Below are 57,671 nucleotides of genomic sequence, written 5' to 3'. Positions count from 1 at the left end.
TTTACGCAGGTAATCATCAACATGGCCCGGAAACATAGCTAATACCTTATCATTTAATATCTTGATACGTTTACGCTGATCCAGCAGTTGAAAGTTACGAGGCTGAGTGCTTGTAATAATAAACTCTATACGTTTGGCAGCAATCTGACCAATAATGTTCCGATAGTTGCTTATAATTTCTTCATCTCTGAAATTAAGGGCAATATCGTTGGTAGGCAAATTGATGATAACTAATGAGGGATTATACTTGAGCGCTGCCGTTACATTTCTGTTGGTATCAGGCTTTGGCCTTATAGATGCAGGAGACGACCCGGTTTGCATGAGCTGGAAAGTGGTATACCCCCCTTTACCAAGGTTAATTAATTTGAAGGGCTTCTTATCACGAACGAGTTTGGCGTTTAAGCGTCCGGCCCAGCATGAATCGGCTACACTCGCACCAAAACCGGCAGCAGTAGAAGAACCTATAATTACAATACGCTTAGTGGTATCAATTATCTTACCCGGATCTATATCTAGCGGGTTAGATGGAACGTTAACGGTTGCATTGTCGTCGGCAAATTCATTTGTTAGTGAATCTTTTTTACAGGCAGTAGCCAGTAACACAACAGCAATAATAAGTACAGAACACTTAAGTTTTTTACAATACATTTGTTATTAAGCAGGGATCGTAAATTTATAAATAATTTGTAAGAACAGCAACGTTGCAAATACTGTTTTTTCATTTTCTTTAATTGATTATCAGTAAGATAATTTAGCCAAACTTCATATTATAAACTTTGTTATGCCTAATGAGGGCAGCAAACGGATATTTCACTTTATTAACAAATGTTAATAATTAGTTAAAACTGATGAAGCTCCGTAGCGTTAAGTGAGTACAGAAAAACAAAACATCTACATTATGGCAACTACTAAAGCAAAAAAACAACCGGAGAATACCGAGAACGTTGAAGAATCAGCATTAAAAGAATTATTTGTTGACGAGTTAAAAGACATTTACTGGGCTGAAAAGCACCTGTCAAAAGCCTTGGTTAAATTAGCTAAAGCAGCTACTTCTGATGAACTGCGTGCATCATTAGAAACTCACAAAGAAGAAACCGACAATCAGGTAACCCGCCTTGAACAGGTATTTGAACTGATAGGTGAAAAAGCATCAGCTAAAAAATGTGATGCTATGGAAGGTTTGATCGCGGAATCAGAAAGCATTGTTGAAGATACCGAAGACGGATCAATTACCCGTGACGCTGGCATTATTTCAGCTGCTCAAAAATCAGAGCACTACGAAATTGCTTCATACGGCACCCTGCGCACACTGGCCAACACTTTAGGTTACAGCGAAGCAGCTCAATTGCTGGAAGAAACTTTAGCTGAAGAGAAAAAAACTGACGAGTTGTTAACTCAGTTAGCCGAAAGCTCAATTAACATTGGCGCTAAAAGCGAAAAAGCATAAGCTATACATAGCTTTACAAATAAAAAAAGCCATCCTAGTACCGGGATGGCTTTTTTTATTTACAACTAACTAACTTTATTAGCAATTCTTTATCTTTGCAACTCATAATCAAGATGAGTGCAGGGTTGAATTTTAATATTTTAGAACAGGATCTCCTTTTATTACCAGAGCGTGCCATTTACTGGCAGCAGCAAAAAGCTTTAATTGTAGCCGATGTACACTTGGGCAAGTCGGGGCATTTTCGCAAGGCTGGTATAGCTGTGCCTTCACAAGTTGGCCATGAGGATCTTAAATGCTTAACCAAACTCATTCATCTGCATCAACCCAAAAAGATCTGGTTTCTGGGCGATTTGTTTCACAGCAGCATGAACGGTGATTGGCATGATTTTGCCCAATGGCGGCAGCAATATCCCGCCATTATAATGCAGCTGGTTATAGGTAACCATGACATTATTAAGGAGCAGCACTACCACGATATTGATATATCCACGCATCAGGAGTTGCAGGTTGGGCCGTTTTTAATGCTGCATCACCCGCAAGATAACCAGTGCCTGAATCAACATGAGCATTATGTGTTTTGTGGCCACATACACCCGGGGGTTAAGCTTAGCGGTAAAGGCCGGCAATCTGTAACACTGCCCTGCTTTGCTTTTAGTGATCGTCAGGCTATACTCCCATCTTTCGGTAAGTTTACCGGCAAGGTGGCAGTAAAGCATCATGAAACCGACAAAGTGTTCGGCATACTGGAAAATAAAGTGATTGCAGTTTAATGATGCGCCAGGTAATCGCGCACTATAAATTCTAAGCGGCTAAAGCTTGCATCACGCTCTATAATTTCCCATTTACCGTTCAATACATAATAGGTAGGTATTTTATTGATAGCCCACTGCTGCGCATTGGCCGATTCATCACCTTTCAGGTCGGCATACTGCGGCCAGGTAACTTTATCATCGGCAATGGCTTTAGTCCACCAGTCACGCTTACTATCCAGCGATATACCAATGAAACCTGCCTTTTTGTTATCCAGGTTTTTCAACATGCCATCGATTATATCTTTATGGTTCATGCGGCTGATCTGGTTGCCTGCCTTCCAAACCTCCAATACATATACCTTCTTGTCCAGTTTAGTTTTATCAAATTTAGCACCATCAGGTGTGGTGCCGGCAATATCGGGTGCTTTGGCGCCAGGTAACAACTTCATCATACCGGCCAGTTTTTTGCCTACAAACTTACCTTCCTCGCTACTTTTTGCTGCCTGGCTTAGCTTATTATAAATTTCATAGTAAGGCTGCACGTCACGTTCGTATTGCAGGCCTAACATGATGTGTGTGGCGGCCGTACTATTGGGGTGCTTGTTAATAAATTGCCGGAATGCCTTAAGCTTCAGCCTATCAATATCTGTTTCGCCCGGCTCCAATTTACCCACTACTTTATGGTGTGCTTTAAGGCTTAGTTCATCCTGTATGGTATAATAAGCCGTAAGCTCGTTTTGTATAGCAGATGATGAGGTAATTTTTGGATAGCGGTCCAGGTGGGCTGCATCGGCTTCAAGTGTATACTGGCCGGCCTCCAGGTAAACTTCCATGGGGTAATCATCACTACCGGTTTGCTTAATGCTCACTTTGCCATAACCGGGGTTTTCAAAAACCGTATCCATTTTAAAGGAGCCGTTGGTAATATTCTGGCCGGCAATGTTATTGCCATCAGCATCAGTAACAATAATAACGGCGTCTTTTGCGCCTGTAACGTTACCGCTGAAAGCGATTTTTGGCAACTTAGTGTTGCAACCGGCGATGAAAACTGCAGCCGCAAACAGGTAGTAAATTCTTTTCATTAAACTCAAAAGTGTGATGGGCTAATATAGTATTTTAAGGTTAGCTTAATAAAAACGGCTGCATAATTTTAGAATGTTTCTAAATAGACAATAACCTGACAATTACTCAAATCAATACCTATGTTTTGGGTTATAATAAATATTTTTGCCTGATTAAAAATCTGATATAATGAGTGAATTAAAACAAACCTTTAACTCTTCACTGGGAAAAAAGCTGATTATGGCTTTAACAGGCTTGTTTCTGTGTACTTTTCTAATTGTGCATTTGAGCGGTAACCTGTCGCTGTTTAAACATGACAATGGCCAGGCGTTTAACGAGTATGCCAACTTCATGACCCACTTCCCGCCAATACGGGTGGTGTCCATTCTGTTGTATTTATCTATCATAATACACAGTGTGTACGCGTTAATTTTAACCATACAGAACCGCAAGGCTCGTCCGGTTAGTTACGCAGTGGGTACCAAGTCTCCCGTTTCTTTTTCATCAAAAAACATGGGCCTGTTAGGATCAATCCTACTGTTGTTCATTGTTATTCACATGAAAGATTTCTGGTTTAAATACCACCAGGACGACTGGTTTGGTAAAAGCGCTTATTCCGTTCCGTTTACAGAGTACAAAACCGATTTGCGTACCGGCAAGCAAATTTCTGCTAAGGCACTGCCACCGGGCGAGTACGAATATGCAAGGTTTACTGAAGGCAGCACCGAAACCTTAATTGCTAAAAACCTGAACGCCAGCGTTGAAACCAGCTTTAAAAACATCTTTTACGTTATATTTTACGTAATTGCTATGGTAACGCTATCGTTCCACTTAAAGCATGGCTTCCAAAGTGCATTTCACTCTATAGGCTGGGTACACCGCAAGTACAAACCAATTTATGAGTTTATAGGTACCTGGCTGTTTGCTGTAATTATACCTATAGGTTTTGCTTTGATGCCTATCATTTATTATTTCACCAGATAATAACCGCTTAACCGCTGTTATCTAAATATAAATTTGAACGATGAGTTTAGATTCAAAAATTCCACAAGGCGCATTAGCCGAAAAATGGAGCAAACATAAATTTAACTTAAAGCTGGTTAACCCCGCCAACAAGCGTAAATACAACATTATTGTGGTAGGTACCGGCCTGGCAGGTGCTTCGGCAGCGGCTTCATTGGCCGAGCTGGGCTACAACGTTACTGCTTTTTGTTTTCAGGATAGCCCACGCCGTGCACACTCTATTGCTGCACAGGGTGGTATTAACGCTGCTAAAAACTACCGTAACGATGGCGACAGCGTTTACCGTTTGTTTTATGATACTATTAAAGGTGGCGATTACCGCGCACGCGAAGCCAACGTTTACCGTTTGGCAGAGGTATCTGTAAATATTATTGACCAGTGTGTTGCACAAGGTGTTCCTTTTGCCCGCGAGTACGGTGGCTTGCTGGATAACCGTTCTTTTGGTGGTGCACAGGTGTCGCGTACGTTTTATGCCCGCGGCCAAACCGGACAGCAATTATTGTTAGGTGCCTACTCGGCTCTTAACCGCCAGATACATGAAGGCAAGGTAAAAATGTATACCCGTACCGAAATGCTTGATGTGGTTGTGGCCGACGGTCAGGCTAAAGGTATTGTTACCCGTAACTTAAAAACCGGCGCTATTGAAACCCATTCAGGTCATGCAGTATTGTTGTGTACCGGCGGTTATAGCAACGTGTTCTACCTATCCACTAATGCTATCGGCTCAAATGTAACGGCAGCATGGCGTGCACACAAACGCGGTGCTTACTTTGCTAACCCCTGCTATACACAAATTCACCCTACCTGTATCCCGGTAACAGGCACCCACCAGTCTAAATTAACGCTGATGTCTGAATCATTGCGTAATGATGGGCGTGTATGGGCACCTAAAACCAAGGAAGTGGCCGAAAAGCTACGTAAAGGTGAAGTTAAAATTGAAAACGTTAAGGAAGACGACCGCGATTACTTCCTGGAGCGCAAATACCCATCATTCGGTAACCTTGTACCGCGCGACGTGGCTTCACGTAACGCTAAAGAAATGGTTGACGATGGCCGTGGTGTAGGTGGCTCAGGTATTGCCGTGTTCCTTGATTTCCGCGATGCTATACAGCGTTTAGGCGAAGATACCGTACGTGCTAAATATGGCAACCTGTTTGACATGTATTATCAGATTACTGATGAAAATCCATACAAACAGCCAATGCGTATTTACCCCGCTGTACACTATACCATGGGTGGCCTTTGGGTTGATTATAACCTGAGCACTAACATACCTGGTTTATACTGCCTGGGCGAGGCTAACTTTTCCGATCACGGCGCTAACCGCTTAGGCGCATCTGCACTAATGCAGGGTTTGGCCGATGGTTACTTTGTTATCCCATACACTTTAGGTGATTACCTGGCTACCATAGGCCCTAAAGCGGTTGATACCAATCACCCGGCTTTTGCACAAACCAAAAAAGACGTTGAAGCTTATATCGCAAAATTATTAGCGCTTAAAGGCAACAAAACCGTAGTGGAATATCACCGTGAGCTAGGTCACATTATGTGGGAATACTGCGGTATGGCCCGTACGGAAGAAGGTTTGACCAAAGCACGTGGTTTAATCCAAGCTTTAAAAGACGACTTCTGGAAAAATGCTATAGTGGTAGGCGAAAATGAAGAAATTAATGCTTCACTGGAAAGAGCTGGCCGCGTGGCCGACTTTATAGAGTTAGGTGCATTAATGGTGGAAGATGCCTTAAGCCGTCGCGAATCATGCGGTGGTCACTTCCGGGTGGAATCGCAAACAGAAGAAGGCGAAGCTTTACGTAACGACGACGAGTTTGCCTACGTTGCCGCCTGGGAATATACCGGCGATAACCAGCCCGAAGTATTACACAAAGAAGACCTGGTATACGAAAACGTTAAGTTAACACAAAGAAGCTATAAATAAGATAGCATACGAGTATCAAGTAGCTAGTATCAAGTATAAAGACTTGACATCGGGCACAAAAGGTTTAAAAAATCTTAATACTTGATACTGGCTACTTGATACAAAATATCAAACTCAAAAAACATGAGTAACGCAAACGGAACAATGAATTTGACGCTGAAAGTTTGGCGCCAAAAGAATGCACAAACTGCTGGTAAGTTTGTGACTTATAAGGCCGAAAACATATCTCCGGATATGTCTTTTCTGGAGATGCTGGACGTAGTGAATGAGAGCCTTATTCATGCCAAAGAAGATCCGATTCATTTTGACCACGATTGCCGTGAGGGTATTTGCGGTATGTGTTCATTATATATTAACGGCCGTCCGCATGGGCCTAAACGTGCTATTACCACCTGTCAGTTACACATGCGTAGCTTTAGTGATGGCGAAACCATCACTATTGAACCATGGAGAGCAGCTGCTTTCCCGGTGGTAAAAGACTTGGCAACCGACCGTTCTGCGTTTGACCGCATACAGCAGGCGGGGGGCTATGTATCGGTAAATACCGGTGGCGTACCTGATGCTAACGAAATTCCAATCCCTAAGGTAATTGCCGACGAGGCCTTCAACTCGGCTACCTGTATCCAGTGCGGCGCCTGCGTAGCGGCTTGTAAAAATGCTTCAGCAATGCTGTTCACATCGGCTAAAATTAACCAGTTGGCTTTATTGCCGCAAGGTCAGCCGGAACGCTACCGTCGTGTGCAAAGCATGGTGGCACAAATGGATGCTGAAGGTTTTGGCAGCTGTACCAATACAGGTGCTTGCGAAGCCGAATGCCCTAAAGAGATCACATTAACTAATATCGCTAACATGAATTTTGACTTCTTTAACGCTAAATTCTTTAAAGAAGAAGAAGTTCATCATGTAAGTGAAGGTTAATTAAATATTTAACCTAACAAAAAAGGCTTAAGAAATATTTCTTAAGCCTTTTTTGTTCTTTGCTGCCACCAATTAATATTGTTCTCTTAAACTGTGCCGTAAAAATATCTGTTTTTACGCTTTAGCTGCGAGTATTTTATAAAAAAACATCTCTTCATTTAGTATTTATTAAAAAACAGTTACTAAATTACCCAATCTGGCATAAATTATATTTAACAGCCATAAACTTATTGAATTTTCTATGTACAAATCTGCGCATTTTAGTGAGTATAACGCCATAAACGACGTATGGGATGAAATGTATAGTGAAAATTCGGCTATACGAGAGCACTATCAGCGGGTGATTAGCTATTTAACCAAGGAATCGACTGACAATCTAAATAAAAAAGAAGAACTGGCCCGTCGCCTTTTCATGACCCAAGGTATAACGTTCACCGTGTATAACAGTGGTGAAGGCATTGAAAAAATCTTTCCTTTCGATATTATACCACGTATTATAACAGCCGCCGAGTGGACCCTGGTTGAAAAGGGTATTAAGCAAAGGCTAACAGCGCTTAATTTGTTCTTAAAAGACGTCTATCATAATCAATTCATCATTAAAGATGGTATTGTGCCTATTGATGTAATTTACTCCTGCCCCCACTTTTTGCGGGAGATGTATCAACTGAATGTCCCTTACGATATTTACGTTCACATTGCCGGTATAGACCTGATACGCGATGAGCACGGCGCATTCTACGTGCTGGAAGACAACCTCCGTACACCATCGGGTGTGAGTTATATGTTGGAGAACCGCGAGATTACCAAGCGCCTTTTCCCCGACCTGTTGCCGCAATGTAACGTACGAAGCGTAACCGAATACCCCAGCATCCTGTATAAAAACCTAATGGCGCTGTCGCCAAGGCAAATCAGCAACCCTACCATTGTGCTGTTGAGCCCGGGTATTTATAATTCGGCTTACTTTGAGCATACTACCCTGGCCCGCCTAATGGGCGTTGAACTGGTTGAAGGTCGCGACTTGGTGGTTAGTAACCATAAGGTATACATGAAAACCACTACCGGCCTGCAACAGGTTGATGTAATATACCGCCGTGTTGATGATGAGTTTTTGGACCCTTTGGTATTTAACCCTGCCAGTGTGCTGGGCGTGGCTGGTTTAATGAGCGCCTACCGTAAAGGTAACGTAGCTATTGTGAACGCTATTGGTAACGGCGTAGCCGATGACAAAGCCATTTACAGCTATGTGCCCGATATGATTAGGTACTACTTGAACGAGGAGCCACTGCTTAAGAACGTACCCACCTACCAGCTGCGCAACGCCGACGAACGTGAATTTACCTTTGCCAACATTAATACCATGGTGGTTAAAAAAACTAATGAGAGCGGTGGTTACGGTATGCTAATGGGCCATGCGGCCAGTGAGCAGGAAATTGATGATTATAAAAAAGAAATCCTGAAAGATCCCCGAAATTTTATTGCCCAGCCTACCATTAGCCTATCGGCAGCACCGTGCTATATACAAGGGGTGTTACAGCCCCGACGCATCGATTTAAGGCCTTACGCCTTATGCGGCCCCGATGGCATTGAGATTGTGCCGGGCGGACTTACTCGCGTAGCGCTAAAAGAAGGCTCATTAGTGGTAAACAGCTCGCAAGGCGGCGGCAGTAAGGATACCTGGGTACTGGCCTGATATTGCATTTGAATGTAAGTTTGGATCTTAACATCCGTTCATATGCTTGCGAGTTAGTATGTTAAACTTAAGAATAATTAAATAATTAACTACGATGACGACGGCAGATTGCTTCCGAATCAATGGGAAGCGAACATCCGAAATCCGAAATAACGATATATGTTAAGTAGAGTAGCAGCAAGTTTTTATTGGTTAAGCCGGTACATAGAGCGGAGCGATGGTATTTTGAGGATGCTGAAGATCAACTACGCTTCATCGCAGGATGCTGTGCGCGAATTTACCTGGGAACCGGTTATCCGTATTTATTCGGGGGCCGATACTGAACTGATGAAGCAGCTTAATAATGATAGCAGGGCCGTACTGAGCTATATGGTAAACGGAAAGAACAATCCCAATTCCATATCGAATATGATTACCCTGGCGCGGGAAAATGCCCGTAGCGTACAGGAACACATTACCCGAGATCTTTGGCAATGCCTTAACGAATATTATCACTGCGTTAAAGACCCGTCACTCGACGAGCGCTTACAAAAAGACGACCCCATCAGTGTACTGGATATTTTGATTAAACAGATTATGCTGTATTACGGTACGGCCGAGGTATCAATGGAGCGCGGCCAGGGTCGGAGTTTTATGAACATCGGCAAGTTTTTAGAGCGTAGTATACAGGCTATCGATATACTGGACATCAAATTTGGTTCAGTTAATACTAACCCCGACCTGCTTACCGATATTACCTATTGGAAACACCTGCTGCAATCAATTGGCGGTTATGAATTGTACCTAAAAACCTACCGCGACGGCATTGAGGCGCAAAACGTCATGGAGTTGATTATTCTAAATACCGATTTTCCGCGCTCAGTTATTTACTCGGTTAATAACATTAGCCGGTATTATGAGCGTTTAAAAAAGGAGAGCAACCTGGGCAATTACCGCGATATTGCTTTTCAGATAGGCAAACTACAAAGCTACATCCAATACAGCTCGGCACAAAGCATTCGCCAGGTAGGTTTACACCAGTTCCTGACACAGATTAAACAGGACTTATACGCCATTGGCACATCGCTTAACGAGCATTACTTTGCTAACTCCTGATCTTGAACTTTTAATTCTACTCTCATGCCTGAATTTAAAATACAACATATAACCCGGTATACTTACGATGGCAAAGTGCGCGACAGCGCCAACCAGGTAATCCTCTTCCCTATTACCGATGTAAACCAGGAAGTATTAAAGCATGATTTGACAATAACCGGCAATCCCGTGGTTGATACCCATGTAGATTATTACGGCAATGAGGTGGGCAGCTTCACTTACCTGGAGCCCCATAATCAACTCATTATCAACTCAGAGGTGCTGGTAGTTACCCATGCTAAAGAACTGCCTGCTGAGTCGCTTTCGGCGCAGGAGCAATGGCAAAAGCTGGCTTCGCTGCAAAATATAGTGCCTTACATTGATTTTTTAATGCACGAGTACTTTGAAGCCCTGCCCGAACTTTTGGCTGCAATTGATAAAGAAAAACAAGCCGGAGATACACCTTACCGAACTGCTTTGCGCTTTTGTGATTACGTGTACCGCAATTTTGAGTACCTGCCCGGGGTAACCACGGTTGAAACTACGCTTAAAGAAGTATGGAAACTTAAAGCTGGCGTTTGCCAGGATTTTGCCCATATACTTATACTCATGCTGCGCCTGTTAAATATACCTGCGCGTTATGTAAGCGGCTATATTTGTCCAAATCATAACGGCATGCGCGGCGAAGGTGCTACCCATGCCTGGGCCGAAGTTTATTTGCCCGAGTACGGTTGGCTGGGTATTGATCCAACCAATAATTGTGTAGCCAATGAAACCCACGTGCGCCTTGCAGTAGGCCGTAATTTCTCAGATTGCTCGCCGGTAAAAGGTGTTTACAAAGGCACATCGGGCCATTTACTGGAAGTAAAGGTAAGCGTAGAGTACCGCGACCAGCCGAGCTCCGAACCGACCGACGAAATTGATTCCAACAATTTTATAAAAGCCGCCGAAGCGCCGGAATTTACCACCAACAGCTACCAGCGCTATAAAGAAGCCATCCTGTTGCAGCAGCAACAGCAACAGCAACAGCAGTAATAGCTAAACCTCGTAAATCTCTCCATGTAATCTGTCAGTATCGTTCGCGATGACATGGAAAGATATACAATCCCCTATCTCGGACCACCGCCACCTGCGCTGCCCAGGTCATCGGGGTTGCCGTTACCGCCGTTATCCTGGTCGCGTTGTTTTTGGCGTTTTTGCTCGGTGCTGCTGTTGCCGAAGCGATAGGATACCGTAAACATCACGGTACGCGTAGCAAACCTGCGGTACGACTCAGAAGTGTAAGGTATAGCCGTGTTGGTGTTGTTAATAATAGAGCCAAACTTACGGGTATTAAAGATATCGCGGGCGTTTACGCTCATGTTCAATGTCTTGGTAACATCATACCGCACACCGCCATCCAAACCGTATAAAGCCTTGCTGTAACCTTGTGCTATCACCTGCTTGCCCTGGTAATCTCCACGCAATTGTATCCCTAACTTTTTAACGGGCTTAATGTTAGCCGTAAGGTTACCGTTAAAGGCATAACCCGAAGTAGACCGTACATTAAGTGCCTCATCGCCTTTAATGTTACGGTAGTAAACGTTTACATTACCGGTTAAGTCTAATTTAGGAGAGAACGTCCATTTGGCAATTAACTCGTAACCTGCATTGGCTGCACTGTTAATATTCTCAAACCGGGTTAAGGTAGTAGCCGAATCGAGCGGTATGCGTACCTGCTGAATGTTATTGTTGGTATAACGATAGTAAAGTGAAGAAGTAAGCGTTAAAGCATTCCAATAGTTAATGTAGCTTAACTCAAAAGCATGCGTATCCTCAGGTAACAAGTTAGGATTACCCTGCTGAAAGTTAAAGGGATCGCTACGGTCAACAAACGGCGATAACTGCCTGTCGCGCGGACGGCTAACCCTACGGGTGTAACTTAGTTGCAGCGTTTGGTTTTCGGTCAGTTTATCGCTCAAAAACACACTTGGGTACACCCTTAAGTAGTCTTGCTTGTACTGCTGCACACTATCAACCAGACGGGTACGTATGTGGGCATCCTCCACGCGGGCTCCTACCTGCACACCAAACTTACCAAACTGGCGCTGGTAGTTGGCATATAAAGCATGTACCTGCTCATTGTATATAAAATGGTTGGAGCGGGTGTTATCAAACACATACTGGTTAACTGTTCTGTTAATCAATGTATCAACTCGGTAATCATTATCATTACGGTTAAAGGTGCTGCGGTACCCGGCTTCAAGTTTGCTTTCTTTACCCAAAGGCATGGTGTAGTCGGCCTGTAAGTTAAAATTACGCTGCTTGCCGTTGGTATAGGTGTTCTGGTTAAAGCTGCGGCCAGTAGTAATGTTGTTACGGTAGTAATTATAAACGGTCGACAAGTTTTCATCGCCATCCTCTTTTTCCGAAGAATAACCCAAATTGGCCGTTAACTCCTGCCCTTGCTTTTTGTATTTGTGACTAAAATCGGCGTTGGCATCAAAGTTTATACCCGAGTTGCCCGAGAAGTTATTTTGCTGGGTAAGTTGCGTAAGTGCGTTACGGGTGGTAGTGCGGGTTTCACCATTCTGGAAACGGTCGCGGTCCCGAACGTTAATATTATCAGACAGGGTAAGTACCGTTTTAGGACTCAGGTTAAAATCGATACCCGTACGCACGTTGTGCGAGTTAAAACTAAATTTTTGGTCGGATAACTGATTCTGAAAAATAGCATCGGCAGTGCCGGGGTAAGTAATACGATCGGTATAGCCATTGCCTACACGGTCGGCCTTACGGTAACTGTAGTTACCAAACAAGTTTACTTTTGATGTTTGGTAAGATAAGTTTAAGCTGCCGTTATAGGTATTTTGTGTACCAACAGTACCGGCAACCGAACCATTGAAACCCAGCTGTGCATTACGTTTTAAAACAATATTGATAATACCCGACTGGCCTTCGGCATCGTATTTTGATGAAGGATTGGTTATTACTTCAATGTTTTCGATAGCGCTGGCCGGTATAGACTGCAGAATATCGCTCACGCTACCGCCTGATAGTGCTGAAGGTTTACCATTGATAAGCACACGCACATTGCTGGAGCCGCGCAGGTTAACGTTACCTTCCACATCCACCTGTACCGATGGCACGTTGGTTAACAGGTCAGTAGCGGAACCACCCTGGCTTACCAGGCTTTGATCAACACTAAAAACCTTTTTATCGGTGCTTAGCTTAATTTGGCTGCGCTGTGCCGTTACCACCACTTCTTTTAGTACTCCTTTTGCAGGGCGCACCTTAACGTTACCCAGTTGCACCAGTTTGCGCGAGGCATTAATCAGGATACTATCTTTTGCGTAAGTTAAATAGCCTACAAAAGTGGCCTTAAACAAGTAAACGCCATCTTTCAGGCCGTCCAGCTTAAAGTTACCGTTTAAATCGGTTTGTATACCCTTGGTTGTTTTATCGCCTTTGTGGGTTACACTTACGCTGGCAAAATCAAGCGGCTGGTTGGTATTGGCGTCTACCAGTTTACCGGTAACCGTACCGCCGGTAGGTGCTGCAGTTTGTGCACCGGCTTTAATCGTTATAATAAAAAGTGTTAAAAGTAACAGTCGTTTCAGTACCAAAAAGTTCATCCCGCAAAAGTCAGGCTTTTTAAACTTAGTCGACTTACCGGGCTTGTAACTTTATTGCTAAGCAAGGTTAGCAGCAAGTAAATTTTTTATTACTAAGTGATGAGTTGCATGATTAAAGCTTGATTAATCTTTCATCCCTCCTGGCAAAGGGTTAGGAGGGGTTACCATGCAGGTTGGCGCCAAAGTAAGCTTATAAAACTATCATCCCGAACGATAGTGGGGAATCCTTTGGAATGAAAACTATCGCTTCGGACAAGCTGTCTCGCATGTCCTGAAAAAGACAGTTAGGAGAAAACAAAAAACGGAGCTGCTAAATACCGGCTCCGTTGATCCAAATCTTGTCATCTCAAACGATAGTGAGCAATCTTACTTAACGATAAGCTAACCGCTTCGAAAAAGATTCTCGCTATCACTTGAAAGCACGAGCTGTTGTTGCAGTTGTTTTAAACTTTGCTACGTCTTAAGCTTTCTTTACCATGGCGGCCAGTTCCTTTAACTTAGGCGCTTTTTCGTAAGCTTTTAGCAGCTTGTGCTGATGGTTGTAAATAGCAATATAGGGCGTCATTTTTACATTGTAGTACTGCAGCACCTTGTAGCTGTTACCTTCGGTACCAACGGTAATGTTGGGATAGGTTGATATGCCAAAGTCGCGATAAAACCCTTTAATCAGCTTGTAATCTACTGCGCTTACCATTACAATCTGTATGTCTTTAAAACTTTTCATCTGCCCTTTCATCTCATACATTAATTGCTGGCAGTGGCCGCAATCGGGCGAAAAATAAACAAGCATTACGGGCTTGTTCTTTTTTAAAGTAGCAGGGGTACGTGTAGCGCTATCGGGCGCGGTAACAATGTGGTAATCGGGCAGGTTTTGTATACTCGTTTTGTTTTGCGCCTGTGTGCAGCCGGCCATAACCACCAGGCTCAGTATAAAAAGTAATTTCTTCATTATAAGTTTATAGCTATGCCTCCAGCAGTTCAACCTGCCAGGCAATATGTTCATCTGTTATAGGGTACAATGCACCGTTTACAATAGTTTGATAAACGGCTTCGAATAAATTTAAATAGTTGCCGGTATGCGAGGGTATCTTTTCAATGGTCTTTTCATTGTTAATACCCATCAGCACCAATTGGCCTTCGCAACCTTCGGGCTCTACGCCGTAGCCTGCATCGGTAGGTTTAATTTCCTGGTCCAACTGGGCTTCCTGCACATCGCAGCGGTCTTTTATATAGCTACCTGCTGTGCCATGCAGCACAAACGCTGGTAGTGGCTGCGCCACCAGCAGGCTTGAGGTTACCTGCACGGTTAACTGGTGCGGATACGTAAGCTGATAATTAAAATAATCTATTACGGCAGAACCTTCGCGGTGTGAAGCCGTAACTTTATGACTGGTAAGCGGCTTGCCAAATAAACTGATCACCTGATCGAGCAGGTGCGGACCTAAGTCGTATACCAGTCCATTAGAATCCATTCCGGCAGCTTCTTTAAATGCTTTAGGACTTAGCACCGGCTTGTAACGGTCATACCTAAAATGTGCTTCAACCAGGTTGCCCAACCGGCCACTCTCAATCACCTCTTTTACCGATTGGAAGTCACTATCCAAGCGGCGGTTCTGGTAAACAAACAAATGCTTGTTTTGCGCTTTAGCCAGGTCGTAAAGCTCCAGCAACTGTGTTAGGTTTGCAGTAACCGGCTTTTCGATCAGCACATGTTTACCTGCCTGCAAAACCTGTTTGGCCTGCTCGTAATGCAGTTGGTTTGGCGTATTTACAACAATAAGCTCAATTTCAGCATCATTAAGCATATCCTCTATACGGTCATAACTAACCACATCAGGATAGTACTTCACTGCATTTTTTTGGTTGCGCTCCAGCACAGCTTTAAACTGAAAGCCGGGGTGCGCATGCACAAAAGGCGCATGAAAAATACGGCCCGACATGCCGAAAGACAATATACCGGTTACAATAGGTGATGACATGTTACAAGTATAAATCTTATCCGGTTAGCCGCCTCATAAAAAGATAAATTTTACAATCTCTACCTTCCCATAACGGCTTTCTAAACTAAGTTGGCTCCAGCTTTTAATGATTAACCGAAAGCTTACTTAACCGGGCATTCCATCTCATCGCCCATACCAATTGGAGAGCCGTCAGGCATCATTAAACCCGGAGCAGGCTGAAACTTGTCTGGTGTGTCCTCAAACTGCTTAATTTGCGATAAGCCATAAAGCAAATTAGCTTTTTGCATGGTACCAGCGGCGCTTTGCGCAGTTTGCATCCATTTTTTAAGCTCATCAATTTTGAGCATAGTAATGCTACGCACGTTTTCTGGCGCTTGTGTGGTGGCTGCCAGCGTTAGCAATTGTTTGAGCGCTTGGTTATTCACCATGCGCTGTAGTTCCCCTTTGTAACCTGCCATTTGCGGAGCTTTCCAGGTTCGTGCTATCAGCTTGTCCAGTACGGCGACTAGTCCCGGCTGTGTATTATCGCGCGATTGGTATTCTACCAAACGTGCGGCACGCTGCGGCTGTAATATGAACGACAGTGTGGTTCCGGCTGCAGATTCGGCAGCGCCTATGGGATCAAATGTTAAACCGGTGCGCGATTTAAACAACTCGCGGGTGCGCGGGTAGCCTACCGGGCGGGGCGGTATCTTAGCAATCAGGGCTTCGGGCAGAGCCAGCGCATCAGGTGTAATGGTGCTCATTAAGGCATCAAACGCTTTCCATTGCTCAGCAGCAGGCACCATGCGGGTTACAGTTTGGCCATCCCCTTTTATAGCGTAGGTATAATATAAACCACCCACAACTTTAGAGGCCGCCTCAATTTGATAACGATGAATGAGATACATAGGCACCAGTACTTCCTCAATGGTAGCCATAGGTGCATCCTGCCGAATGGATTTCTCGGAAAAGGTATTGATCACCTGCTTACGCAAAGCCATTAGGCGGTTCAGTTCATCAGCCGCATTTGTGCCGCTGTCCCACAGGTGAGCCTTGGGGTGTGCACTACCCGTTGGGCGCGAATCGGCATCGGCAATAAACACCTCGCCTTGCTTTAGGGTTTCGGTAATGATGTTTTTGAGAGCCTTACCTTCATCGCCGTTTTGCGAAACGTCTGAATAGCCATAAATAATAGCACGCTTGTCCCAGCTACCAATTTCGGCGGTGTAAGCATCGCTCAGGTCAATGGTACCATCAGCCTTTAACGTAACAGTTGGCGGCGGGTAATCCATTACTGAAGCCCGCTTGTTAGTACTGGCTACATAGTTGTGGTATAAACCCAGCGTGTGCCCCACCTCATGCGCTGCCAGTTGTTTTAAACGGGCAACGGCTAGTTTTATCATTTTGTCGCTCACCGGCTTGCCATCTTCATAAGGCTGGACCAAACCTTCGGCAATCAAAAAATCTTGCCGGTCGCGCAGTGAGCCAAGTGATACCTGACCTTTGATGATCTCACCGGTACGCGGGTCGGTTACAGAGGAGCCGTATGACCATCCTCTGGTAGAACGGTGTACCCATTGAATAATATTATATCGAATATCCATTGGGTCAACATCTTCAGGCAGCAGTTTTACCTGGAACGCATTTTTGTAGCCTGCTGCTTCGAAAGCCTGGTTCCACCAGCTGGCTCCTTCAATGAGTGCATTGCGTACAATTTCGGGTGCGCCGCGGTCAACGTAATATATAATAGGCTTTACGGCTTCGCTAACGGCCGAACCCGGGTTTTTCTTTTCTAAGCGGTGCCGGTTAATTAGCCGTTTAACAATAGGCTGGTCTATCGGCGTGGCAAAGTCCATATAATCGGTACTAAAAAAGCCCGACCGCGGATCGAAAGCCCGTGGTTTGTACTTGTTATCGGGTAACTGGATAAATGAGTGATGCATGCGCACGGTCACAAAATTGGCATCGGGCGTAACTGAACGAATTTCGCCGCCGCTGCCATTGCCGGCCAGCGTAACGGTAGCCTCCATTTCGGTATTGTACGGAAAGCTTTTAGTATTGGCCATGTATATGGCCGAACGGGTGTCGTCGGCACGGTAAGTGCCCTGGTTAGCGCGTGCCAGGCTCAAGGATAACTGGTGGCTGTCCCTCAACAAAAACGGCGTCATATCAATGAGGATTTTATCGCCCTCTGCCGCCTCAACTTTAAATCCCCATATTACCGATTGTGCAAAAGCCTCCTCAACCGATCGGCGCTCATCAGCATTATTGCTCACCGCACGGTAATCATAATTAGGCTGTATGAGCAGCACCTTGGGGCCGCTCCTTATAAATTTCACAATCTTAGTATCGCCTAACTGACCACGATCCAGCCCTAAGTCATTAGAGCCAACGCCAGCTGGCATGGATTCTACATATAAAAACTCCTGACCCAGTTTGTCGATTTCTAAAAGCAGGCGGCCGGTTTTATCATCCCAATAAGTATTAAAATAACCGGCTTGTTTAGTGAAGCCTTGCGTTTTGCCGTCAATGCCGTCAGCCTTTTGGGCAAAGGCAGGGAACAAGAACATGAAGAATAATAGGTACAGCAGGTAAGCTTTTTTCATACTGTGGAGTTAAGGATTGATCTTATTCCCTAAAAATATTGTTTTTAGGCCGTGTATCAAACTACAGCGCATAAAAAAGGGCTTGCCGTTTGCGGCAAACCCTTTTTGTATCAGCTTTTTTACTGCCGACTATTTCATACCATCTTGTATAACTTTGATATGTTGCTGGTGCATTTTAAGCACTGGCAAAGTTTTAACAGCAAAAGATTTCAATTCCGCGTCTTTGGCATCAGTTGATGCTTTTTCGAATAAAGAAACGTCTTTGTCATGATCTTTTACCATAGCGTCAACATAAGCTTTATCAAAATCAGCACCTGATTTTTTTTGTAAATCAGCCATAACGGTTTGCTGATCGGCACCTACAGTAGTAGGCAGCGTGATGTTTTTAGTTTTGGCAAGATCCATTAACTCGGTATTTGCTTTTGAGTGATCTTTGATCATCATTTCAGCATACTCTTTTACCTTAGCATTAGTAGCTTTGGTTTGAGCTAATTTGGCCAGTTCTACTTCGGCCATGCCGCCGTTAGCAGCTTCAACGGCAAACTGTGCGTCATCGGTTACAACAGCAATACCGCCGGTTTCAACTGCATGAGTTGAGGTATCCTTGGTTTCGTTTGCACTGTCGGCATTTGCCTTACTGTCATTAGCAGCGTTACCGCCGCATGATTGGAATGCCAGGGCAGCTGCCGCTAGCATCAACATCGAACAAATCTTTTTCATAGGTAGCTTCATTTTTATAGTTGTGTGAGGTATTAACAAATTAATAGCGTACAGGTTTTTATCATTGGTTAAATACATTTGTGTATAGTATTATTATGGTAAACTTAAAGGTTTTGTTATTTTTGGGCACCCAACACAAAATGATATGAATTTTCCGGCAGAATTAAAATATACCAAAGACCACGAGTGGATCAGAGTAGAAGGCGATGAAGCTTACATAGGCATCACCGAGTTTGCACAGCGCGAACTGGGCGACATTGTTTACATTGACATTAACACTGTAGGTCAGGAAGTAAGTAAAGAAGAAGTTTTTGGCACTGTTGAGGCTGTTAAAACCGTTTCAGACTTGTTTATGCCGGTTGCTGCAAGCGTTTTAGAGGTTAACGCCTTGCTTGACAGCCAGCCCGAACTGGTAAACACTGACCCTTATGGCGACGGCTGGATGGTAAAGATCAAATTAAGTGATCCGTCAGCAGTTGAAGGCTTATTATCGGCCGAGGATTATCAATCGTTAGTAGGCGCGTAATGCAAAATTTGTTAAAATATCAAAAGCTCACCTTATGGTGGGCTTTATTTGTTTTAGTGATGTGCAACATCAAAATGGGTAAAGCCGGTCATTCGCCGCTGTTTTTTGCCGGGTTTGATAAGCTGGTGCATTGCGGCTTCTTTTTTATGTTTACTGCATTGGCCGGTTATGGCATTATTAAACAGCGTGGTAACCTTACTTTGGCTGCCGCCGTAAAAGTGTTCATCATAGCCGTGGCTTATGGCGCTGCGATAGAGGTTATCCAAAAGTACTTTTTCCCGTGGCGCGGTGCCGAGTGGGGAGATTTATTTGCTGATACTGTAGGCGCCGGCATGGCTACTTTTAGCGGTTTAATAACAGTAACAGCGATACGTGATGAAAAGAATTAAATTAACAGCTGCATTTATTATTTGTATAGCCCTTTCTTCTTGCGGCATATTTAAAAAGGATTGTAACTGCCCACACTTTGGGAGCACAGTAAAAAATTATCCGGCACTGCGCAACGTTTAGTGTTGTGCTGCGTCTTGTGATAAGAAATTGACCGGCAAATATTATGGCCGGCAATCATCTAACTTATCACAAGACGCATGAAAAGAGCTTTACTCCTTCTCTTAACCTTTACTGTACTTACCTTTATTCACCACCCTACTTTTGCACAAAGTGGCGGTAGTGTTAAAGCGCACTTGGTTAACTCAAAAAGCAACGAGCCTGTTGAATTTGCCATGGTGGCGGTTGTGAAGGCCGCCGACTCTGCAACTGTAACCAATGCTAACGCAGATCAAAATGGCCGTATAACCATCACTGGCCTTGCACCTGGTAACTATAAACTGGTGGCAAAGCAGCTAGGGTTAGCAGCTAAGGTTACACCCTTTAGCTTAAGTACGGGCAAAATGACCATAGACTTAGGAAAATTAATCATGCAGCCTGATGTTAAATCGCTAAGCGCTATTGTGGTTGAAGGACAACAGGCACCTGTACGCGTTAAAAAAGATACCGTTGAGTTTAATGCCGGCTCTTACAAAACTCAGCCTAATGATAATGTGGAGCAGCTTTTAAAAAAATTGCCCGGCGTTGAGGTGGATAGAGATGGTAAAGTAACCGCCCAGGGCCAGCAGGTAAGCAAAGTTTATGTGGACGGTAAAGAGTTCTTCGGCAATGATCCTAAGGCGGCTATCAAAAACCTGCCTGCCGACGCCATAGCCAAAGTACAGGTGATTGATGACAAGACCGAGAAAACCAAAAATACCGGCATTGACGATGGTCAGCGCGAAAAGGTCTTGAACTTAACCCTGAAAGAAGATAAAAAGAAAGGCTGGTTTGGTAACGCATCTGCATCAGGCGGTAACACCGATCGCTTTTTGGGCCAGTTCAACATCAACCGTTTTGATAAGCAAAAGCAAGTTTCAGCGTTGTTCCTCAGCAATAACATCAACGAGTCGGGTTTTTCGATGGAAGACCTGAATGCCTTCACAGGCGGCAATACCTTCGATGCATTTAGAGATGCTAATGGCAACACGTCTATTAATATTGGAGCTAATGGCCGGGCCAATGTAAATGGCGTTTTTTCGGGTGTTAGCGGTGGTTTAATAACCAACCATACAGGTGGTTTAAACTACTCAGACCTATGGGGTAAGAAAGATGAGATCAAATTCAACAGCAGCTTTGTAACCGTAGTGTCGAACAATACGCTGGTGCAGGATGATGCCATCGAAAATCCGGCTCAAAATCTGCTTACCACACAGCGCAGTGTTGGCGAGAACAAGTATAACAGTTACCGCCTCAATATGAACTTAGAGTACAAGATGGATAGTCTTACTACCATGCGCATAAAGCCCAACTTGTCATACGGTTACCGCTCGGGCCGCAATACTGTAAATTATAATACCACCAGCTATGCCGCCGACCCGCGCAACTTGGGCAATCAGTTTCTGGATCAAACCATACGTACACCTGTGCTGGCAGGCCAGTTCAGCGTAAACCGCAGAATACCGAATGGCCGCGGCTCTTACAACATGTATGTTACCGGCAGTTACAGCCCTTACAGCAACAAATACTCCAATAATTCGCTTTTAGCGCGCTTTAACGACGCGGGTATTAGGCAGGATAGTTTAAGCAACTTGTATACCGGCCAGACAACCGATGGCAGCCAGATCAACGGAACCCTATCTCACATCAGGCAAATTAACAAGAAGCAAAAGCTCAACTTAACCGTTAGTCAGAATTTGCAATACCGGCATGATGAAGCAGAACAAGCTACCTTAAACTATAATGCAGTAACCGGCAATTACGATATATTGAACCCGCAATACAGCGGCGACTATAACAACACGAACTACCGCTATTCATCAAGCGTGGGCTTAAACAAAGCTACCGATAAGCTAACGGTTAACCTAAGTGCCGAGGCCGCCAACCTGGGATTAAAAGGACAGGTAAACACCGCAACAAGCCCTATAGAACGCAACCAATGGGTACTTGCCCCCAGTGCCAATATATCTTACCGCCCAAAGCCAGGGTCGAACTTTTACTTTTACATGCGTAATGATGCCCTTATGCCGGCTATTACTGATCTCCAACCATTTTTAAACACGGCCAACACCAATTATAAAAGGATAGGCAACCCCGATTTGCGTTTGGCCAGGTATGTAACCGTGAGTACCAATTTTAATACTTACGATCAGAAAACCAATAACTATATAAATTTTTACGCTAGCTACAATTATTACTGGAACGGCTTTTCGACCGAGAGCTTTACAGACGAAGGCGGTGTAACCACTTCGCGCCCTATTAATGCCGATGGTAATTACAATTTATCATTAGGTACCAACCTGGGCAGACCTTCAAAAATCAAAGGGCTGCGTTTTAACCTGGGGCTTAATGGCAACCTTAACCGCAATATCAACTTTATAAACGATAACAAAAATTCGGTACTGCGCATATCACCTGGATTGAGTTTGGGAAGCAGCTTCGACCGCGACAACTACCAGTTTAGCATACGTACCTACACGGCATACAACAATGCTAAAAACTCTTACCAAAGCGCGGCCGACCGTCAGTACTTTAGTTTCAATAACTGGTATTCGGCCAGTGTAAAACCGGTTAAAAACTGGCGCATCTTCTCCGAGTTGTTTCAAAACCTTTATAGGGGCAAACCATCTACAAGCAATACATCAGTGTATTTGCTCAATGCAGGCATTGAGCGTTATTTGCTAAAAGGTCAGAACCTTACTATAGGTCTAAATGCGTTCGACCTGCTCGATCAGAATGCAGCCTTACAACGCTCCTTATCAAATACGGGGCAAACCACGCGTACACAAACCAATACTATCGGACAATATTTTTCGCTGCGGCTAACTTACAAAATATCACGCGTGGGCACCCCAAACAGCAACACGCCTGGCGGCATGATCATTATGAGATAATGCTGTAAACGGCTCTCTTTTTTACAGAAATCAAACACTTCTCTTATTTGGATTTGATTTAAATAAGCGCTATGTTTGTCTTCGGTTTATGAAGAAGCTTTCGCAATTACAGATAGGTAAAAAAGGCGTGATTAAGGAATTCACAGACCTTGAAATGTCATTAAAATTAATGGAAATGGGTTGCCTCCCCGGCGAAGAAATCGTTATTGAGCGGGTAGCACCACTGGGCGATCCAATTGCCGTTAACGTGTCTGGCTATATGTTGAGCTTGCGTAAGCAAGAAGCTTCGACCATTATTTTACAGTAGTTATTGCATTGAAGGCTGAGATTAGAGTTGCGCTTGTAGGAAATCCCAATACCGGTAAATCAACCCTGTTTAATTTACTAACCGGACTTAACCAAAAAATAGGAAATTTTCCGGGTGTAACAGTTGATAAAAAAACCGGCTATCTCAACTTGCCCGATGGCCGCCGTGCCGAAATCATAGATCTTCCGGGCACTTACAGCCTCTATCCTAAAAGCCGCGACGAATCTATTGTCTTCTCCGTACTGGCCGATCGTGTGAACGATCAGGCACCCGATCTGATTGTGGTTATTCTGGATGCATCAAACCTAAAACGTAATTTACTTTTATATACCCAGGTTGCCGATTTAAAAACACCTGTTATTGTGGCGCTTAACATGATGGACGTGGCCAATAAAGACGGCATCAGTATTGACATAAACGGCCTTTCGGCAAAGCTTGGCGTTCCGGTGGTTCCTATATCTGCCCGCCGTAACGAGGGTATTGATGAACTAAAAAAAGCTATTTCTTACGCTAATACATTTGCCTTACAGCAAGACAGTATTGATGTTAAAGCGATAGCCCCTCAACTGGTGGAAGCCATTGGCGAGGAGTTGAACGTAGACATTCCATACTTTGCCCTGCAGCTGGCGCACCAGCACGAGCACCTATGCTTCTTGTCGGTTACCGAAAGCGGACGCATCGAGGAGTTGGAACAAATCCACAACTTTCACTCGCAAAAGGCCCAGGCTACCGAGACCATTGCCCGGTATAATTACATCAACGATTTACTATATGATACCGTAAAGGTAAAAGAAGCTGCCCGCGAGGAAAGTGCAAGTAATCGTATTGATAAAGTTTTAACGCACCGGGTATTTGGCTTCCTTATATTTTTCGGCATTTTACTTTTTATATTCCAGGCTATATTTGCGTGGTCGGCCTACCCTATGGAGCTGATCGAAACGCTATTCATCTGGATGCAGGGCGGCATACACCAATTGCTGCCAGCTGGTCCGCTTACCGATTTACTGGCCGATGGTGTAATTGCCGGCCTGAGTGGCGTACTGGTGTTTATTCCGCAAATAGCTATCCTATTTGCCTTTATAGCTATTTTGGAAGATACCGGCTACATGGCCCGCGTTACCTTTATGATGGATAAGCTGATGCGCAAAGTAGGCTTAAACGGCAAATCGGTTGTACCGCTTATAGGTGGTTTTGCCTGTGCAGTGCCCTCTATTATGAGTACGCGCACCATTGAGAACTGGAAGGACCGCATGATCACCATTATGGTAACGCCGCTCATTAGCTGCTCGGCGCGTTTACCGGTTTACACGCTGCTTATTGCCTTGGTGGTGCCTAGTCGCAATATTTGGTGGATATTTAACCTGCAGGGCCTGGCGCTTACGGGTATGTATGTGTTAAGCCTGGTATCGGCCATTGTGGTAGCCTGGGTAATGAAGCATATTCTAAAAGCGCGCGAACGAGGTTACTTCATTATGGAGTTGCCGGTTTACCGCATGCCCCGCTGGAACAACGTACTGCTTACCATGTTTGATAGGGCCAAAACCTTTGTGCTGGAAGCCGGTAAAGTAATAATTGCCGTTTCTATCATCCTGTGGGTGCTGGCTTCGTACGGCCCTGGTAATAGTTTTGAGCAGATTGAAAAGAAATATAAGGAACCGCAATATGGCCAGAAAATGAAACCCAGCGAGGTTGACCATGCCATTGCATCCGAAAAGCTGGAAAGCTCATACGCCGGTCACCTGGGCCGGGTCATTGAGCCGGTTATTAAACCGCTCGGTTTTGACTGGAAGATAGGCATTGCCATCATTACCTCGTTTGCTGCCCGCGAAGTTTTTGTGGGCACTATGGCCACCATTTACAGTGTGGATAACGCCGATGAGATTCAATCGGTAAAAGCTAAAATGCATAACGCCCGCAATGCTGAAACCGGCAAACCTACGTTTACTTTGGCTGTGGCCTTTTCGCTCATGATGTTTTACGCCTTTGCCATGCAGTGCGCCAGCACGGTAGCCGTAGTTTACCGCGAAACCAAAGACTGGCGCTGGCCCGCAGTACAATTTGTGTACATGACGGCGCTGGCTTATACAGCTAGTTTCATTACCTATACATTGCTGAAATAGGCACTTTCATTCCTACATTTGATCAGGAGTATCTGAGTTGGATAAAGTTAAAGTTTTAGAGAAATACGTTCCTGACGGCGCTGCGCCTTTATTGGCGAAGTGGATTGATTATTTTAAGTGCGAATTTAAAATTTCGCGCAGCCGTAATAGCAAGTTTGGTGATTATCGTCCGCCGTTTCAGAACAAAGGTCACCGCATCTCCGTGAACCATAATTTAAACCCTTATGCATTTTTGGTAACTACCGTACACGAGTTTGCTCACCTGTATACCTGGAACCAACATAAACATCTTATTAAACCTCATGGTGCTGAATGGAAGGCTAACTTCAAAAAAATGATGCAGCCTTTTTTTGAGCAGCGGGTTTTCCCCGCTGATATTCAGACTGCCATTACCGCTTACTTGAATAACCCGGCCGCATCCAGCTGTTCTGACTTGAATTTATACCGTGCTTTGCGCAAATACGACGCGGCACATTCATCGGCAACCACGGTTGAAAAACTGCCGTTGAAAGCTGTGTTTAAATTGAAAGACGGTCGTGTTTTTCGTAAAGAGGAACAGTTGCGCAAGCGTTTCAAATGTGTGGAGGTGAGTACCAGGCGGGTATACTTATTTAGCCCGGTTGCTGAGGTGGAAGTGGTTGAAGTAGCTTAACAACTTCCTTTATAAAATAATTAGCTTTTGGCCTTGCAAATTTACTAATTAATTTAGCAAATTTGTTGTATGGCATTTGAGGCGAATCAGGATTTTTTTAAGGGGCGGGGGGCACAGGTTAACACGCATAACAAGTTCCTGAAAAACAAGTATGTAGCTCAACATATCGAAGCACTCGACGAGCCATTACTGCAACACAGCAAAACTCAAATTTTTGAAGAAACGCCCCGCAAGATCGTCAGCAAGTCTAACAGTCCCGATTTAAGCCACATGCATTCTATTAACCCCTACCAGGGGTGCGAGCATGGATGCATTTACTGCTACGCCCGCAACAGCCATGAGTACTATGGCTTTAGCGCTGGGTTAGATTTTGAGCGCAAGATAATTGTAAAACGTAACGCGCCAGAACTGCTGGAAGCCTATTTTAACAAACGCCGTTATGAGCCTACACCCATTGTACTATCAGGCAATACCGATTGCTATCAGCCTATTGAGCGCGACCTGGAGATTACCCGTCGCCTGCTGCAAATATTTTTGCAATACCGCCACCCGGTAAGCATCATCACCAAAAACAATCTCATTTTGCGTGACATGGATATTATTACCGAGTTGGCCAAACTGAACCTCATCCACGTCAATGTATCCATTACATCACTGGATGAACAACTGCGCCAAAAGCTGGAGCCGCGTACGGTAACCTCTATTGGCCGTTTGAATGTGATTGAAAAGCTGGCTGCCAAAAGTGTACCAGTGCGAGTAATGACAGCGCCCATCATCCCTGGCCTGAACAGTAACGAAGTACCTGCCATTATTAAAGCGGCGGCTAACCGCGGTGCAGTGGCCGCTGGCTTTACCATGGTACGCCTTAACGGTAGCATTGCCGAGCTGTTTACCGACTGGATTCACAAAACTTTCCCCGACAGGGCCGAGAAGGTACTAAACCTGATACGCGAATGCCATGACGGCAACCTGAACGATAGCGAGTTTGGCCGACGCATGAGCGGCGATGGACAAGTAGCCGATTCGATTCACCAGCTTTACCGCCTGGCCTGCAACCGCTACCTGGCCGATAGGGAAATGCCCGGTTACAACCTTTCCATTTTTACGCCAAAGACCGGCCGGCAGATTACGTTATTTTAAGTACAGGTAAAGAATAGTAAATTAAGGTAGATAGTTAAAGTCGCTGGACAATATTTATCCCTTATGCCTGAATGAAAAGCAGCCGGTTGTTGTTAGGATGCATGTATAGCTAATCACCCTCCCATATAATTACCTTATCTTTGCGGTAAGCCATAACATACATGATCCAGCAATCCCTTAAAAATCTTAAAATAACTGCGCTTAACCCAATGCAGGAAGCAGCCATTGCCGCCGCTAAGAAAAGTGACGTTATTTTGCTTTCGCCAACCGGCTCGGGCAAAACACTGGGTTTTTTGCTGCCCATGCTGGGCGCTTTGAAACCCAATGTAACTACCGTACAGGCATTAGTTTTGGTACCTTCGCGCGAGCTGGCTTTACAGATTGAACAGGTTTTTAAAACTATGGGCACCGGCTTTAAAATAAATTGCTGCTATGGCGGTCATGATGTTAAAACCGAACTGAATAACCTATCGCACCCGCCGGCTGTACTTATTGGCACACCGGGCCGCATTGCACACCACCTGCGCCGCGAAAGCTTTAGTACCCGCACAATTCACACCCTTATATTGGATGAGTTTGACAAGGCGCTGGAATTTGGCTTTCAGGAGGATATGGCCTATATCATAAAGCAACTAACTGCAGTTAAAAAGCGCATGCTTACCTCCGCTACCAAAATGGACGAGATTCCGGATTTTACCGGCATGGTAAACCCTGCTACGCTTAATTTTTTAACCAATGTAGCATCAGCACCCGATATAAAGCAAAAAGCGGTGATAGCGGCCAGTGAAGATAAACTGGAAGCGGTATTTGCATTGCTTTGTAAGATAGGTAACGAATCGACCCTGGTATTTTGCAATCACCGCGATGCTGTTGACCGCATCAGCGACGTGCTTTGGGATATGGGCATACCGCATGGCATTTTTCATGGCGGTATGGAGCAAGACGATAGAGAACGTGCTTTAATCAAATTTAGAAACGGCAGCCATAAAATCTTAATCACAACCGACCTGGCTTCACGTGGCTTGGATATACCTGAAATTGAACACATTGTACATTACCAGCTGCCACATAACGAAGAAGCCTTTACACACCGCAACGGTCGTACAGCACGTATGAATGCCAAGGGCACCTCCTACCTTATGCTTACGCCTACCGAAAAGCCAACTTACTTAAAAGAAATACCCGAGACCGAAGATCTTACGGCAGAACCGGTACCACCGCAGCTATCGCCCTGGGCAACGCTTTATATTGCCGCCGGTAAAAAAGACAAGGTAAACAAGGTAGATATTGTAGGGTTATTACTTAAAAAAGGAGAGCTGGCTAAAGATGAACTGGGATTGATTGAAGTGCTCGATAATTCATCTTATGCTGCTGTAAAGCGTAACCTGATTGAACGTACCGTAAAGCTGCTAAAGGACGAAAAGATTAAGAATAAGAAAATAAAGATTGAAATATCCCGCTAATTAAAAAAGAATATGAGCAATAACGATATCATGAAGAAGCTGCGGGTAGCCATGAAATTTACCGATGATGACATTATCAAGGTACTGGACCTGGTAAACTTTCGCATCACGAAAACTGAAATTACGGCTATTTTCAGGGCTGATGATCACCCAAACTTTAAACCCTGCGGCGATCAGATCCTGCGTAACTTTTTGAACGGCCTTATTATTTACAAACGTGGCCCAAGACCAAAACCCGAGCCAAAAGATAAAGCCTAGCATTGTTAAGTTATTTGAACTGGCATCTTGATAAAATAAAATGGCTGATTTAAGTAGGACGCGGAGCTTCCCATTATGACGGTTAATCGACACTGAGAACACTGCTATCTAAAAATTTGCTTTTATAGGTTAAGCCACTTACCTTTAAGCAAATAACCTACAATCATTTTGTCATGACCTTTAAAAACGCTATCAGCTGGTTCGAAATACCAGCCACAGATGTTGCCCGTGCGCAAAAATTTTATGAAGCCATTTTTGACATTCAGATGCAGGCTATTGAGCACGAAGGATACAAAATGGCTATGTTTCCGCTCGAAGATCCAATGAGCGGTGTTGGAGGCGCTATTTGCCAGCAATCAGAATTTCATAAACCCAATGCTGATAGCGGCAGCCTCATTTACCTGAACGCTAACCCCGATGTACAAATCATAGCAGACAGAATAGAGGCCGCCGGCGGTACCATTGTAAGCCCTAAAGTTGAAATATCGCCCGAGTACGGTTATATGGCAGTATTCCTGGATACAGAAGGCAATAGAGTTGCGCTACACTCGCTTCCCGAAAAATATTTGTAGAGCCGCCTTTCCTAACACCGGAACAGACAGCTTGAGAACGACACATTTTACCAATAGGTCATCTCGAACGTATACGAGAGATCTTTTAAGCTGATTAACGTTTGGCTTAGAGAAGGTCTCTCGCATACGATCCACCATGATAGCATTGATAAGCAAAAGCCTTCTGTTAAGCACTACGGGCTACTGCTTCAGCCTCTTTAATCCCTCTTTTGCCTTTTGCTCTATACTACTTTCCTGCTGATGATTTTTAAAACCGATAGCCATGTTGTAATAATTGATGGCTTTACTCTTATCCTGCCGCTGCTCGTAAATATTGCCAGATTTTAAAGCCGACATGGGCCCAAAATAATACGCCATTCCCTTTCCAACCGTAATGGCTTGCTGATAGTTACTTAAAGCATCGCTATCTTTTTGCAGGGCATCATAAACGCGGCCTAGACGATAATAGTACTCGGCCTTGTCATGTGCAGACGAATAGCTATCTGCTTCTTTTTGTTTTAAAAGCGTTAAGGCCTTATTGTACAAACCGCCATCAAACCATAAGCGTGCACGTAACAGAGTAGGATTGTATTGCGGGTCGGCTATTTCGGTAAGGGCACGCTTATCTTTATCATTATAGGTGTAGCCCTTAGTTTTAACAAATTGCGTAAACGCGGTGTAACGCTTAGTATTTCCGTCCAACAAGGCGTCCCACGCTAAGCGCAGATAGGTGTCTTTAATAAAGTTTACACCTTTATTCGTTTGCAAAAACTTGTTGAAATAATTGATGGCTGTCTCGTCAGACACGTTCATCCTGGCCATGCCGGTTAAGTAATCCAGGTAAGGATAAGGCTGATATTCATCACCCTCCGGGCGCTTATCAAAATACCTGATGGCTTCAGTACTGTGTCCGGTACGCAATGCCACATAGCCCTGTATATAGTACTTTAACAAACTGCTGCTATCTATTCGACCGGTGTATTGCAGCATCTTAGGATATGCCTGCGGATCATCAACCACATCGGTTTGCAAGTAGGTGGTGTAAAACACAGCCTCATCGTAAAACATAGCATACTTTGATGCCGGCAAATGAGCAGTTACGGTTTGCAACATGTTAATGCCGCCAACTATTGATCCCTTAATACCAAAAACGTTTAGTACACTCTTTAGCGCACCGTCGGGCAAAGCGCCAAGCGCTACATTCACCACTCCTAACGGTATATCATTCGGTAAAAACGCTGGGAATTTCTTTTGGTTATCCTGCAACAACCGGTAAGCCCTGTTAATGGCAAAGCCAGCGGTTGTATTATCGCCAAAGCGGCTATGCAGCAGCGCCCATTGTAAGTTTACTTGGGCCAGCGCAAAATTACGCCAGGGCGAGTTTTTATCTTCATCGTCCAGCTTGTCCAAACGGTCAGACTTATTTGCTTTCAGACGGTCGTATTCGGCTTTGCTTTCCGTACTCAGCATCCAAAAGTAATCGTAATAATTATCAAGCATTATGGCAAAGCTGTTTTGGGGATGAACCGCCTTTTCATGATCAATTTGCTGACGTGCAGCTTTAAGTTTAAAGCTTAGGATGTTCTTGTAGGCCTGCGTGCAATTGGCGTTTACATCAAAATTAGCGTAAGTATTATTTACTGATATGAGTTGGATTAACAGAAAAACCAACAATAAATGGATATATTGCTTCAAAATTCGACCTGTGTTAGATAATATAATGCTTAATGTCTAAAAAAATACTTGCGTTACAAATGCTAAGAGCCATCGCTGTGGCTTTAGTTGTTCTAATCCATGCAGCTGCCGACAGGCAAATCAACATCTCATCAAATAATTTTGTTGAACACTTTTTCAATTTAAAATACTGGGGCTTTATTGGTGTAGATTTATTTTTCTGCATTAGCGGGTTTATCATGACCGTTGTAGTTCCATCCTACTTAAAGGAAGGCGGGTGGAAAAAATTTGCGATTAAAAGAGTAGTCAGAATTATCCCTTTATATTATCTGATCACATTATTTGATTTGGGCATAGCGGTTTTTAAACATCATAAGCAGTTAGACTTGCAGGTGCTATGCAAAAGCTTGTTTTTCTTCCCTTTTTTCGACCAGTCTACATTCGTAAAACCATACACCATTGTTGATGGACGCTATCCTATGAGATGTACTTTTATCTCCTGGTTTGCCTTATGATTTGTTTGAAAAAGAATATTTACCGAAATCTTTTACTCATTATAGCAGCCCTGGCCACCGTGGGCACATTTCTGGATCCTGTAAATCCGTTAATTAAGTTCCTTACCAGCCCTTTGCTGTTAGAATTTGGCATGGGTGTAATTTGCGGATTAATTTATGAAAGAGCTAATACAATAGCTTTCTCGAATAATACTTACAAATTTGTTTCAGTGCTCCTTGTTGTTTTGGGCATAGGCCTCTCCTGTATATCGCTATTTATATTGCCTACCCATAATGGCAATATACTTGGCGAGTTAACTACGGTTGCCAACAATAATATGGCCGCTTTAAAAAGGGTAATTATAATGGGCGTACCCAGCGCAATATTCTTAATAGGCGTTGTTTTATCTGAAAAGCACTTTAATATAAAAATACCATATATACTCATACTTTGTGGTGATGCCTCTTATTCCTGTTACTTAATCCATATGCATACTTATCCGGCTATTGCAAAGGTATTTAATGCGCTACATATTAATACAAATATCTTCTTACTGCTGCTTATTCCTATCTGTCTGGGTATTAGTGTAATTTTTTACAGAATTGTTGAAATGCCTTTAACACGATTTGCCGAAAAAATTACACATCGTTTTTTGCCTCAGCGCAAATTCGTAGCTAAGCCTGTCTAATTACGGCCGACATTAAGCGTTGTAACGTAAGCAATTATTTTAGCAATAGAACAGCTATTACCTTAAAAACATTTAATTATTTTAGCCCTATAATTTCAATAATGGAAACTACCAAAAAGGTTAATAGTTTAAGCTTCTTGAGATTTTTAGCTGTAATGCTGGTTTGCTTTTGTCATTTTGCTAATCCGTTAGTTGCAAACAATCCCTTAGCACCAATATTTCAATGGATTAAAATATACGGCGTACATGGTGTTCAAATTTTTTTCGTCATATCAGGCTTTGTTATACCACTCAGTATGGATAAAGCCCAGTATTCTATTAAACACTACTTTAAATTTATAGTCAAGCGTGCAGTACGTTTGCACCCACCCTACCTGGTTGCCTTAGCGCTCACACTCGTTATCATTTTTCTAGCCAACAAGGTTAAACATGTTCCTTACCCCGAAACTATTATATCGACCCTTAAAAGCTGCTTTTACTTGCATGAGCCGCAGCACATACCTGTATTCTGGACTTTGAAAATTGAGGCGGAATATTATATTTTCATGGGCCTGTACTTTGTGTTACTTAAAAACTTCCCTAAGCTAACCATGTGCTTAAGCTACCCACTGTTTATGTTTTTAAGCCAAACCCAATTACCCGATTACATTGGCTTGTTTGAGCACCTGGTGTTTTTTTTAATCGGCGCAACCGGTTACCTTATATACATGAAACAGGCTCCTGGTATATTGGAATGGGCCTCACTTGCCGCTTTGAGTATTTTCACTTTTGTATATTATCCTTTTGGCGGAGCTTTGGCAGCATTGTTTACAGTGCTATTTATACTCTTCTTCAGAGGCGAAATCAGTCCATTTTTTAATTATATGGGCGAGGTGTCTTATTCCATTTATTTAATTCACTACCCTATCGGCGTAAAATTCATCAATGTGGCGATGACGCATATCAACCCAAATTACTGGTTGGGCTTGTTTTCAGGCACGCTGGTGTTTGTAATTTTGATTTGCCTGGTATTTTGGAAATATGTTGAAGACCCTTTTGCCAGGCTTTCCAATAAAATTAAATACGGCGACAGGAAAAGGCCGGTTCCTGTGACCATCCCAAGCAGCATTTAAGCAAAACACTATAAAAACAAAAAACCCTTTACCAATAGTAAAGGGTTTTGTTTTATGTTCTTAATTGGCTTATTAAGCAGTTTGCTCTTCTTCAAGCGCCATTTGCTCATCAACTAAAATACGGCCGCAGTGTTCGCAAACAATAATTTTTTTGCGCTGACGAATGTCAGACTGACGCTGTGGTGGAATCTGGTTGAAACAACCTGAACATGAATCGCGCTGAATGGTAACAACAGCCAAACCATTTTTAGCGTTACCACGTAAACGGTTATAAGCTATCAGCAAACGCTCTTCGATGTTTTGCTTGGCAGCTTCTGCATGTGCGGTTAATTCGTTTTCTTCTTTCTCAGTTTCAGAAGTAATAGTACCCAGTTCAGCTCTTTTTGCTTCCAGGTCGGCACGGCGGCCTTCCAGTTCGGCCAAAGCTTTTTCATAGATCTGTGTTTTTGAGGTAACCTCAAAACCATACTCCCTTATTTTTTTCTCACTAACCTGAATATCCAATCCTTGTATCTCAATCTCTTTTGAGATGGCATCATACTCGCGGTTATTCTTAACCTCGTTTAGCTGCGCCTCATATTTTTTGATATTAGCCTGAGCATCACGGATTAGGTTCTTGCGGGTTACAATATCATCCTCCACATCATCCAGCTCATTTTTTATTTTCTGAATGCGGGTTTCCAGACCAGCTACATCATCTTCCAGGTCGGCAACTTCCATAGGTAGTTCTCCTCTTACCTGGCGTATTCTGTCAATCTTGGTATGGATAGTTTGTAGGTCATATAAAGCTTTCAGCTTTTGTTCTACGGTTTGTTCCATCAAATAAAATATTTTATGGGGTTTGTATTAATTTCTGTTAAACGGACCGCAAAGTTACTAAATTTTTTCTGTATTATTTCATACAATAACTGCTGTGTAAATTGCTCACTTTCAAAATGTCCAATGTCGGCAATTACGATGCGGCCTTCAGCATCAAAAAACTCATGGTACTTGTAGTCTGCAGTTACAAAAACATCGGCTCCGGCAGCTATCGCCTGCTTCAACAAAAAGCCTCCCGAGCCGCCGCAAACCGCTACCTTTTTAACCAGTTTGCCCGTAAGTTGGGTGTGCCGAACTACGGCAGCCTTCATATTATTTTTTAAATGCCTTAAAAACTCGTTTTCGCTTAATGGGCTTTCTAATTCGCCAATCATTCCTGAGCCTACTTGTTGGTGCTGGTTGCTTAGTGTGTACAGATCGTACGCTACCTCCTCATACGGGTGGTTTAGAAAAAGCGCCATCAATAACTTACTTTCCAGGTGTGCCGGATAGATGATCTTGATCTGGGTTTCGGCTTCCTGATGTATTTTGCCTTGTTCACCAACGTAAGGGTCGGTGCCCTGTTCGGCCTTAAATGTTCCTGTGCCTTCAGTATTAAAGCTGCACTCGCTGTAATTACCTATATGCCCGGCTCCTGCTTTAAATAGAGCGTTACGTACTACATCGGCATGGCTATGCGGTGCATAGGTAACCAGCTTTTTAAGCAACCCCGCCTTGGCAGATAATATCCTAGCGTTTTTCAGTCCAAGGGTTTGTGCAATGCGGGCGTTTACGCCGTCCATTACATTATCCAGGTTGGTGTGGATGGCATAGAGCGCAATATCATGCTTAATAGCTTTTTCTACCACACGCTCTACATATGTTTTGCCATTAAACTTCTTAAGACCTTTAAAAACAATAGGGTGATGTGAGATGATAACCTGGCAGCCGGAAGCAATGGCTTCATCAACCACGGCTTCGGTACAATCCAGTGAAATAAGAGCCTGTGTAACTTCGCGGTTTCCGTTACCCACAATCAGGCCCGAGTTATCATAATCTTCCTGGTAAGCCAGCGGCGCTACGCTTTCCAAAAAAGAGGTTAATTCGTTCAACTTCATAAGTGCGGCAAGTTAGCTGTTGCTTATCCAGTTCCAAACACGAATGATGATAAATATTAACAGGTTCAATAATATAAGCGTGGCAACAGGAAAGTAAAATTTAAAATTCTCACGTTCAATATTGATATCGCCGGGCAGGTGCCCTATCCAACGTAACCTATCACCCAAAAAGTACCAGATAACGCCCGCCAATAGTATGAACGCTCCAATAACCACCAACAACTTACCGTACTGTTACCTACCATTAAGCCTTAAAACCGCCGCTCATGTTTACCATTTGCAGCGCTTCGTAAGCCATATCTTTGTTATAATCGTTAGCCAGGCTTTTGTAATTAATTAAGTCAACAATAGTACCTATTAAACAAAAGCCACCTGTAAGCAAGTAAATAATACCCATGCCTATCTGGCCAACTACAAAACGCTGCACACCGGCTACAACAATAAAACCTAATAGTGTAAATAACAATATATCAGAAGGATTGCGACGTTTCCCCTGGTAAACGAACCTAAAGCTATTCACTTGCTCATCGGTTAAACCTGCAGTAGCCTGTTGTAAAAAGGCAAACTCTTCGGGTGTGATGCCCGGCAGCATAATGAATGGATTTTGTTGCATGATAATTTAAGTTTCTTAGTTTTTAAATATAAGACTTGCACCTAATTATTTTGTTACATACCATCATTTAATTTTAACGGTGCGTTAATATTGAAATCAACTGCCAGACCACTTCAAACAAAAAAAGCCCCGGCAATTCCGGAGCTTTTTTTGTTATTAAGCTAAGATATTAATCGACGCTGTTTTTTGATTTGGTCATGAGCAGCAGCGTAGCGCCTAATGATGACAATACGCCAATAAGCAATGCACCAAACAATCTGCCCGAAAAATCGCGCATGTTATGTTGCGACTCTACATAGTTCACATATATGATGCCTACAAATATGGCTACGATACCACCCACTACCAGTATTTTAAAGCTTTGTATCAGTCCTTCTAAAAAACTCATTCTACCATTCAGGTCATGGTCTCGGTAGCTCTTAAGCCCTAAGAGTACCCCAACTATAGGGATGATTACCGATATATATTCGATAGGTGAAACCTGATCGTTAAACGTTGTATAGCCGGCCCAGCGCATGATAAACAGCCAAAGCCCGCTTAGTACACCTATTATTAGTCCGGATGAAATTGCGTTTTTCATGGTATTATTGGTTAAGTTGATCTATTTAGTATCTATAATATCACTAAAAGGAACAGAGCTGGGTAATTGTTTGCTCGCTGCACAGAAACAGAAGCCAAGAATCAAGAACCAGATCTTTACCTGTACAACTTGGCTCTCTGTTCTTGTCAGCGCTGGCTTCAACGGCATCTTTTTTGCTTATCTTTGTACTGTTTTGAACATTCGTGATATTTTAGATAGGTATAAAACCGACGAGCGGGTAAAAGAGCTTGCCCAGGCACTTAATAGTTCCAAAAACCCCAGGGTGCAGCTGCGCGGACTGGTGGGATCAAGCGATGCCACTATTGCGGTAGCCTTGTACTTTTTACAGCACAAGCACCAGCTTTTCATTCTGCCCGACCGCGAGGAGGCCAGCTATTTTATGGCCGATCTGGAAAACCTGACCGGTAAGGAAGTATTGCTGTTTCCCTCCAGCTATCGTAAAGCATTTGAGTTTACCCAGCCCGACAGCAGCAATGTGCTGGCCCGCGCCGAGGTTTTAAACGAACTGAATCACTCCACCGAGTTTGGCCAGATCATTGTAACCTATCCCGAGGCTGTTGCCGAAAAGGTGATTGACCGTTCATCGCTCGAAAAAAACACGCTCGAAATTGCAGTTAATAATAAGCTGAGTATCGATTTTATTAATGAATTTTTAATTGAGTACGATTTTGAACGGGTTGAGTTTGTATACGAGCCCGGGCAGTTTTCTATTCGGGGTGGTATAGTTGATATCTTTTCTTTTTCACATGACCTGCCTTACCGGGTAGAATTCTTCGGTGATCATATCGAGTCGATACGTACGTTTGAAATAGAAAGCCAGCTTTCGGCCGAGAAGGTTAAAACCGTTACCATCGTTCCTAACGTTCAGTCCAAGTTCTTGACCGAAAACAATATCTCACTGCTGGAATATATTGAAGGCGATACGCAAGTTTGGATAAGAGACGTACAATTTACTTTAGACATTATACAGGAAGGCTATAAAAAAGCCAGCCAGTTGTGGAAAGCGCTTTCAGCCGATGAGAAGAACCAAAACCCCGACTGGATTGACCCTAAATATGCCTTTACCGATGAAAAAATGATTGCCGACCAGCTGCATGATTTTGCAGTGGTTGAGTTTGGCAAACAGTTTTTTTATACGGCCAATCATAGCATTAACTTTGATATAAAGCCGCAGCCCTCTTTTAATAAGGACTTCCAGCTGCTAATCCATAATATCAAGAACAATGATGCCGAGCGGATTGAGAATTTAATTTTCACAGATTCGGCCAAACAGGTGGAGCGCTTATACGCCATTTTTGATGATCTGGATAAGACAGCGAAATTTACGCCGGTACATGTTTCCATCCGCGAAGGATTTATTGACCGCGAGCAGAAACTAGCCTGCTATACCGACCACCAGATATTTGACCGCTATTATAAATATAAACTGCGCAAAGGGTATCAGCGCACACAAGCCATTACCCTAAAAGAGTTGCGCGAGCTTAAGCCTGGTGATTATGTAACCCACATTGACCATGGTATTGGCAAATATGCCGGCTTAGAAAAAGTGGAGGTAAACGGCAAGATGCAGGAAATGATACGGCTCATATATGCCGACAATGATTTGCTGTATGTAAACATCAACTCGCTTAACCGTATCTCTAAATTTAGCGGCAAAGAAGGCTCGGTTCCCAAAATGAATAAGCTGGGTACCGATACCTGGGAACGGTTAAAGAAGACCACAAAAAAAAAAGTTAAAGACATAGCCCGCGACCTGATTAAGCTTTACGCCATACGTAAAACTAAAGAGGGTAACGCTTACTCGCCCGATAGTTATTTGCAAACTGAGTTAGAAGCGAGCTTTATTTACGAGGACACGCCCGACCAGGAAAAAGCCACAGCCGACTTCAAGAAGGACATGGAATCACCCCATCCTATGGACCGCCTTATTTGTGGCGACGTAGGTTTTGGTAAAACTGAGGTAGCAATACGTGCCGCCTTTAAAGCAGTGGCCGATAGTAAACAGGTAGCCGTACTGGTGCCAACCACTATTTTGGCCGCACAGCATTACAAAACCTTTTCTGACCGGTTGAAGGGCTTTCCAGCCAATATTGATTTTATTAACCGCTTTAAAACCAATAAGCAAATTAAGGACAGCCTGGCTAAACTGGCCGAAGGTAAGCTGGATATTATTATAGGTACCCATCGGTTGGTTAGCAAGGATGTAAAGTTCAGAGACCTGGGCCTGATGATTATTGACGAGGAGCAAAAATTCGGCGTGGCAACTAAAGAGAAGTTGAAAGCCATGCGTGCCAATGTAGATACGCTCACGTTAACGGCCACCCCTATTCCGCGTACGCTGCACTTTTCTTTAATGGGCGCGCGCGACTTATCTATCATATCTACCCCGCCGCCTAATCGCCAGCCGGTAGTAACCGAATTACACGTATTCAACGACAAGCTGATTAAAGAAGCGGTTGAATATGAAATTGACCGCGGCGGACAAATATTCTTTATTCATAACCGCGTTGCCGATTTAATGCAACTGGGTGGCATGATACGCAAACTGGTACCCAAAGCACGCATAGGTATAGCCCATGGACAGCTGGAGGGTGATGATTTGGAGGATGTGATGCTTAAATTTGTAAACCATGAGTATGATGTACTGGTGGCCACTACCATAATTGAGGCCGGTTTGGATATACCTAACGCCAATACCATCATCATTAACCATGCACACATGTTTGGCCTGAGCGATTTGCACCAGATGCGGGGCCGGGTAGGCAGGAGCAATAAAAAGGCATTTTGTTATTTGCTAAGCCCGCCGCTTTCTACCCTAACGCCAGAGGCTCGTAAACGCCTGAGCGCTATTGAAGAGTTTAGCGACCTGGGCAGCGGTTTTAATGTAGCCATGCGCGATTTGGACATACGCGGCAGCGGTAACCTGCTGGGCGCCGAGCAAAGCGGCTTTATTGCCGAAATTGGCTTTGAAATGTACCACAAGATATTGGACGAAGCCATACAGGAACTTAAGGATGAAGAGTTTAAAGAACTGTTTAAAGATGAAAAGCCAAGGCCTTTTATCAGTTTTACGCAGATTGATACGGATATGGAGATCCTCATACCCGATGAGTATGTAACCAGCCTTACCGAGCGTTACAACCTGTACACCGAAATATCAAAACTGGACAACGAAACGCAGCTACTGGCCTTTGAAAAACAACTGGCCGACCGCTTTGGTCCCATCCCACCGCAGGTGCACGATCTATTCAACACCATACGCCTGCAATGGCTGGGCAAAGCCATTGGTTTCGAAAAAATATCGCTTAAAAAGAATGTGCTGCGCGGCTATTTCCTCACCAACCAACAATCAGCTTATTTTGAATCGCCAGCATTTATGCAGGTGCTTAGCTTTGTAAAAACTAACCCGCGCCGGGTTAACATGAAGGAAGTGAAGAACACCTTACGAATTAGTGTGGAGGGTGTGCACAGCGTTTTGGAGGCGGTTGATTTGTTGAGCGAGATTGGCATTAGACCCACAGCCTGATCAATCAGCAACCTTTTTATAGCTATCAGAACAACCCTCAATACACATAACTGTACGCGGGCTTAAATAAAGCATTTGATTGTTCAATCGGTAAGCATAAGTAAATGAGGAGTTATCTCTTTTGTAGAGAATGATCAAATCGTCTTTTACCTCATAACGGGTGTATTCTGTTAGTGAATTGCTTTCAAAATCGCCACTGCTTTTAAAGTGTACATAATTATTATTTGATTTATCTACAGCCTTTGTTGTAGGAAAACCTCCTGTGCTAAGTGTAACTTCGGCAAGCCTCCATTTACCTGTAAGTACATTGTAGTTAAGCTCTTTTTTGCAAGAAACAGTAATGATAATAATAGTGGCTAACACTTTGACTAAAGTCCTCATGGCGGTTACATTTTATGTATATACGCCTGCCAATAACAAAATGTAACAGGTACTTTTATATTTCTGTTTAATTATTGGCATCCCCTCACACCAAATCCAACCCGCTAAAATTCTTATTCAAAATTTTACTGTTATCTACTTCTAACCACTTATTTAACAACGTAGCATAAATCTCGCGGAAATCAACCTGGTACTTCAAATCCCCGTTTTCAAGGTTTACTAAATCGGGGGCGTTGTTGTAAATGCCGGCTTTGGCCAGTTTGCCGCCAAACAGGAATACGTTGTTGGCGGTACCGTGGTCGGTGCCATTGCTGGCATTTTGTTCAACCCTGCGGCCGAATTCCGAAAAAGTCATTACCAGGGTGTCATCCAGTTTGCCTGTCTGTTTGAGGTCTTTCACAAAGGCGGCTACTGCGTCGGCATATGTCTTCAGCTGCCGGCCCTGCTGGTTTTGCTGACCTACATGCGTATCAAATCCGCTGAGGGATACATAGTAAATACGTGTTTGCAGGCCTGAGTTGATAAACTTAGATACATTTTTTAACTGGTAGCCTAAGCCGGTGGTTGGATATACCCCAGCAACATTATATGTTTTTGATGTTTTTTGTATATAATCGGCTGATGAGTAGGTCTCTATCATGGTCTTATACAGGTAGCCCAGATTATCCTCGTGCAGATGGTCATCCTTAGGAGCATGTACCAAATCTTTAAAGAACGGCTCGCGTGTGGTTTGGAAGAGCTTGTTAGGGTCTTGCACAGCTATACCTTTCAGGTTGGCACCTTTAAGCGCTAATGACAGTGTATCATCCACCTCTACGGCTGTATAAGGGTAACTGCAGTTTTGGCAATTGGCATCCAGGTAGCGGCCAATCCAGCCAGTGCTTAAAAACTGGTCGGCGTCACTGGCGGTTTGCCATATATCCATAGAACGGAAATGCGAGCGATCGGGGTTAGGGTAACCAACCGAGTTAATGATACTCATCCAGCCTTGGTCGTATATCTCTTGCAGGGCAGCCAGGTTAGGATTAAAGCCCTGCATATCATTCAGCTTAATTACATCCGGGGTTTTAATAGCTAACGTTTTACGTTTGTTGTAATACACATCGCTGCCAAAAGGCACAATAGTATTTAAGCCATCGTTACCGCCTGAGAGCTGTATGATAACCAGATTTTTGTACCCTGAAATAGCATTCATGGCCAACGCCTCCATGGGCTTCAAAAAGGCCGGTATCAAAAACGCACCTGATGCCAGGGCGGTACCTTTCAAAAAATCTCTTCTTTTCATAGATCATTTTTTTAATGAGTGCATGAGCGGATCAGTGAATAGTTGATCATCAACACCCCTCTCTACTCACTCTAATTTCATTCATCAGCTCACAGTTTAGTTTCAGCACAACTGATACTCTGGTGTGGATACTACCTGTATTACCATTGCCTTAATATCAGGTGCCTGGTTCACTTCTGCAATAATGCGGGCATTGAGCGCTGGCTCAAGTAGGTACTGGGCTACCTGCTCGTGTGGTATTTTTAGTGGTATACCTTCTAAAAACTTATTCCAGTCGGGCTGGGCCTGTACACGTTTTATAACATTCAGTTGCTGTTTGCGCTGTGACGCAAGGTAAGCCTCGTCTTCGGGCGATGCCTTGCCTGCAAAATCAATCAGTCCGGCGTTTAGTATAGTTGACGGAATTTTGATACGATACATGAGCGATGAGCTGTCGATCCAGTTACGGCCACCCGGCCAGCCAGCTACATTGGGCGGGCGGAAAAGCACCTGCCCCAACGTGCGTTGAAATTGTATTAACACGTCCGGATTTTGGTAGCTGATATAAAAACGACGGTTCAGATCAACCAGCAGTTCTACCGGCGATTTAATAAGGTTACCCACATTTTTATCTTCATAAAACCAATCGGCTGTAAATACATGCTCCAGCAAAGGCTTAATCTCATAATCAGCCGAATAAAAAACGTCGGCCATTTCGTTTATATGCGCTTCGTCGGGCACCTCATTTACCAGGTAACGGTACAACTTGGTGCTAATGTATTTTGCCGTTTGCTTATTATTTAAAATGATATTGATAATATCCTCTCCGCAAAAGTTTTCGGTTTTACCCATAAAGCTTTTTGACTTCTCATCATGGTTATTGGGCCTAAAAGCAAAGTCGCCTGTTTTACCATTGTAGGCCCAGCCGGTAAATGCCCGTGCCGATTCTTTAATGTCTTGCTCGGTATAATGGCCGCGGCCCAGCGTAAACAATTCCATTAACTCCCGGGCAAAATTCTCGTTGGGATGGCCTTTATAATTTTGCTGATTATTTAAGAACTGCAGCATGGCCGGCGATTGCGAAACCGCCGTAAGCAAAGTTTTAAAATTACCCAGCGCATGCGTGCGCTGAATATTATTAAGTTGCTGCTGATAATAATAGTTGCCAATATTGCAGGCAAAATGGTTGTGCCAAAAGAGCGTCATCTTTTCACGCAGTTGTGCGGAGCTGTTGCTCATTTGCTGCATCCAGGCATTATTTAGTGCTTTTTCCTGCTGGTTACGCTTTTCTTGCAAGGCCTTGCGCTGCTCCTCCGTAGGATCTTTTATGGGGTTCAGATCCATGTTTTCCGTAACGGCTCTAATGGGTGTTACCTGCTCCGAATCCTTGATTATCTTCTTTACCGCTTTTTTAGCCGACCAGTTACGCTGCTCCTGCAGTAAACTATAATCGATACCGAAGCCTGCACGTGCGTATAAATGTTTTACCTGTTTTGAGTTATCCATGACAGCGTGAATATAACGCTAAGGCATAGCGTTTAAAGTTGTTGGCTTAAACTTATAATATTATAAAGTTAGTAGAAATAAACTTGTAACAAGTTACCAAAAGCGCTTTTTAATCAATAGTTGATTGATGCAGAATGTTTTAATTAATTTATACGACATATAAGTGACTACCTACAAATAATTTCTAATTATGTTTTAATATATTTATTTTAGTAGCAGTAAACCTTATCAAATGAAGAAAACCTTTACTGCACTGTTAGTGCTTTTTATGGGCGCTAATACCTCTCAGGCGCAAAAATACGTGTCGGACATTATGCCTTATGGTAAAATTGACAAAGCCGACCTCGAACTAAAAAGCTGCGATTTTGAAAAAGACGCCAACGCTATGGTGTTATTTAAAAAAGGCGACCTTTATTATGATGACAATCTGAATATTGTTATTCAGCACCATAAACGCATTAAAATCTTCAATGAGGCCGGAAAAAAACAGGCCGACGTTCGTATCGAATTTTATGGCGGCAACCGGTTTGAATATATCACCGGCCTGCAAGGCGAAATTTTTAACCTGGTTGATGGTAAGGTAGAAATAACCAAGCTTGATAAGAAACAGCTTTTCACGGAAAATGTAGACAAGATAACCCAGGCACTGGTTTTCTCTTTTCCCAACGTCAAGTCAGGTTCTGTTATCGAATACCGATATACGCAAACCGTTAACTCGCTGAGTGATATACCAAGCTGGTTTTTTCAGGAAAGCATACCGGTTAAAACCAGCGACTGGAGCACCGCCATACCCGAATGGTTTTATTATAATGTACAGCAGCGTAGTTACAAGCCTTTTAGCAATTACCAAACCACTACGCAATCCAGGTCATTAGGCGTAAGCAGCGGATCGCCGCTTTTATTTATTGACAACAAAACGCAGTATGTAATGACCAACGTACCAGCGCTGGCCAAGGAACCGTACATGACATCAGAGATAGACAACAGGCAGGGTTTGTATTACCACTTAACCACATTTAGGCCACCGGCGGGCTTTACGCAATCTTTTTCGGACAGCTGGGCCAAAGTAGGCGGTATATTGTCCGACGACGAAGACTTTGGTGCACAGCTTAAGAAAAAGTTACTGGGCGAGGCAGCAATTGTTGACAAGGCGAAAACCTTAAAAACAGATGCAGAGAAAATTGCCTACGTTTTTAACGAGGTAAAAAATACCATGAAATGGAATAACGTTGACCGTTGGTACACCAATGATGGAACCAGCAAGGCCTGGGAAAAAAAGACTGGTAACTCAACCGAAATAAACCTGATACTATACCATTTACTGAAACAATCGGGCGTAAAGGCCTACCCTATGGTGGTGAGTACACGTTCACACGGAAAGGTGAACCCAAGTTATTCTTTCTTATACCAGTTTAATCGTGCAGTGGTTTACGTACCGGTTGATAGTACTAAAAACTATGTTTTAGACGCAACCAACAAATACAACAGCTACCTGGAAACCCCTGCTGAGCTTTTAGGCTCGAGTGGTTTGTATATTGACAAGGAAAATAAGCAGTATGATATGCTCATGATCAACCGCTCTACGCCGGTTAGGCAGGTAATTGTGGTAAATGCTGAGATAAAGCCAGAGGGTTTTATGGACGGTACTGCACAAATAAGTGCTTTTAGCTATAACAGGTTAACCTGTATTGAAAATTACAAAACCAACGGAGAGAAAAAATATATTGATTATTTGCGCGATAATAATAACAGCCTCAGCATTACATCGCTTAAGATGGACAATATGGATGTTGACAGCTTGCCACTTACACAAAATGTGGCCTTTAAGCAGGAACTAACAGGCTCAGATAAAAACTATATCTATTTTAACGCCAACCTATTCTCGTCACTCCACAACAATCCGTTTATTAACGAAAGCCGGGTTACCGACATTGATTTTGGGCACTTAAACAACTACAATGTAACGGCCCTCATTAAAATACCGGCGGGTTATGCATTTGAAGCGCTGCCCAAAACCATGAGTATCATTATGCCCGATGAAAGCATTGTATGCCGCCGCATAGTTGCGCAGGAGAACGGAACGCTAATGGTGCGCTATATGATTAATTACAAAAAGTCGCTTTTTTTTAAGGACAGCTACCCTGATTTATACGCGTTTTACAAGAAAATGCACGAATTGCTGAACGAGCAGATCGTATTGAAAAAGTCATAAAACTATTCGATGTTTATTAAACAAATTAAAAGCGTAGCCTTATTAGCCGCTACGCTTTTGTTGCACCCCATAGTGGCTTTAAGCCAGGATAAAAACCTGCCTAAGGACTTATATTTAGCTGCCGCAATTCCCGATTCTTTAAAGCAAGATGCCAACAAGGTAGTCCGTTACTCGCTTAGGGAAATGAAAGTATCCGGTCCCGGCAAACTATTGTCTAAAGGGCATCAGATTGTTACCATCCTTAACGAAAAGGCAGATGACGCTGCAGTGCTGTATGTACCCTATGATAAAAAGTTCAGCAGCGTAAACATGGCGCAAATGCTGGTTTACAATGCCGAAGGTAAGCTCATAAAAAAATACGGCAAAAGCGACATGTACGACCGCTCGGCAGCCGATGGCATCTCCATTATAACCGACAGCCGTTTTATGGTGGCCCAACATGATATTGGCACGTACCCTGTTACTGTAGAGACTTATTATGAGATTGCCCACAACAGTTACCTCGATCTGTCAGAATGGGATATTCAAACTAAAGAAACAGCGGTACAAACCGCTGCTTACAAAATAGCGGTAGTGCCGGGCGTCAACTTCCGTTATAAAAATAAAAATATAAGTATCGCGCCTAAAAAGGAATCGCAGGGCGGGTTTGATGTTTACACCTGGGAAGTAAAGAACTTAAAGGCGCTCACCCCTGAGGAGGATGTACCCGCCTGGACAGTTACACCACGCATAATTTTTGCAGCCGATAAGTTTTCATACAACGGCTTACCCGGTGATATTAGCAACTGGAAAAACTATGGCAACTGGCAGTTGGCCTTAAACGCAGATGTATGCAGCCTGCCGCCACAACGCGCCGAAGAGATTAAACAGATGACGGCTCATCTAAAGACCGACCCCGATAAAGCCCGGTTTTTATACAACTACTTGCAGCAAAACATGCGTTATGTAAGTATACAGTTAGGCATAGGCGGCTTAAAGCCCTTTCCCGCCACGTTTGTGGATCAGAAAAAATATGGTGATTGCAAAGCGCTCACTAACTACATGCACGCCATGCTGAAAGCTGTCGGCATACGCTCCCACTACGCCATGATTAATGCCGGCGTAAATGAAGAGCCGGCAGATCCTAATTTCCCGGCCGATCCGTTTAACCATGTAATTCTGTGCATTCCGTTTAAAGGCGACACTACCTGGCTGGAATGTACCAGCCACACCCAGCCTTACGGCAAGCTGGGCACGTTTACCGAAAATCGCAATGCATTACTGGTAACCGAGGAGGGTGGCAAATTGGTAAGTACCCCTAAAAGTACCCTGCAAGATAATCAGTTTAACAGCCGGGTACAGGTAAAGCTTGATGCTGAAGGCGGCGCTGTAGCCAAAGTAAAGATTTTAACTACCGGCGGCTATCGCGATTTATTTGTAGAGGGTTTACCCACTATAAGTCAGGATAAACAAAAGGAGTACCTCATACGGGCGCTCAATTTTAAGCAGCCAGCCTTTTTTGATTTCAAGGAAGCTTCAGACAGCGCCGGTGTAAAAGAAGTAAACTTTGAACTGAATTACGACACCTTTAACGAGGCAGCGGCAGGCACTAAAAAATTCTATCGCCCGCGTGTTTTTGATTTGTGGGGCCTTACCCTGCCCGTGGCAGAGAAGCGCCGCGGCGACTATTACTTTGAGCACCCCATGCAAAAAACCTGTACTACTGTTATTAGTTTGCCAGAAGGTTTTGAGGCCGAATCGGTACCCGAAAACGTGACCTTAAAATTCAGTTATGGCACCTATGAAGCTACTTACAAATATGATGCTGCAAAAAATGAAGTAGTTAGCGTAGTAAATTTTAACATGAACAAACATGTGATTCCAGCTGCAAAGTATACAGAGCTGCAGCAATACATGGATAACATAGCCAAAGCACAAAATAAAAAGCTCATTGTGCATAAGAAAGCATAATAGTAATGTACCTCATTTGAGGTAGGCTTAAAGAGCAGTGCAACTACGTTAGCCCTATCGGAGTTACACTGCTCTTTTTGTTTGCAACGGTTATGTGCTTACTCATTGCTTGAATTCGGAAATCAAAAATATCTTTGCACCATGATTTTCCGGTTAGATGAGCGCCTGGTTTTCCCCAACCCCGAACTTGCGGAGCCTGATGGCTTGCTGGCCGTTGGCGGCGATTTGTCGGCCCGCCGTTTATTACTGGCCTATCAGCATGGCATTTTTCCGTGGTATAGTGACGATACCCCAATTTTATGGTACTCGCCGCATGAACGTTTTGTATTGCACCCTCATGAGCTCAAGGTGAGTAAAAGCATGCGGCAGGTGCTGCGTTCCGGACGATATAAGATAACTACAAATCGATGCTTTGCAGAGGTGATTGAAGCCTGTTCACAAGTACCACGCGAGGGGCAGGATGGCACCTGGATAACCGCCGATATGAAACAGGCTTACATTAACTTACACCAGCTGGGCCATGCCCATTCTTATGAGGTTTGGCAGGATGAGCAGTTGGTTGGAGGTTTATACGGTGTACATGCGGGGCGCGTGTTTTGTGGCGAGAGCATGTTTAGCCGGGCAAGTAACGCCTCCAAAACAGCGCTTATTACCCTATGCCAAACCGAGCAATACCATTTGATAGACTGCCAGTTGCATACCGAGCATCTTGAAAGCATGGGTGCCCGCATGATAAGCCGACAAGATTATCTGCACATATTACAAAGCGATGCTTATTGAAAGCGTATCTTTGTATTTGTGAACTTACAACAGCCGCTTAAAGAACGTATTATATTAGGAATTGACCCGGGCACAGCGGTAATGGGCTATGGCATTATTAAAGAAACCGGCTCTAAAATGGAGCTGATTGCCCTGGGTGTGGTTAAAATACCCGGAACCACCGACGAGCATATGCTAAAACTGCAACGCATTTTTGAGAAAACCGTTGCACTTATTGACAACTACCACCCAGATGCACTCGCCATTGAAGCACCCTTTTATGGCAAAAACATACAGGTTATGCTAAAACTGGGTCGCGCGCAGGGAACCGCTATAGCAGCGGCCTTGTCCCGCAATATACCAGTAAACGAGTATTCGCCGCGTAAAATTAAGCAGGCTATCACCGGCAATGGCAATGCCACTAAAGAGCAGGTAGCGGCCATGCTGCAGCGCTTATTAAATTTTCAGGAAACGCCTGAGTTTTTAGATGCAACAGACGGACTGGCTGTTGCCGTATGCCACAGTTTTCAAAGAATAACCACCGGCCGTGGTAGCAAAATAAGCTACTCGGGTTGGGAGTCATTTGTGAAGGAAAACAGCAGAAGGGTGGCCTCTCCCCTACAGATTAAGAAAAAAGAGTAAAAAAATACAGAATCAGGAACAAGGGTAAAATACTATTTTTCAACCCTGCATTCCTGGTTCTGTAACCTTTCTATAAAACTATTCTTCGCGCAAAGCAGCCTTAATTTTCTCGGCCGTAGCTTCCAGTTGTTCGGGTGTCAAGGTCAATTTTGGACGAGAGAAATTCAGATCACTTACCGAATTCATAGGTATCAGGTGAATGTGCGCATGAGGTACTTCCAAGCCAATTACAGCTACGCCAACCTTTTTACATGGAATAACCTCTTTCATGGCAGTTGCTACTATTTTAGCAAATAATTGCAAGCCTGTATATAGTTCATCCTCCAGGTCAAACAAGTAATCTACCTCTTTTTTAGGGATAACGAGTACATGCCCCTCAACCAGTGGATTAATATCTAAAAAAGCCAGATAGTCAATACTTTCGGCTACTTTATAAGCCGGTATTTCGCCCGACACGATCTTTGAAAATATAGTTGACATAGGTAGTTATTAAGTTAATTAATCTGTTAGTTGGGTTGCGAAATATGGAACAATCATTTATCTGGCAACCCAAATACAAACTATCTGTTTATTTCCAAAATTTCAAATTCAATTGTACCGGCAGGCACCTGTATTTCGGTGGTATCACCTACTTTTTTACCCAACAATCCCTTGGCAATAGGTGAACTTACCGATATTTTACCCGCTTTTAAATCTGCTTCGCTTTCTGATACCAGCTGGTAAGTCATGGTAGCGCCGTTCTTGGTATTTTTTATTTTTACTTTGGATAAAGCCAGTACCTTTGACGTGTCAATTTTTGATTCATCAAGTAAACGGGCATTGGCTAAGGTTTCTTCCAGCTTGGCAATTTTAGTTTCATGATGTCCCTGCGCTTCTTTTGCCGCATCATATTCAGCATTCTCCGATAAATCGCCTTTATCACGCGCCTCGGCAATGGCTTTGGCTATCTGGGCACGGCCGCTGGTCTTTAATTGTTGTAATTCTTCTTTTAGTCTTTCTAAACCTTCTTTGGTATAGTATGCAACGTCTGCCATAAACACAAAATATTTTAAATAGATAATTTGACCGATGATGAGCTATCAAAAAAAACCGCCCTTCCTGTTACCAATAAGAAGGACGCGACAGCTACTAAAAACAAACAAGACTATGCGGGCACCTGTGCCTGCATAGTCTTGTGGGTATAAAAACGAAGATAGGTGATTTAAGTTTGAATATCCAAATTTTTTATTTTGGCCGCCATCACCTCGCTTATTTTACGGTACGAGTCAAAAGTCCACCCGGCCACGTGTGGGCTCAATAGCACTTTATCGCTTTGCCGCAACTCCTCAAACCAGGCCTGCTCGCCCAGGGCCGGAAACTTTTCTACTTCCAGTACGTCCAAACCTGCTCCTAATATTTTCTCCTGCTTAATGGCATTTAATACAGCTTGCACCTCTACAACTTTGCCCCGTGAGGTATTTAACAAAAAGATAGGCTTGCGAAAGTGAAACAGGTATTCATCATTTACCAATCCTTTAGTTTCGGGCGTAAGCGGCACATGCAGGCTCAGCACATCACTATGCTTTACAATTTCCTCCATGCTTACCTCGCGGGCGTAGGCATCGCTAAAGCCGGTTTTATATTTATCGTAAGCTATAACTTCTACATCAAAGCCTTTTAACTTGCGCGCAAAGCTTTGGCCCATGTGACCGTAACCTATAATACCTACCGTACGGCCTTTTAGCTCATAACCCCGGTTGGCCTCGCGCTGCCAAAGGCCGGCGCGTACTTCGGCGTCGCCCCGGTTCAGGTTATTCATCAGCGATAGCAGCATACCTACGGCATGCTCGCCAACGGCATCGCGGTTGCCCTCGGGTGCGTTAACTAATATTACACCTTTTTGCCCGGCATAATTCTCATCAATGTTATCCATACCAGCACCGGCCCGTGCAATAAATTTGAGGTTAACGGCCGTGTCAAGCACTGCTTTATCTACTTGGAATTTGGAACGGATAACTAAACCTTCGTAGTTAGGTAACAGTGTTAAAGCTTCATCCAGTTTAATGGTGGGCCGGTAATCGCATGTATAACCCAAAGCTTCGGTTTGTTCAATGAAGATTGGGTGTAGGTCGTCGACAATGAGTATATTCTTCATTTATCGGTTTGCAGTTATCTTATTAGTCAGTTCTACAAAATTGGCTACAGTTAAGCGCTCAGCCCGAAGGTCAAGCATTGGCTCATTCGTCATAGCCTCTTTATTAATTAAGGATGATAAGGCATTACGCAGCGTTTTTCTCCGCTGGTTAAAACCGGCTTTTACCACCTGCCAAAATAGCTTTTCGTCACAATTAAGCTGATCGACCTCATTGCGGGTTAGCCTTATTACAGCCGATAGCACTTTGGGCGGCGGATTAAATACACCAGCCTTTACCGTAAACAGGTACTCCACTTTATAGTAAGCCTGCAAAAACACGCTCAATATACCATACTCCTTGCTCCCCGCCTTTGCGTTACAACGCTCAGCTACTTCTTTCTGAAACATGCCAACTACCTCAACTACTTGTTGGCGGTTGTCTAACACTTTAAATAGTATTTGGGAGGATATGTTGTAAGGAAAGTTGCCTATTATAGCAAAGGGTTCTTTGAAAACACTGCCAAAATCCATTTCTAAAAAATCGGCGTTAATAAGGCGCTGCTGCAATTGCGGATACTTTTTTTGCAGAAAGAGATAGGACTCGGTATCGATATCAATTAAATAAGTTTGATAATCGGTTTTTTGCAGCAAAAAGTCGGATAGAATACCCATTCCAGGCCCCACTTCGAGCACTTGTGTATATTTTCCGGCCGGCCTCAGGCTTTCTACTATTTTGGAAGCAATGTTCTTATCAGTTAAAAAGTGCTGACCCAGGTGTTTCTTTGCGCGGACTAATGACATTATTGGTACTCAAATTTTTACAAATTACGTGATATTTGCGCTCCTATGGTAAACATTATTACCAAAAATCCTTTATTTGCATCAATTACGTGTTTGGTTGTTTATTATGATTACTTGCTTAATTGCATAATGATTACATCATTTCTCAATAACCAACCGGCTAATCAGTGAAATCACATAACTATAAGTGAAATCACAAAACATATTATTATGAGTGAGAAGCTTAAAATAGGAATCAGTATTGGTGACGTTAACGGCGTTGGCCTTGAGGTTATCATCAAAACACTGGCAGACTCCCGCATATTTGATTACTGTACACCTATTGTTTATGGTCATACTAAAGTAGCCTCGTTTCACCGCCGTACAGTTCAGGTACACGACCTTAATTTTAATGTAATTGATAGCCCGGCTAATGCGCATCACAAAAAAGCCAATATTATTAATTGCTGGGAAGAGGATGTAAAGATTGAACTTGGTGCAGCTAACGAAACAGGAGGAAAATATGCTTTCCTGTCGCTGCAAAGAGCTACAGATGATTTAATTTCTGGTCATATAGACGCGCTGGTTACAGCGCCTATTAATAAGGATAATATCCAAAACGAGGAATTTAACTTTCCGGGCCATACAGAGTATTTGCAACAGCGAGATAACTCGCCCGAAGTACTTATGTTTTTAGTGAGCGATACCTTACGGGTAGGCGTAGTTACCGGGCATATCCCAGTAGCGCAGGTGGCACAAAGTATAACTGCCGAAAAGATACTGGCTAAGCTAAAACTAATGAACACCAGCTTAAAACAGGATTTTTGGATTCGTAAACCTAAAATTGCGGTGCTTGGTCTCAACCCCCATGCCGGCGATAACGGCCTTATTGGTAACGAAGAAAAAGACATCATTATGCCCGCGTTGGAAGAAGCACGCGCTAATGGCATCTTAGCCCTGGGGCCCTACCCTGCTGATGGCTTTTTTGCCAACGGCGCCTACATGCAGTTTGATGCAGTACTGGCCATGTATCATGACCAGGGATTAATTCCGTTTAAGCAAATTTCGTTTGAGTCGGGTGTAAACTATACAGCAGGCTTAAGCTTTGTACGCACTTCGCCCGATCATGGTACAGCTTATGATATAGCCGGAAAAAATAAGGCGTCAGAAGTATCTTTCCGTGAAGCCTTGTTTCAGGCTATACACATTGTAAAACACCGTAGGGAAACAGCCGTCTTAAATGAAAATCCGTTGCAGTTTAGCAAGCTGAGCCGCGACAGAGATTAGCTTTTTAACAACATTGCCGCCTTGCGGTGGCAATGTTTGCGCCATGCAGCCGTTACTAAAAGGTATCAGTTGTCAATATTAGCACTTCTACCACATAATGAATAACCAATATATCCGGGTGCGCTCTATAGACGCCTTCCGTGCGGTTACCATGTTCCTGATGATTTTTGTAAATGATTTGGAAGGTGTACCCAACGTACCGGAATGGCTAAAACATGCCGGCGAAAACGTTGATGCACTGGGCCTGGCCGATGTTATCTTTCCTGCATTTTTATTTATTGTTGGTTTATCCATACCGTTCGCTTTTCAAAACAGGCAAAGCAGCGGCGGGCGGGTTCCTTACCGTATAATAACGCGCTCACTGGCACTCATCCTCATTGGTTTTTTCCATGCCAATATGGAAACTTATGATGATGTTACTACACTTTTGCCCAAACCTGTTTGGGAAAGCCTGCTTACTTTTAGCTTCTTTTTCCTTTTTCTGGACTATCGCGACACCTCAAAATTAACACGCAACGTGTTACGAGGCTTCGGTTTGGTCCTGCTGGTCACCATGTCGGCCTTATACCGCAGTAATGACCCTAACCATTGGCAGTGGCTGCATTTTAGCTGGTGGGGTATTTTAGGTTTAATTGGCTGGTCGTACATGATTTGCGCCCTTATTTATCATTACTCTAAAGGCTTATTGTGGATACAAGCCGCCGCCTGGGTTATCTTCATTCTTATCAATCTCGACTTTCATTTTGGCTGGCTGCCGTTTTTAATGCAGTTAAAAAGCTATTTTTGGCTGGCCGGCAACGGCGCTATGCAGGCATTTACCATGGCTGGCATAGTGGTATCGGTTATGTACATGCGCTTAATGAAAAGCCGCGAGCTTAACCTTTTATGGCCCGGTATTATCTTATTAGCCATTATACTTGCTAACCTGGGCTTTATTGTACGTTACGTAAGCGGCGGTATTTCCAAAGCACACGATACACCATCATGGGTACTCATATGCACTGCCATAAGTTTGGTAGCTTATATCGCATTTTTGTTTTTGGTAGATGTAAAACAGCGCTATAACTGGTTTAAGGTAATTGAACCGGCAGGCACCAACACATTCACCTGTTATTTAATTCCTTTTATCTTTTATCCTATTTATGGTATGCTGGATGTGGGATACCCCGAGTACCTGAGCGAAGGCACCGGCGGCTTAATTAAATGCCTGGTATTTTCGTTTGTTATGATATGGGTTGCCGGCCTGCTCGATAAGGTTAACGTGCGGCTAAAAATATAACTAACTTTGGCCTCAGCAAATATGCGCTTAAACGGTGTGTCCGGAATTTGAAAAAACACTTTCCCATTACATTATTTTTCCCTACATTTGCGGGCTAATTATCGCTCATTGAAATCGTTAAAGACATATTCGATACCTTTTACCGGCCTTAAGCTGGGCAAGCATCAGTTTGAGTATGTAATTGATAGTGAATTTTTTAAAGAGTTCGACTACTCGCTGGTAAAAAAGGCCAATTTACAATGCCAGGTGGAGCTGGATAAGCAGGAAACTATGCTTATTTTGAATTTCCACATTTTTGGCAACATTGATTTACCTTGCGACCGTTGTTTATCCGAATATCCGCAACCGATGGATATACATGAGCAGCAGGTAGCAAAATTTAGTGAAGAGGAGATTGATGCAGATGAAGAAATTATAACCCTGACTAAGAATGAGACAGAAATCAACATTTCAGGGTTGATATATGAATATATTAACGTTGCCGTTCCGTTCATTGCAACATGCGGTAACGAAGGCCAAACGCCTTATTGTGATAAAGATATGCTTGATCGTTTAAATAAACTATCGGGCGGTGATGAACAAGAGAAAAGTGCCGACCCACGCTGGGACGCGCTTAAAAAGTTAAAATGATATAATACTAAGAAGTTATGCCAAATCCAAAACGTAAGTTCTCCAAATCAAGAACTGCTAAACGCAGAACGCATTATAAAGCAGAAGCGCCTACTTTAACTACATGTGCCACTACTGGCGCTGTGCATTTACCGCACCGCGCTTATACTGTTGATGGTAACCTTTACTACAACGGTAAATTACTGATTGAAAAAGCTGCTACTGTTTAAGCCTAATTTTCTGCAATGAAGATAGGCTTAGATATTATGGGCGGCGATTATGCTCCAAAAGCCGCTGTTTTAGGAGCAATCGAAGCTTATAAAGCTTTACCAGGCAATCAAACCCTGGTACTGGTAGGCGATAAAGATGTTGCTGTAAGTATTCTTCAGGAAAATGATTTCAATCCTGATCACTTTGAGTTTATACACACAACCGAAGTGATTGGAATGGGCGAGCACCCTACCAAGGCTATTACACAAAAGCCTGGTTCGAGCATTGCCACTGGTTTTAGGCTGTTAAAGGAAGACCATATTCAGGCCTTCTCATCGGCAGGTAATACCGGAGCTATGCTGGTGGGCGCTATGTTCAGCGTAAAAACTATTCCGGGTGTTATTCGTCCGGCCATGACAACCATTGTACCCAAACTGAAAGGCGGTTTGGGTATTTTGTTGGATGTAGGTGCCAATGCCGATTGTAAGCCAGATGTGCTACTGCAGTTTGGCGTATTGGGCAGCCTATTGGCCGAACATGTTTATCACCTTGAAAACCCTAAGGTTGCGCTGATGAACATTGGCGAAGAGGAAGAAAAAGGCAATATGCTTTGTCAGGCCACCTACCCGCTTATGAAAGGCACATCGCTGTTTAACTTTGTGGGCAACGTAGAGGGCCGAGACCTTTTTGGCGATGCCGCCGACGTATTTGTTTGCGATGGCTTTACGGGCAATGTTATCATAAAAATGGCAGAGTCCTATTACGTAATAGCCCGCAAAAAAGGATTCAACGATGAATTTTTTAACCGTTTCAATTACGAACAATACGGAGGCAGCCCTATTTTAGGTGTAAATGCACCGGTGGTTGTAGGGCACGGCATTTCCAGCCCCGAAGCTATTAAGAACATGGTACTCCTGTCGCTCAATATGGCCGAGAGTAACCTGGTTGAAAAGATTAAACAGGCTTTCGTTTAAAACTAATTAGATAAATGCATAAACTACAGGCTGCAATTACCGCTGTACATGGCTATGCACCCGAATATGTGCTCACTAACCACGAGCTGGAAGCATTGGTAGATACCAATGACGAGTGGATCACCACCCGCACCGGCATTAAAGAGCGTCGTATACTAAAAGGCGAAGGCACCGCTACATCCGATTTGGCTGTGCCGGCCGTTGAAGGCTTGCTTAAAAAGCGTGGCATCGGCGCCGAAGAAATTGACCTGATTATTTTTTGCACTACCACCCCCGATATGCCTTTCCCTGCTACGGCCAATATATTGGCCGATAAAATTGGCGCTAAAAACGCCTGGGGTTATGATTTGCAGGCGGCCTGCTCGGGCTTTGTATTTGGCTTGGCCACCGGCGCTGCATTTATAGAAAGTGGCAAGCATAAAAAGGTATTAGTAGTCGGCGGCGATAAAATGTCTTCGATTATCGATTATCATGACCGTGCCACCTGTATTATTTTTGGCGATGGTTGTGGCTGCGCCCTGCTTGAACCTAATACGGAAGGTTATGGCGTGGTTGATTCGGTGCTGAAAAGCGATGGCTCGGGGCGCGAATTTTTACACATGAAAGCAGGTGGCTCATTACGCCCAGCAACGCATGAAACCGTGACCAACCGCGAACATTACGCTTACCAGGAAGGTAAAACCGTATTTAAATTCGCCGTTACCAACATGGCCGACGTTGCTGCCGAAATAATGGAGCGTAACAACCTGGTTGCCGATGATATTGCCTGGCTGGTACCACACCAGGCCAACAAGCGTATTATCGACGCAACCGCAAGCCGTATGGGCATTAGTGATGAAAAAGTAGTAATTAATATTGAACGCTACGGCAACACCACCAACGGTACTATACCCCTATGCCTTTGGGAATGGGAAAGCAAGTTTAAAAAAGGAGATAACATTGTGCTGGCTGCCTTTGGAGGCGGCTTCACGTGGGGCTCTCTTTATTTAAAATGGGCTTACTAATTTTGGAAACAATTTTTATTTAATTTGTTATAACTTAGGTTTTTAATTTTCATTTTTAAAACCCAACTACACCTAAATATGGATATTAAACAGATACAAGATCTTATCCGCTTCGTTTCAAAATCTGGCGTAAACGAAGTATCCATTGAACAGAACGATTTCAAAATCACCATAAAAACCAATCAGGCACCAACTATAGTTAATGCAACTATTCCTACAGGTCAACCTGCCGTACAAGCGGCAGTGCCAGCTGTACCGGTAGCTACTGTACATACACCAGCTGCAACAGAGGCTCCGGCCGCTGCTGATGTATCTAAATATGTAACTATCAAATCGCCTATGATTGGTACTTTTTATCGTTCATCATCACCAGATAAGCCTTATTTTGTAAACGTTGGCGACGAAATTCAGGCTGGCAGCGTACTTTGCATTATCGAAGCCATGAAATTGTTCAATGAAATTGAATCAGAAGTATCTGGTAAAATTGTGAAAGTTCTGGTTGATAACTCATCTCCGGTTGAGTACGACCAACCCTTGTTTTTAGTTGAACCTATGTAAATATGCAAATGTGTGAATGTGCAGATGTGCAAATGAAATCAATCATCTGCCTGTCTGCACATCTGCATATCAGCACATCTAAAAAGACATGTTTAAAAAAATTCTGATTGCTAACCGGGGCGAAATAGCCCTGCGCATTATCCGTACCTGTAAGGAAATGGGCATAAAAACGGTAGCTGTATATTCAACCGCAGACCGCGACAGTTTGCACGTACGCTTCGCTGACGAAGCGGTATGTATTGGTCCGCCGGCAAGCCGCGATTCTTACTTAAATATACCAAACATTATTTCGGCAGC

At 43.6% G+C, this 57,671-nt stretch carries 54 protein-coding genes (2 of these 54 only partly in view); 34 read left to right on the top strand and 20 right to left on the bottom strand.

Annotation, left to right across the window (positions count from 1 at the left end; all coding sequences use genetic code 11):
- Positions 1-648 carry the 5' portion of an SGNH/GDSL hydrolase family protein gene (locus tag ABDD95_RS03400; protein ID WP_345950494.1) on the bottom strand. The gene continues 135 nt to the left of window position 1, outside the view, so the window shows 648 of its 783 coding nt (coding positions 1-648); the start codon lies at positions 646-648; its stop codon lies off the left edge, out of view.
- A gap of 250 nt (positions 649-898) precedes the next feature.
- Here ABDD95_RS03400 and ABDD95_RS03395 point away from each other — a divergent pair, with 250 nt between their 5' ends.
- Both ABDD95_RS03395 and pdeM read left to right on the top strand, forming a co-directional pair.
- Positions 899-1,447, top strand: coding sequence for a ferritin-like domain-containing protein (locus tag ABDD95_RS03395; protein WP_345950493.1), 549 nt, complete (start codon positions 899-901; stop codon positions 1,445-1,447).
- Between the two features lie 113 nt (positions 1,448-1,560).
- Complete coding sequence (gene pdeM / locus ABDD95_RS03390; RefSeq protein ID WP_345950492.1) at positions 1,561-2,217, top strand: ligase-associated DNA damage response endonuclease PdeM; 657 nt, start codon at positions 1,561-1,563, stop codon at positions 2,215-2,217.
- Here pdeM and ABDD95_RS03385 read toward each other — a convergent pair.
- Complete coding sequence (locus ABDD95_RS03385) at positions 2,214-3,281, bottom strand: hypothetical protein (RefSeq protein WP_345950491.1); 1,068 nt, start codon at positions 3,279-3,281, stop codon at positions 2,214-2,216. The genes pdeM and ABDD95_RS03385 overlap by 4 nt on opposite strands.
- A 169-nt stretch (positions 3,282-3,450) precedes the next feature.
- Between ABDD95_RS03385 and ABDD95_RS03380 the strand changes: the two genes are divergently transcribed.
- The 6 genes from ABDD95_RS03380 to ABDD95_RS03355 all read left to right on the top strand — a co-directional run bounded on the left by ABDD95_RS03380 (position 3,451) and on the right by ABDD95_RS03355 (position 10,937).
- On the top strand, positions 3,451-4,245 hold the full coding sequence (locus ABDD95_RS03380; RefSeq protein ID WP_345950490.1) for a succinate dehydrogenase cytochrome b subunit: 795 nt from the start codon (positions 3,451-3,453) through the stop codon (positions 4,243-4,245).
- Between the two features lie 40 nt (positions 4,246-4,285).
- Positions 4,286-6,220 carry a fumarate reductase/succinate dehydrogenase flavoprotein subunit gene (locus tag ABDD95_RS03375; RefSeq protein WP_345950489.1) on the top strand — a complete coding sequence of 645 codons (1,935 nt, stop codon included), beginning with the start codon at positions 4,286-4,288 and terminating at the stop codon, positions 6,218-6,220.
- Positions 6,221-6,364: 144 nt separating this feature from the next.
- Positions 6,365-7,138 (top strand): succinate dehydrogenase/fumarate reductase iron-sulfur subunit, encoded by a 774-nt coding sequence (locus tag ABDD95_RS03370; RefSeq protein WP_345952090.1) that lies wholly within the window; start codon positions 6,365-6,367, stop codon positions 7,136-7,138.
- 241 nt (positions 7,139-7,379) lie between these two features.
- Positions 7,380-8,828, top strand: a complete 1,449-nt coding sequence (locus tag ABDD95_RS03365) for a circularly permuted type 2 ATP-grasp protein (protein ID WP_345950488.1) — start codon at positions 7,380-7,382, stop codon at positions 8,826-8,828.
- Positions 8,829-8,987: 159 nt separating this feature from the next.
- Complete coding sequence (locus tag ABDD95_RS03360; RefSeq protein ID WP_345950487.1) at positions 8,988-9,923, top strand: alpha-E domain-containing protein; 936 nt, start codon at positions 8,988-8,990, stop codon at positions 9,921-9,923.
- Positions 9,924-9,947: 24 nt separating this feature from the next.
- Positions 9,948-10,937, top strand: coding sequence for a transglutaminase family protein (locus ABDD95_RS03355; RefSeq protein ID WP_345950486.1), 990 nt, complete (start codon positions 9,948-9,950; stop codon positions 10,935-10,937).
- A gap of 74 nt (positions 10,938-11,011) precedes the next feature.
- Here ABDD95_RS03355 and ABDD95_RS03350 read toward each other — a convergent pair whose 3' ends face one another.
- The 5 genes from ABDD95_RS03350 to ABDD95_RS03330 form a co-directional block, all read right to left on the bottom strand.
- Positions 11,012-13,516: a TonB-dependent receptor gene (locus ABDD95_RS03350; RefSeq protein ID WP_345950485.1), complete on the bottom strand. Its 2,505-nt coding sequence runs from the start codon at positions 13,514-13,516 to the stop codon at positions 11,012-11,014.
- A 460-nt stretch (positions 13,517-13,976) separates the two neighbouring features.
- Entirely contained in the window at positions 13,977-14,465 is a 489-nt protein-coding gene (locus ABDD95_RS03345) for a thioredoxin domain-containing protein (RefSeq protein ID WP_345950484.1), read from the bottom strand.
- Between the two features lie 13 nt (positions 14,466-14,478).
- Positions 14,479-15,495, bottom strand: a complete 1,017-nt coding sequence (locus tag ABDD95_RS03340) for a Gfo/Idh/MocA family oxidoreductase (protein ID WP_345950483.1) — start codon at positions 15,493-15,495, stop codon at positions 14,479-14,481.
- A gap of 122 nt (positions 15,496-15,617) precedes the next feature.
- Positions 15,618-18,065: a zinc-dependent metalloprotease gene (locus tag ABDD95_RS03335; RefSeq protein ID WP_345950482.1), complete on the bottom strand. Its 2,448-nt coding sequence runs from the start codon at positions 18,063-18,065 to the stop codon at positions 15,618-15,620.
- Positions 18,066-18,194: 129 nt separating this feature from the next.
- Complete coding sequence (locus ABDD95_RS03330) at positions 18,195-18,785, bottom strand: DUF4142 domain-containing protein (protein ID WP_345950481.1); 591 nt, start codon at positions 18,783-18,785, stop codon at positions 18,195-18,197.
- 145 nt (positions 18,786-18,930) lie between these two features.
- On the opposite strand from ABDD95_RS03330, the gene gcvH reads away from it, so the two are divergent.
- From gcvH to ABDD95_RS03280, 10 genes are all read left to right on the top strand, one after another.
- The gene (gcvH, locus tag ABDD95_RS03325) at positions 18,931-19,311 is read left to right on the top strand and encodes a glycine cleavage system protein GcvH (protein ID WP_345950480.1); all 381 of its coding nucleotides are present in this window, start codon (positions 18,931-18,933) and stop codon (positions 19,309-19,311) included.
- Positions 19,311-19,700, top strand: a complete 390-nt coding sequence (locus ABDD95_RS03320; protein WP_345950479.1) for a VanZ family protein — start codon at positions 19,311-19,313, stop codon at positions 19,698-19,700. Before gcvH ends, ABDD95_RS03320 begins: the two co-directional genes overlap by 1 nt.
- Before the next feature lie 198 nt (positions 19,701-19,898).
- Entirely contained in the window at positions 19,899-22,730 is a 2,832-nt protein-coding gene (locus ABDD95_RS03315) for a TonB-dependent receptor (protein ID WP_345950478.1), read from the top strand.
- An 88-nt stretch (positions 22,731-22,818) separates the two neighbouring features.
- On the top strand, positions 22,819-23,037 hold the full coding sequence (locus ABDD95_RS03310; protein ID WP_345950477.1) for a FeoA family protein: 219 nt from the start codon (positions 22,819-22,821) through the stop codon (positions 23,035-23,037).
- Positions 23,038-23,045: 8 nt separating this feature from the next.
- Positions 23,046-25,157: a ferrous iron transport protein B gene (feoB, locus tag ABDD95_RS03305; protein WP_345950476.1), complete on the top strand. Its 2,112-nt coding sequence runs from the start codon at positions 23,046-23,048 to the stop codon at positions 25,155-25,157.
- 37 nt (positions 25,158-25,194) lie between these two features.
- Complete coding sequence (locus ABDD95_RS03300; protein WP_345950475.1) at positions 25,195-25,809, top strand: SprT-like domain-containing protein; 615 nt, start codon at positions 25,195-25,197, stop codon at positions 25,807-25,809.
- A 69-nt stretch (positions 25,810-25,878) separates the two neighbouring features.
- Complete coding sequence (locus ABDD95_RS03295; protein WP_345950474.1) at positions 25,879-26,949, top strand: PA0069 family radical SAM protein; 1,071 nt, start codon at positions 25,879-25,881, stop codon at positions 26,947-26,949.
- A 161-nt stretch (positions 26,950-27,110) separates the two neighbouring features.
- Positions 27,111-28,412, top strand: a complete 1,302-nt coding sequence (locus ABDD95_RS03290; protein ID WP_345950473.1) for a DEAD/DEAH box helicase — start codon at positions 27,111-27,113, stop codon at positions 28,410-28,412.
- A gap of 12 nt (positions 28,413-28,424) precedes the next feature.
- A complete protein-coding gene (locus ABDD95_RS03285) occupies positions 28,425-28,670 on the top strand; it encodes a DUF1456 family protein (RefSeq protein WP_345950472.1) in 246 nt (81 codons plus the stop codon).
- Positions 28,671-28,843: 173 nt separating this feature from the next.
- On the top strand, positions 28,844-29,242 hold the full coding sequence (locus ABDD95_RS03280; RefSeq protein WP_345950471.1) for a VOC family protein: 399 nt from the start codon (positions 28,844-28,846) through the stop codon (positions 29,240-29,242).
- Positions 29,243-29,422: 180 nt separating this feature from the next.
- Here the strand turns inward: ABDD95_RS03280 and ABDD95_RS03275 are convergent, their stop codons facing one another.
- On the bottom strand, positions 29,423-30,916 hold the full coding sequence (locus tag ABDD95_RS03275) for a tetratricopeptide repeat protein (protein ID WP_345950470.1): 1,494 nt from the start codon (positions 30,914-30,916) through the stop codon (positions 29,423-29,425).
- Between the two features lie 32 nt (positions 30,917-30,948).
- On the opposite strand from ABDD95_RS03275, the gene ABDD95_RS03270 reads away from it, so the two are divergent.
- The 3 genes from ABDD95_RS03270 (at position 30,949) to ABDD95_RS03260 (ending at position 33,190) form a co-directional block, all read left to right on the top strand.
- Positions 30,949-31,410, top strand: a complete 462-nt coding sequence (locus tag ABDD95_RS03270) for an acyltransferase family protein (RefSeq protein ID WP_345950469.1) — start codon at positions 30,949-30,951, stop codon at positions 31,408-31,410.
- On the top strand, positions 31,380-32,078 hold the full coding sequence (locus tag ABDD95_RS03265; protein WP_345950468.1) for an acyltransferase family protein: 699 nt from the start codon (positions 31,380-31,382) through the stop codon (positions 32,076-32,078). The genes ABDD95_RS03270 and ABDD95_RS03265 overlap by 31 nt, the downstream gene beginning before the upstream one ends.
- Positions 32,079-32,179: 101 nt before the next feature.
- Positions 32,180-33,190 (top strand): acyltransferase, encoded by a 1,011-nt coding sequence (locus ABDD95_RS03260; RefSeq protein WP_352432926.1) that lies wholly within the window; start codon positions 32,180-32,182, stop codon positions 33,188-33,190.
- Positions 33,191-33,262: 72 nt separating this feature from the next.
- Here ABDD95_RS03260 and ABDD95_RS03255 read toward each other — a convergent pair whose 3' ends face one another.
- From ABDD95_RS03255 to ABDD95_RS03235, 5 genes are all read right to left on the bottom strand, one after another.
- Positions 33,263-34,009, bottom strand: coding sequence for a C4-type zinc ribbon domain-containing protein (locus ABDD95_RS03255; RefSeq protein ID WP_345950466.1), 747 nt, complete (start codon positions 34,007-34,009; stop codon positions 33,263-33,265).
- The gene (locus ABDD95_RS03250; RefSeq protein ID WP_345950465.1) at positions 34,009-35,106 is read right to left on the bottom strand and encodes a Nif3-like dinuclear metal center hexameric protein; all 1,098 of its coding nucleotides are present in this window, start codon (positions 35,104-35,106) and stop codon (positions 34,009-34,011) included. Before ABDD95_RS03250 ends, ABDD95_RS03255 begins: the two co-directional genes overlap by 1 nt.
- 12 nt (positions 35,107-35,118) lie before the next feature.
- Positions 35,119-35,322 carry a DUF2905 domain-containing protein gene (locus ABDD95_RS03245; protein ID WP_345952089.1) on the bottom strand — a complete coding sequence of 68 codons (204 nt, stop codon included), beginning with the start codon at positions 35,320-35,322 and terminating at the stop codon, positions 35,119-35,121.
- 28 nt (positions 35,323-35,350) lie between these two features.
- Entirely contained in the window at positions 35,351-35,719 is a 369-nt protein-coding gene (locus ABDD95_RS03240) for a TM2 domain-containing protein (protein ID WP_345950464.1), read from the bottom strand.
- 169 nt (positions 35,720-35,888) lie between these two features.
- Positions 35,889-36,299: a DUF4199 domain-containing protein gene (locus tag ABDD95_RS03235; RefSeq protein WP_345950463.1), complete on the bottom strand. Its 411-nt coding sequence runs from the start codon at positions 36,297-36,299 to the stop codon at positions 35,889-35,891.
- Positions 36,300-36,492: 193 nt separating this feature from the next.
- Here ABDD95_RS03235 and mfd point away from each other — a divergent pair, with 193 nt between their 5' ends.
- Complete coding sequence (gene mfd, locus ABDD95_RS03230) at positions 36,493-39,846, top strand: transcription-repair coupling factor (protein ID WP_345950462.1); 3,354 nt, start codon at positions 36,493-36,495, stop codon at positions 39,844-39,846.
- Here mfd and ABDD95_RS03225 read toward each other — a convergent pair whose 3' ends face one another.
- The 3 genes from ABDD95_RS03225 to ABDD95_RS03215 form a co-directional block, all read right to left on the bottom strand.
- Entirely contained in the window at positions 39,847-40,227 is a 381-nt protein-coding gene (locus tag ABDD95_RS03225) for a hypothetical protein (RefSeq protein WP_345950461.1), read from the bottom strand.
- Between the two features lie 85 nt (positions 40,228-40,312).
- The gene (locus ABDD95_RS03220; protein WP_345950460.1) at positions 40,313-41,512 is read right to left on the bottom strand and encodes a DUF1501 domain-containing protein; all 1,200 of its coding nucleotides are present in this window, start codon (positions 41,510-41,512) and stop codon (positions 40,313-40,315) included.
- 102 nt (positions 41,513-41,614) lie between these two features.
- On the bottom strand, positions 41,615-42,997 hold the full coding sequence (locus tag ABDD95_RS03215; protein ID WP_345950459.1) for a DUF1800 domain-containing protein: 1,383 nt from the start codon (positions 42,995-42,997) through the stop codon (positions 41,615-41,617).
- Between the two features lie 232 nt (positions 42,998-43,229).
- Here ABDD95_RS03215 and ABDD95_RS03210 point away from each other — a divergent pair, with 232 nt between their 5' ends.
- From ABDD95_RS03210 to ruvC, 4 genes are all read left to right on the top strand, one after another.
- Positions 43,230-45,209, top strand: a complete 1,980-nt coding sequence (locus ABDD95_RS03210) for a DUF3857 domain-containing protein (RefSeq protein ID WP_345950458.1) — start codon at positions 43,230-43,232, stop codon at positions 45,207-45,209.
- 9 nt (positions 45,210-45,218) lie between these two features.
- Positions 45,219-47,159 carry a DUF3857 domain-containing protein gene (locus tag ABDD95_RS03205; protein WP_345950457.1) on the top strand — a complete coding sequence of 647 codons (1,941 nt, stop codon included), beginning with the start codon at positions 45,219-45,221 and terminating at the stop codon, positions 47,157-47,159.
- Between the two features lie 141 nt (positions 47,160-47,300).
- Complete coding sequence (aat, locus tag ABDD95_RS03200; protein ID WP_345950456.1) at positions 47,301-47,939, top strand: leucyl/phenylalanyl-tRNA--protein transferase; 639 nt, start codon at positions 47,301-47,303, stop codon at positions 47,937-47,939.
- 81 nt (positions 47,940-48,020) lie between these two features.
- Positions 48,021-48,560, top strand: coding sequence for a crossover junction endodeoxyribonuclease RuvC (ruvC, locus tag ABDD95_RS03195; RefSeq protein WP_345952088.1), 540 nt, complete (start codon positions 48,021-48,023; stop codon positions 48,558-48,560).
- Positions 48,561-48,638: 78 nt separating this feature from the next.
- Here the strand turns inward: ruvC and ABDD95_RS03190 are convergent, their stop codons facing one another.
- The 4 genes from ABDD95_RS03190 to rsmA all read right to left on the bottom strand — a co-directional run bounded on the left by ABDD95_RS03190 (position 48,639) and on the right by rsmA (position 51,474).
- Complete coding sequence (locus ABDD95_RS03190) at positions 48,639-49,040, bottom strand: HIT family protein (protein WP_345950455.1); 402 nt, start codon at positions 49,038-49,040, stop codon at positions 48,639-48,641.
- Positions 49,041-49,120: 80 nt separating this feature from the next.
- A complete protein-coding gene (greA, locus tag ABDD95_RS03185) occupies positions 49,121-49,594 on the bottom strand; it encodes a transcription elongation factor GreA (protein ID WP_345950454.1) in 474 nt (157 codons plus the stop codon).
- Positions 49,595-49,761: 167 nt separating this feature from the next.
- Complete coding sequence (locus tag ABDD95_RS03180) at positions 49,762-50,694, bottom strand: 2-hydroxyacid dehydrogenase (protein ID WP_345950453.1); 933 nt, start codon at positions 50,692-50,694, stop codon at positions 49,762-49,764.
- Entirely contained in the window at positions 50,695-51,474 is a 780-nt protein-coding gene (gene rsmA / locus ABDD95_RS03175; protein ID WP_345950452.1) for a 16S rRNA (adenine(1518)-N(6)/adenine(1519)-N(6))-dimethyltransferase RsmA, read from the bottom strand.
- Positions 51,475-51,684: 210 nt separating this feature from the next.
- Between rsmA and pdxA the strand changes: the two genes are divergently transcribed.
- The 8 genes from pdxA to accC all read left to right on the top strand — a co-directional run.
- Positions 51,685-52,740, top strand: coding sequence for a 4-hydroxythreonine-4-phosphate dehydrogenase PdxA (pdxA, locus tag ABDD95_RS03170; RefSeq protein ID WP_345950451.1), 1,056 nt, complete (start codon positions 51,685-51,687; stop codon positions 52,738-52,740).
- 97 nt (positions 52,741-52,837) lie between these two features.
- Positions 52,838-54,019, top strand: a complete 1,182-nt coding sequence (locus ABDD95_RS03165) for a DUF5009 domain-containing protein (RefSeq protein WP_345950450.1) — start codon at positions 52,838-52,840, stop codon at positions 54,017-54,019.
- A gap of 108 nt (positions 54,020-54,127) precedes the next feature.
- Positions 54,128-54,649 (top strand): DUF177 domain-containing protein, encoded by a 522-nt coding sequence (locus ABDD95_RS03160; RefSeq protein ID WP_345950449.1) that lies wholly within the window; start codon positions 54,128-54,130, stop codon positions 54,647-54,649.
- Between the two features lie 17 nt (positions 54,650-54,666).
- On the top strand, positions 54,667-54,858 hold the full coding sequence (rpmF, locus tag ABDD95_RS03155) for a 50S ribosomal protein L32 (protein WP_345950448.1): 192 nt from the start codon (positions 54,667-54,669) through the stop codon (positions 54,856-54,858).
- Between the two features lie 15 nt (positions 54,859-54,873).
- On the top strand, positions 54,874-55,812 hold the full coding sequence (plsX, locus tag ABDD95_RS03150) for a phosphate acyltransferase PlsX (protein WP_345950447.1): 939 nt from the start codon (positions 54,874-54,876) through the stop codon (positions 55,810-55,812).
- 14 nt (positions 55,813-55,826) lie between these two features.
- Positions 55,827-56,816, top strand: a complete 990-nt coding sequence (locus ABDD95_RS03145; protein ID WP_345950446.1) for a beta-ketoacyl-ACP synthase III — start codon at positions 55,827-55,829, stop codon at positions 56,814-56,816.
- 78 nt (positions 56,817-56,894) lie between these two features.
- Positions 56,895-57,374, top strand: a complete 480-nt coding sequence (gene accB / locus ABDD95_RS03140) for an acetyl-CoA carboxylase biotin carboxyl carrier protein (protein WP_345950445.1) — start codon at positions 56,895-56,897, stop codon at positions 57,372-57,374.
- Positions 57,375-57,462: 88 nt separating this feature from the next.
- Positions 57,463-57,671 carry the 5' end (the start) of an acetyl-CoA carboxylase biotin carboxylase subunit gene (accC, locus tag ABDD95_RS03135; RefSeq protein ID WP_345950444.1) on the top strand. It continues 1,132 nt past the right edge of the window, so only the first 209 of its 1,341 coding nucleotides appear in the window; the start codon lies at positions 57,463-57,465; the stop codon falls past the right edge of the window.

Origin of the sequence: Mucilaginibacter sp. PAMB04274, assembly GCF_039634385.2 — a bacterium.
Lineage (GTDB): Bacteria > Bacteroidota > Bacteroidia > Sphingobacteriales > Sphingobacteriaceae > Mucilaginibacter.
This window is presented reverse-complemented; position numbering and strand designations above follow the sequence as displayed.

Coding starts and splice junctions, on each gene's coding strand:
- ABDD95_RS03265 (WP_345950468.1), top strand. CDS start 31,380: ATGTACTTTTATCTCCTGGTTTGCCTTATGATTTGTTTGAAAAAGAAT.
- ABDD95_RS03210 (WP_345950458.1), top strand. CDS start 43,230: ATGAAGAAAACCTTTACTGCACTGTTAGTGCTTTTTATGGGCGCTAAT.
- ABDD95_RS03280 (WP_345950471.1), top strand. CDS start 28,844: ATGACCTTTAAAAACGCTATCAGCTGGTTCGAAATACCAGCCACAGAT.
- ABDD95_RS03385 (WP_345950491.1), bottom strand. CDS start 3,281: ATGAAAAGAATTTACTACCTGTTTGCGGCTGCAGTTTTCATCGCCGGT.
- accB (WP_345950445.1), top strand. CDS start 56,895: ATGGATATTAAACAGATACAAGATCTTATCCGCTTCGTTTCAAAATCT.
- ABDD95_RS03270 (WP_345950469.1), top strand. CDS start 30,949: ATGTCTAAAAAAATACTTGCGTTACAAATGCTAAGAGCCATCGCTGTG.
- ABDD95_RS03165 (WP_345950450.1), top strand. CDS start 52,838: ATGAATAACCAATATATCCGGGTGCGCTCTATAGACGCCTTCCGTGCG.
- ABDD95_RS03220 (WP_345950460.1), bottom strand. CDS start 41,512: ATGAAAAGAAGAGATTTTTTGAAAGGTACCGCCCTGGCATCAGGTGCG.
- pdxA (WP_345950451.1), top strand. CDS start 51,685: ATGAGTGAGAAGCTTAAAATAGGAATCAGTATTGGTGACGTTAACGGC.
- ABDD95_RS03215 (WP_345950459.1), bottom strand. CDS start 42,997: ATGGATAACTCAAAACAGGTAAAACATTTATACGCACGTGCAGGCTTC.
- ABDD95_RS03295 (WP_345950474.1), top strand. CDS start 25,879: ATGGCATTTGAGGCGAATCAGGATTTTTTTAAGGGGCGGGGGGCACAG.
- gcvH (WP_345950480.1), top strand. CDS start 18,931: ATGAATTTTCCGGCAGAATTAAAATATACCAAAGACCACGAGTGGATC.
- ABDD95_RS03345 (WP_345950484.1), bottom strand. CDS start 14,465: ATGAAGAAATTACTTTTTATACTGAGCCTGGTGGTTATGGCCGGCTGC.
- ABDD95_RS03360 (WP_345950487.1), top strand. CDS start 8,988: ATGTTAAGTAGAGTAGCAGCAAGTTTTTATTGGTTAAGCCGGTACATA.
- ABDD95_RS03180 (WP_345950453.1), bottom strand. CDS start 50,694: ATGAAGAATATACTCATTGTCGACGACCTACACCCAATCTTCATTGAA.
- ABDD95_RS03205 (WP_345950457.1), top strand. CDS start 45,219: ATGTTTATTAAACAAATTAAAAGCGTAGCCTTATTAGCCGCTACGCTT.
- aat (WP_345950456.1), top strand. CDS start 47,301: ATGATTTTCCGGTTAGATGAGCGCCTGGTTTTCCCCAACCCCGAACTT.
- ABDD95_RS03335 (WP_345950482.1), bottom strand. CDS start 18,065: ATGAAAAAAGCTTACCTGCTGTACCTATTATTCTTCATGTTCTTGTTC.
- ABDD95_RS03330 (WP_345950481.1), bottom strand. CDS start 18,785: ATGAAAAAGATTTGTTCGATGTTGATGCTAGCGGCAGCTGCCCTGGCA.
- ABDD95_RS03375 (WP_345950489.1), top strand. CDS start 4,286: ATGAGTTTAGATTCAAAAATTCCACAAGGCGCATTAGCCGAAAAATGG.
- ABDD95_RS03340 (WP_345950483.1), bottom strand. CDS start 15,495: ATGTCATCACCTATTGTAACCGGTATATTGTCTTTCGGCATGTCGGGC.
- ABDD95_RS03290 (WP_345950473.1), top strand. CDS start 27,111: ATGATCCAGCAATCCCTTAAAAATCTTAAAATAACTGCGCTTAACCCA.
- ABDD95_RS03260 (WP_352432926.1), top strand. CDS start 32,180: ATGGAAACTACCAAAAAGGTTAATAGTTTAAGCTTCTTGAGATTTTTA.
- ABDD95_RS03240 (WP_345950464.1), bottom strand. CDS start 35,719: ATGCAACAAAATCCATTCATTATGCTGCCGGGCATCACACCCGAAGAG.
- pdeM (WP_345950492.1), top strand. CDS start 1,561: ATGAGTGCAGGGTTGAATTTTAATATTTTAGAACAGGATCTCCTTTTA.
- rpmF (WP_345950448.1), top strand. CDS start 54,667: ATGCCAAATCCAAAACGTAAGTTCTCCAAATCAAGAACTGCTAAACGC.
- ABDD95_RS03225 (WP_345950461.1), bottom strand. CDS start 40,227: ATGAGGACTTTAGTCAAAGTGTTAGCCACTATTATTATCATTACTGTT.
- ABDD95_RS03235 (WP_345950463.1), bottom strand. CDS start 36,299: ATGAAAAACGCAATTTCATCCGGACTAATAATAGGTGTACTAAGCGGG.
- rsmA (WP_345950452.1), bottom strand. CDS start 51,474: ATGTCATTAGTCCGCGCAAAGAAACACCTGGGTCAGCACTTTTTAACT.
- ABDD95_RS03350 (WP_345950485.1), bottom strand. CDS start 13,516: ATGAACTTTTTGGTACTGAAACGACTGTTACTTTTAACACTTTTTATT.
- ABDD95_RS03250 (WP_345950465.1), bottom strand. CDS start 35,106: ATGAAGTTGAACGAATTAACCTCTTTTTTGGAAAGCGTAGCGCCGCTG.
- greA (WP_345950454.1), bottom strand. CDS start 49,594: ATGGCAGACGTTGCATACTATACCAAAGAAGGTTTAGAAAGACTAAAA.
- ABDD95_RS03255 (WP_345950466.1), bottom strand. CDS start 34,009: ATGGAACAAACCGTAGAACAAAAGCTGAAAGCTTTATATGACCTACAA.
- ABDD95_RS03395 (WP_345950493.1), top strand. CDS start 899: ATGGCAACTACTAAAGCAAAAAAACAACCGGAGAATACCGAGAACGTT.
- ABDD95_RS03310 (WP_345950477.1), top strand. CDS start 22,819: ATGAAGAAGCTTTCGCAATTACAGATAGGTAAAAAAGGCGTGATTAAG.
- ABDD95_RS03285 (WP_345950472.1), top strand. CDS start 28,425: ATGAGCAATAACGATATCATGAAGAAGCTGCGGGTAGCCATGAAATTT.
- ABDD95_RS03320 (WP_345950479.1), top strand. CDS start 19,311: ATGCAAAATTTGTTAAAATATCAAAAGCTCACCTTATGGTGGGCTTTA.
- ABDD95_RS03370 (WP_345952090.1), top strand. CDS start 6,365: ATGAATTTGACGCTGAAAGTTTGGCGCCAAAAGAATGCACAAACTGCT.
- ABDD95_RS03145 (WP_345950446.1), top strand. CDS start 55,827: ATGCATAAACTACAGGCTGCAATTACCGCTGTACATGGCTATGCACCC.
- ABDD95_RS03315 (WP_345950478.1), top strand. CDS start 19,899: ATGAAAAGAGCTTTACTCCTTCTCTTAACCTTTACTGTACTTACCTTT.
- ABDD95_RS03190 (WP_345950455.1), bottom strand. CDS start 49,040: ATGTCAACTATATTTTCAAAGATCGTGTCGGGCGAAATACCGGCTTAT.
- ABDD95_RS03355 (WP_345950486.1), top strand. CDS start 9,948: ATGCCTGAATTTAAAATACAACATATAACCCGGTATACTTACGATGGC.
- plsX (WP_345950447.1), top strand. CDS start 54,874: ATGAAGATAGGCTTAGATATTATGGGCGGCGATTATGCTCCAAAAGCC.
- ABDD95_RS03365 (WP_345950488.1), top strand. CDS start 7,380: ATGTACAAATCTGCGCATTTTAGTGAGTATAACGCCATAAACGACGTA.
- ruvC (WP_345952088.1), top strand. CDS start 48,021: ATGGGCTATGGCATTATTAAAGAAACCGGCTCTAAAATGGAGCTGATT.
- ABDD95_RS03380 (WP_345950490.1), top strand. CDS start 3,451: ATGAGTGAATTAAAACAAACCTTTAACTCTTCACTGGGAAAAAAGCTG.